48 protein-coding genes and 1 pseudogene (2 of these 49 only partly in view) are annotated in these 57,671 nt (G+C 74.3%); 26 read left to right on the forward strand and 23 right to left on the reverse strand.

Going from position 1 to position 57,671, the window contains the following annotated elements; translation table 11 throughout:
• A protein-coding gene (locus tag AB0B76_RS09885) for an MFS transporter (RefSeq protein ID WP_360372321.1) crosses the window boundary here: on the reverse strand, positions 1-978 show its 5' portion. 222 nt of this gene lie to the left of the window's left edge; 978 of the gene's 1,200 nt are visible here — the first part of the coding sequence; it begins with the start codon at positions 976-978; its stop codon lies beyond the left edge, outside the window.
• Positions 979-1,045: 67 nt separating this feature from the next.
• On the opposite strand from AB0B76_RS09885, the gene AB0B76_RS09890 reads away from it, so the two are divergent.
• On the forward strand, positions 1,046-2,101 hold the full coding sequence (locus AB0B76_RS09890) for a winged helix-turn-helix domain-containing protein (protein WP_360372324.1): 1,056 nt from the start codon (positions 1,046-1,048) through the stop codon (positions 2,099-2,101).
• Here AB0B76_RS09890 and AB0B76_RS09895 read toward each other — a convergent pair.
• Positions 2,083-2,676: a TetR/AcrR family transcriptional regulator gene (locus AB0B76_RS09895; protein WP_360372326.1), complete on the reverse strand. Its 594-nt coding sequence runs from the start codon at positions 2,674-2,676 to the stop codon at positions 2,083-2,085. The genes AB0B76_RS09890 and AB0B76_RS09895 overlap by 19 nt on opposite strands.
• A 62-nt stretch (positions 2,677-2,738) precedes the next feature.
• On the opposite strand from AB0B76_RS09895, the gene AB0B76_RS09900 reads away from it, so the two are divergent.
• On the forward strand, positions 2,739-4,010 hold the full coding sequence (locus tag AB0B76_RS09900) for an MFS transporter (protein WP_360372329.1): 1,272 nt from the start codon (positions 2,739-2,741) through the stop codon (positions 4,008-4,010).
• Here AB0B76_RS09900 and AB0B76_RS09905 read toward each other — a convergent pair.
• Positions 3,952-4,935 (reverse strand): magnesium transporter CorA family protein, encoded by a 984-nt coding sequence (locus tag AB0B76_RS09905; protein ID WP_360372332.1) that lies wholly within the window; start codon positions 4,933-4,935, stop codon positions 3,952-3,954. The two genes, AB0B76_RS09900 and AB0B76_RS09905, sit on opposite strands and share 59 nt — an antisense overlap.
• Before the next feature lie 37 nt (positions 4,936-4,972).
• Complete coding sequence (asnB, locus tag AB0B76_RS09910; protein ID WP_360372335.1) at positions 4,973-6,850, reverse strand: asparagine synthase (glutamine-hydrolyzing); 1,878 nt, start codon at positions 6,848-6,850, stop codon at positions 4,973-4,975.
• Positions 6,851-6,954: 104 nt separating this feature from the next.
• Between asnB and AB0B76_RS09915 the strand changes: the two genes are divergently transcribed.
• Positions 6,955-7,650, forward strand: coding sequence for a response regulator transcription factor (locus AB0B76_RS09915; RefSeq protein WP_360372339.1), 696 nt, complete (start codon positions 6,955-6,957; stop codon positions 7,648-7,650).
• Positions 7,647-9,284 (forward strand): ATP-binding protein, encoded by a 1,638-nt coding sequence (locus AB0B76_RS09920; RefSeq protein ID WP_360372342.1) that lies wholly within the window; start codon positions 7,647-7,649, stop codon positions 9,282-9,284. Before AB0B76_RS09915 ends, AB0B76_RS09920 begins: the two co-directional genes overlap by 4 nt.
• On the opposite strand, the gene AB0B76_RS09925 is transcribed toward AB0B76_RS09920, so the two are convergent.
• The 4 genes from AB0B76_RS09925 to AB0B76_RS09940 form a co-directional block, all read right to left on the reverse strand.
• The gene (locus AB0B76_RS09925; protein ID WP_360372345.1) at positions 9,259-11,163 is read right to left on the reverse strand and encodes a KUP/HAK/KT family potassium transporter; all 1,905 of its coding nucleotides are present in this window, start codon (positions 11,161-11,163) and stop codon (positions 9,259-9,261) included. The genes AB0B76_RS09920 and AB0B76_RS09925 overlap by 26 nt on opposite strands.
• A gap of 58 nt (positions 11,164-11,221) precedes the next feature.
• Entirely contained in the window at positions 11,222-11,890 is a 669-nt protein-coding gene (locus AB0B76_RS09930; RefSeq protein WP_360372348.1) for an alpha/beta fold hydrolase, read from the reverse strand.
• Positions 11,891-11,972: 82 nt separating this feature from the next.
• Positions 11,973-15,221, reverse strand: a complete 3,249-nt coding sequence (locus AB0B76_RS09935; RefSeq protein WP_360372351.1) for a helix-turn-helix transcriptional regulator — start codon at positions 15,219-15,221, stop codon at positions 11,973-11,975.
• Between the two features lie 47 nt (positions 15,222-15,268).
• Positions 15,269-15,550, reverse strand: coding sequence for an STAS domain-containing protein (locus AB0B76_RS09940; RefSeq protein ID WP_360372354.1), 282 nt, complete (start codon positions 15,548-15,550; stop codon positions 15,269-15,271).
• 132 nt (positions 15,551-15,682) lie between these two features.
• Here AB0B76_RS09940 and AB0B76_RS09945 point away from each other — a divergent pair, with 132 nt between their 5' ends.
• From AB0B76_RS09945 to AB0B76_RS09955, 3 genes are read left to right on the forward strand one after another with little or no spacing between them, the layout of a single operon-like run.
• Positions 15,683-16,354, forward strand: coding sequence for a response regulator transcription factor (locus AB0B76_RS09945; RefSeq protein WP_360372357.1), 672 nt, complete (start codon positions 15,683-15,685; stop codon positions 16,352-16,354).
• Positions 16,351-17,715 carry a HAMP domain-containing sensor histidine kinase gene (locus AB0B76_RS09950; protein ID WP_360372360.1) on the forward strand — a complete coding sequence of 455 codons (1,365 nt, stop codon included), beginning with the start codon at positions 16,351-16,353 and terminating at the stop codon, positions 17,713-17,715. The genes AB0B76_RS09945 and AB0B76_RS09950 overlap by 4 nt, the downstream gene beginning before the upstream one ends.
• Positions 17,712-18,263, forward strand: a complete 552-nt coding sequence (locus AB0B76_RS09955) for a GerMN domain-containing protein (RefSeq protein WP_360372363.1) — start codon at positions 17,712-17,714, stop codon at positions 18,261-18,263. The genes AB0B76_RS09950 and AB0B76_RS09955 overlap by 4 nt, the downstream gene beginning before the upstream one ends.
• Here the strand turns inward: AB0B76_RS09955 and AB0B76_RS09960 are convergent.
• On the reverse strand, positions 18,260-18,682 hold the full coding sequence (locus AB0B76_RS09960) for a response regulator (RefSeq protein ID WP_360372366.1): 423 nt from the start codon (positions 18,680-18,682) through the stop codon (positions 18,260-18,262). The genes AB0B76_RS09955 and AB0B76_RS09960 overlap by 4 nt on opposite strands.
• A 122-nt stretch (positions 18,683-18,804) precedes the next feature.
• On the opposite strand from AB0B76_RS09960, the gene AB0B76_RS09965 reads away from it, so the two are divergent.
• Positions 18,805-19,335 (forward strand): MarR family transcriptional regulator, encoded by a 531-nt coding sequence (locus AB0B76_RS09965; protein WP_360372369.1) that lies wholly within the window; start codon positions 18,805-18,807, stop codon positions 19,333-19,335.
• Here AB0B76_RS09965 and AB0B76_RS09970 read toward each other — a convergent pair.
• Positions 19,328-20,545 (reverse strand): benzoate/H(+) symporter BenE family transporter, encoded by a 1,218-nt coding sequence (locus AB0B76_RS09970; protein WP_360372372.1) that lies wholly within the window; start codon positions 20,543-20,545, stop codon positions 19,328-19,330. The two genes, AB0B76_RS09965 and AB0B76_RS09970, sit on opposite strands and share 8 nt — an antisense overlap.
• 52 nt (positions 20,546-20,597) lie before the next feature.
• On the opposite strand from AB0B76_RS09970, the gene AB0B76_RS09975 reads away from it, so the two are divergent.
• Positions 20,598-21,155, forward strand: coding sequence for an XRE family transcriptional regulator (locus tag AB0B76_RS09975; RefSeq protein WP_360372375.1), 558 nt, complete (start codon positions 20,598-20,600; stop codon positions 21,153-21,155).
• 25 nt (positions 21,156-21,180) lie between these two features.
• Here AB0B76_RS09975 and AB0B76_RS09980 read toward each other — a convergent pair whose 3' ends face one another.
• Entirely contained in the window at positions 21,181-21,672 is a 492-nt protein-coding gene (locus AB0B76_RS09980; RefSeq protein ID WP_360372736.1) for an NUDIX domain-containing protein, read from the reverse strand.
• 57 nt (positions 21,673-21,729) lie between these two features.
• On the opposite strand from AB0B76_RS09980, the gene AB0B76_RS09985 reads away from it, so the two are divergent.
• Positions 21,730-22,527, forward strand: coding sequence for a hypothetical protein (locus tag AB0B76_RS09985; RefSeq protein ID WP_360372378.1), 798 nt, complete (start codon positions 21,730-21,732; stop codon positions 22,525-22,527).
• Between the two features lie 24 nt (positions 22,528-22,551).
• Here the strand turns inward: AB0B76_RS09985 and AB0B76_RS09990 are convergent, their stop codons facing one another.
• Positions 22,552-22,761, reverse strand: coding sequence for a hypothetical protein (locus AB0B76_RS09990; protein ID WP_360372381.1), 210 nt, complete (start codon positions 22,759-22,761; stop codon positions 22,552-22,554).
• Between AB0B76_RS09990 and AB0B76_RS09995 the strand changes: the two genes are divergently transcribed.
• From AB0B76_RS09995 to AB0B76_RS10010, 4 genes are all read left to right on the forward strand, one after another.
• Entirely contained in the window at positions 22,754-22,945 is a 192-nt protein-coding gene (locus tag AB0B76_RS09995; protein WP_360372384.1) for a hypothetical protein, read from the forward strand. The genes AB0B76_RS09990 and AB0B76_RS09995 overlap by 8 nt on opposite strands.
• A 70-nt stretch (positions 22,946-23,015) precedes the next feature.
• A complete protein-coding gene (locus AB0B76_RS10000) occupies positions 23,016-23,357 on the forward strand; it encodes a hypothetical protein (protein WP_360372387.1) in 342 nt (113 codons plus the stop codon).
• A gap of 206 nt (positions 23,358-23,563) precedes the next feature.
• Positions 23,564-26,470, forward strand: coding sequence for a tetratricopeptide repeat protein (locus tag AB0B76_RS10005; RefSeq protein ID WP_360372390.1), 2,907 nt, complete (start codon positions 23,564-23,566; stop codon positions 26,468-26,470).
• A gap of 9 nt (positions 26,471-26,479) precedes the next feature.
• The gene (locus AB0B76_RS10010; RefSeq protein WP_360372393.1) at positions 26,480-27,226 is read left to right on the forward strand and encodes a hypothetical protein; all 747 of its coding nucleotides are present in this window, start codon (positions 26,480-26,482) and stop codon (positions 27,224-27,226) included.
• Position 27,227: 1 nt separating this feature from the next.
• Here AB0B76_RS10010 and AB0B76_RS10015 read toward each other — a convergent pair whose 3' ends face one another.
• Positions 27,228-27,539 (reverse strand): antibiotic biosynthesis monooxygenase family protein, encoded by a 312-nt coding sequence (locus AB0B76_RS10015; RefSeq protein ID WP_360372396.1) that lies wholly within the window; start codon positions 27,537-27,539, stop codon positions 27,228-27,230.
• Positions 27,540-27,615: 76 nt separating this feature from the next.
• Between AB0B76_RS10015 and AB0B76_RS10020 the strand changes: the two genes are divergently transcribed.
• Positions 27,616-28,158: a helix-turn-helix domain-containing protein gene (locus tag AB0B76_RS10020; RefSeq protein WP_360372399.1), complete on the forward strand. Its 543-nt coding sequence runs from the start codon at positions 27,616-27,618 to the stop codon at positions 28,156-28,158.
• 25 nt (positions 28,159-28,183) lie between these two features.
• On the opposite strand, the gene AB0B76_RS10025 is transcribed toward AB0B76_RS10020, so the two are convergent.
• The gene (locus tag AB0B76_RS10025; protein ID WP_360372402.1) at positions 28,184-28,810 is read right to left on the reverse strand and encodes a TetR/AcrR family transcriptional regulator; all 627 of its coding nucleotides are present in this window, start codon (positions 28,808-28,810) and stop codon (positions 28,184-28,186) included.
• Between the two features lie 98 nt (positions 28,811-28,908).
• Here AB0B76_RS10025 and AB0B76_RS10030 point away from each other — a divergent pair, with 98 nt between their 5' ends.
• On the forward strand, positions 28,909-30,366 hold the full coding sequence (locus AB0B76_RS10030; RefSeq protein ID WP_360372405.1) for an MFS transporter: 1,458 nt from the start codon (positions 28,909-28,911) through the stop codon (positions 30,364-30,366).
• A 30-nt stretch (positions 30,367-30,396) separates the two neighbouring features.
• On the opposite strand, the gene AB0B76_RS10035 is transcribed toward AB0B76_RS10030, so the two are convergent.
• The 3 genes from AB0B76_RS10035 to AB0B76_RS10045 all read right to left on the reverse strand — a co-directional run bounded on the left by AB0B76_RS10035 (position 30,397) and on the right by AB0B76_RS10045 (position 33,934).
• Positions 30,397-30,990, reverse strand: coding sequence for a cadmium resistance transporter (locus AB0B76_RS10035; protein ID WP_360372408.1), 594 nt, complete (start codon positions 30,988-30,990; stop codon positions 30,397-30,399).
• A 76-nt stretch (positions 30,991-31,066) separates the two neighbouring features.
• Positions 31,067-31,291, reverse strand: coding sequence for a hypothetical protein (locus tag AB0B76_RS10040; protein WP_360372411.1), 225 nt, complete (start codon positions 31,289-31,291; stop codon positions 31,067-31,069).
• Positions 31,292-31,372: 81 nt separating this feature from the next.
• Positions 31,373-33,934 (reverse strand): LuxR family transcriptional regulator, encoded by a 2,562-nt coding sequence (locus AB0B76_RS10045; protein WP_360372414.1) that lies wholly within the window; start codon positions 33,932-33,934, stop codon positions 31,373-31,375.
• A 79-nt stretch (positions 33,935-34,013) separates the two neighbouring features.
• Here AB0B76_RS10045 and AB0B76_RS10050 point away from each other — a divergent pair, with 79 nt between their 5' ends.
• On the forward strand, positions 34,014-35,387 hold the full coding sequence (locus tag AB0B76_RS10050; RefSeq protein WP_360372417.1) for an MFS transporter: 1,374 nt from the start codon (positions 34,014-34,016) through the stop codon (positions 35,385-35,387).
• A 22-nt stretch (positions 35,388-35,409) separates the two neighbouring features.
• Here AB0B76_RS10050 and AB0B76_RS10055 read toward each other — a convergent pair whose 3' ends face one another.
• The gene (locus tag AB0B76_RS10055; protein WP_360372420.1) at positions 35,410-35,556 is read right to left on the reverse strand and encodes an antitoxin; all 147 of its coding nucleotides are present in this window, start codon (positions 35,554-35,556) and stop codon (positions 35,410-35,412) included.
• A 32-nt stretch (positions 35,557-35,588) separates the two neighbouring features.
• Positions 35,589-36,212, reverse strand: a complete 624-nt coding sequence (locus AB0B76_RS10060; protein WP_360372423.1) for a TetR/AcrR family transcriptional regulator — start codon at positions 36,210-36,212, stop codon at positions 35,589-35,591.
• Positions 36,213-36,288: 76 nt separating this feature from the next.
• Between AB0B76_RS10060 and AB0B76_RS10065 the strand changes: the two genes are divergently transcribed.
• Positions 36,289-37,386, forward strand: coding sequence for an FAD-dependent oxidoreductase (locus AB0B76_RS10065; RefSeq protein ID WP_360372426.1), 1,098 nt, complete (start codon positions 36,289-36,291; stop codon positions 37,384-37,386).
• A 140-nt stretch (positions 37,387-37,526) separates the two neighbouring features.
• Here AB0B76_RS10065 and AB0B76_RS10070 read toward each other — a convergent pair whose 3' ends face one another.
• From AB0B76_RS10070 to AB0B76_RS10080, 3 genes are all read right to left on the reverse strand, one after another.
• Positions 37,527-37,970: a hypothetical protein gene (locus tag AB0B76_RS10070; RefSeq protein WP_360372429.1), complete on the reverse strand. Its 444-nt coding sequence runs from the start codon at positions 37,968-37,970 to the stop codon at positions 37,527-37,529.
• Complete coding sequence (locus tag AB0B76_RS10075) at positions 37,970-38,368, reverse strand: hypothetical protein (RefSeq protein WP_360372432.1); 399 nt, start codon at positions 38,366-38,368, stop codon at positions 37,970-37,972. Before AB0B76_RS10075 ends, AB0B76_RS10070 begins: the two co-directional genes overlap by 1 nt.
• Positions 38,369-38,882: 514 nt before the next feature.
• Positions 38,883-39,320, reverse strand: a complete 438-nt coding sequence (locus AB0B76_RS10080) for a hypothetical protein (protein WP_360372435.1) — start codon at positions 39,318-39,320, stop codon at positions 38,883-38,885.
• Positions 39,321-39,529: 209 nt separating this feature from the next.
• Between AB0B76_RS10080 and AB0B76_RS10085 the strand changes: the two genes are divergently transcribed.
• Complete coding sequence (locus AB0B76_RS10085; protein ID WP_360372438.1) at positions 39,530-40,216, forward strand: hypothetical protein; 687 nt, start codon at positions 39,530-39,532, stop codon at positions 40,214-40,216.
• 18 nt (positions 40,217-40,234) lie between these two features.
• On the opposite strand, the gene AB0B76_RS10090 is transcribed toward AB0B76_RS10085, so the two are convergent.
• Positions 40,235-41,041 carry an IS5 family transposase gene (locus AB0B76_RS10090; protein WP_360372441.1) on the reverse strand — a complete coding sequence of 269 codons (807 nt, stop codon included), beginning with the start codon at positions 41,039-41,041 and terminating at the stop codon, positions 40,235-40,237.
• A 246-nt stretch (positions 41,042-41,287) separates the two neighbouring features.
• On the opposite strand from AB0B76_RS10090, the pseudogene AB0B76_RS10095 reads away from it, so the two are divergent.
• From AB0B76_RS10095 to AB0B76_RS10125, 7 genes and pseudogenes are all read left to right on the forward strand, one after another.
• Positions 41,288-41,701: pseudogene (locus AB0B76_RS10095) on the forward strand (transposase); the annotation flags it as partial.
• A 243-nt stretch (positions 41,702-41,944) separates the two neighbouring features.
• Entirely contained in the window at positions 41,945-43,600 is a 1,656-nt protein-coding gene (locus AB0B76_RS10100) for a hypothetical protein (protein WP_360372444.1), read from the forward strand.
• A 26-nt stretch (positions 43,601-43,626) separates the two neighbouring features.
• Complete coding sequence (locus AB0B76_RS10105) at positions 43,627-45,249, forward strand: hypothetical protein (protein ID WP_360372447.1); 1,623 nt, start codon at positions 43,627-43,629, stop codon at positions 45,247-45,249.
• A 12-nt stretch (positions 45,250-45,261) separates the two neighbouring features.
• Positions 45,262-49,887 carry a DUF6603 domain-containing protein gene (locus AB0B76_RS10110; protein ID WP_360372450.1) on the forward strand — a complete coding sequence of 1,542 codons (4,626 nt, stop codon included), beginning with the start codon at positions 45,262-45,264 and terminating at the stop codon, positions 49,885-49,887.
• A gap of 33 nt (positions 49,888-49,920) precedes the next feature.
• Positions 49,921-51,093, forward strand: coding sequence for a kelch repeat-containing protein (locus AB0B76_RS10115; protein WP_360372453.1), 1,173 nt, complete (start codon positions 49,921-49,923; stop codon positions 51,091-51,093).
• Entirely contained in the window at positions 51,090-54,317 is a 3,228-nt protein-coding gene (locus AB0B76_RS10120) for a hypothetical protein (RefSeq protein WP_360372456.1), read from the forward strand. Before AB0B76_RS10115 ends, AB0B76_RS10120 begins: the two co-directional genes overlap by 4 nt.
• Positions 54,317-57,671, forward strand: the 5' portion of a protein-coding gene (locus tag AB0B76_RS10125; RefSeq protein ID WP_360372459.1) for a hypothetical protein. The gene runs 1,844 nt beyond the window's last position; only the first 3,355 of its 5,199 coding nucleotides appear in the window; its start codon is at positions 54,317-54,319; its stop codon lies off the right edge, out of view. The genes AB0B76_RS10120 and AB0B76_RS10125 overlap by 1 nt, the downstream gene beginning before the upstream one ends.

Below are 57,671 nucleotides of genomic sequence, written 5' to 3' on the forward strand. Positions count from 1 at the left end.
CGGCGGGGTGAGCTCCACCAGGCGGTCCTGGAGCAGCAGACTCCCGCAGTACCCGACCGACGCCACCGCCACCAGCACCACCGCCGGCCACAGCGGCAGGACGAAGACGAAGGCCAGGTACGGCACCGCCAGCAGCAGCTGCACCGGCGTCGTAAAGCGCCGCCGCAGGCGTGCCGGCAGGAAGCGGCCCGCGAACACGTCGCCCGCGAGCATGCCCAGGGCTCCGGCGACGAACAGGGCGCCGGCGGCGCGGGGGGAGTACGGCACGAACAGCGCCTCGCAGCCGACGATCAGGCCGTTCGGCACCCACAGTCCAATGTAGACGGCGCGGCGCGCGGGCGAGGACAGCAGCTCGCGGTTGCCCCGCCAGGTGGCGCGCACCGACGCGCGGCCGGTCGCGCGCGGGGCGCGCGGGGACAGGCCCAGGCGCGCGACCGCTGCCGCCAGCAGGTTCAGGGCCGCGCCGATGAGCAGGACCGCCGACGGGTTCGCGGCGGCCAGGAGTACGCCGCCGGCCGCGAACCCGGCGATCTGCATGCCGCCGACGGACATGTTGAGCAGGGAGCGGCCCAGGAGGTACCCGTCGGGGGGAACGATTTCGGAGAGCAGCCCGAAGCGGACCCCGCCGCCGATGGAGGCGACCAGGCCCTGGGCCAGCACCACGGCGAGGACGGCGCCGACGGGCAGGCCGGGCAGCGCGAGCAGGGCGGTGGTGAGCGCGGTGAACGCGGCCAGGCCGGCCAGGGCGGCGCGGGGCGGGAGCCGGTCGGCCGCGGACAGCAGCGTCGCCGCGCCGATGACCTGCGCGAACGAGGCACCGAACATGCTCAGCGCGGACAGCAGGGGCGAGCCGGTGCGGCCGTAGACGAGCGTCGCCAGCGCGATCCCGCTCAACGTCTGGGCGCCGACCTGCGCGGACACGGTGGCGAAGAGGGCCCGGAACTCGGCGGCGGCGAACAGCTCGCGGTACGTGCGCATGAACCGCAGCCTGCGGGTCGCCCGAGCGGAAACGTTAGAGTTTCGGTTGAACGCGAAAGGTGGACCCATGGGGCTCTGGCGGATCGACGCCGACGTGCTGGTCACCAGCCGGTTCGTGGTGTCGCCCCTGGCCGAGACCGTCGGCTGCCTCGCCGCCCTCAACGGCCAGCACCGCGTCTCGCCCGCCCAGCGCGACTGGCTGACCGAGGCCCTGCCCGTCTTCCGCGCCCGCTGGGCCGCCGACGACTTCGCGCTGCCGTTCCTGCGCGACGCGATCCGCCCCGGCTGGCTCGCCGACTTCCTGGTCAAGCCGCCGCAGACGGACGCGCCGACGTTCGCCGAGGAGCTCGCCCGCGTCGCCGACACCACCGACGAGCAGGCCCGCCGCGACATCGTCGGGACCACCGCCGACGAGCAGGCCCGCCGCGACATCGTCGGGACCACCGCCGACGAGCAGGCCCGCCCCGACGTCCTCGTCACCACGGACCGCGCCCTGGCCCCGGTGCTGCGCGGCGGCGGCCTGGTCGAGCGGGCGGTGGAGCTGCTGGACTGGGTGTGGCGGCACACGGTACGCCCCGGCTGGCCCCGCCGCCGCCGCGTCTTCGAGGCCGACATCGTGGCCCGCACCGACCGGCTCAGCACGGGCGGCTGGGCCGCGGTCCTCGACGGCATGCGCCCCGGGATGCGCTGGCTCGGCGACGGCCGGCTGCAGATCAACACCTACGACTACCCGCCCCGCGACGTCACCGGCAGCCGGCTCCTGTTCGTCCCGACCACGGTCCACCGCGGCTGGGTGAGCTGGGAAGAACCGGGCGACGTGCACGCGATCATCTATCCGTGCACGGGCTGGCTGGCTCAAGATCCGGCAGCGGTACCCGCTGAAGCCCTCGCCCGCCTCATCGGCCCCGCCCGCGCACGCATCCTCACCCTCCTGGCCGCCCCGAAGAGCACGACGCAGCTCGTGGCCCTGACGGGCCAGCCGCTGGGCTCGGTCGGCGGCCACCTGCGGGTCCTGCGCGAGGCGGGCCTCGCCGCCCGCCGCCGCGCCGGCCGGTCGGTGCTCTACTACCGCGCCCCGCTCGGCGACGCCCTGTGCGCGGGCGTTCAGCCGGCGGACATGTAGCGCCGCAGCAGCACCTTCAGCTCCGCGAGCACCCACGGGTCGCCGCCGGGGTCGGTGCGGAAGGCCTGGTTCAGCATGAACTCGGTGAGGCGCACGACCAGCAGCAGCCGCCGGCCGAGCGCGCCGTCGTCGGGCACGCCGTAGTGCCCGGTGAGGACGGCGCGCAGCCGCCCGGCGAGCTGCTCGTCGTTCTGCGCGCCGGCGCCGGGGGCCATGCGCAGGGCCTGGCTGCCGAGGGAGACCTGGCGGTAGCCGGGCTCGGCGCGGAAGAACTCGGCGAACGCCTCGACGATCCGGTCGACGAGCGTGCCGATGGTCGGGGGCGGCGCGGCGAGCTGAGCGTCCATCAGCTCCAGGACCTTGTCCAGCCACGTCGCGGAGAGCGCGGAGAAGATCGCGTCCTTGTCGGGGAAGAAGCGGTACAGCGACCCGACCGAGACCTCCGCGCGGTCCGCGATCTGCCGGGTGCCGATCTCGTCGTACGGGACCTCCTGCAGCAGGGCGGCGGCCGCGGCCAGCACGCGGTCCCGCTTGTCGCGGCTGCGCTGCTGCTGGGGCTCGGTCCGCGTCTGCATGGCGCAGTCGATTGTCGCACGGCTCTTGACACCATCGCGGAATCTGAACCAGACTCCAGTTCATGTTTGCGAATCGCGGGTTCGTGCTGCTCTGGCTCGCGTCCGTCACGTCCGCGCTCGGCAACGGCATGCGCTGGGCCGCGCTGCCGCTGCTGGCCGCCGGGCAGTCCGGCGACCCGTGGGTGATCTCGCTGATCACGGCGGCCGAGCAGCTGCCCTGGCTGCTGTTCGGCCTGTTCGCCGGGGTGCTCGCGGACCGCTTCGACCGGCGCCGCCTGGCTCGGTGGAGCGACCTGGCGCGGGCGGCGGTCATGGCGGCGTTCGCGGCCGCGGTCGCCTGCGGGTACGCCCCGATCGCCCTGATCGCCGTGCTGGGCTTCGTCCTGACCTGCGGCGACACGGTGGCCGGGCCCGCCCTGGCCGGGCTGCTCCCCGCGGTGGTACCGCCGTCCGACCGCCCGGCCGCGAACGGCCGCCTGCTGGCGGGCGTCCAGATCACCGACACCATGCTCGGGGCCACCGCGGGCGCGGCGCTGATGGCCGTGGCGGCGGTGGCCCCGTTCGCGATCGACGCGGCGACGTTCCTGGCCTCGGCCGTCTTCCTGACCCTGCTGCGGGCCCCGTGGACTGGGTCGAACACGGCCGCGCGCCCGGGCCCGCCCCCGGTGCCGGCGGCGGGCCGCGGCCGCATCCGGGCCGAGCTCACCGGCGGGCTGCGGCTGATGTGGGCCAACCCGGCGCTGCGCGGGCTGGGTCTGCTGCAGGCGGTGATCAGCGTCGCGTACGCGGCGGTCCTGGCCGTCCTCGTCCTCTTCGCCACCCGAGCGCTCGGGCTGGGCCCGGCCGGGTTCGGGCTGCTGCTCGCGGTGTTCGCGGTCGGCGGCGTGGCCGGGGGCGTCGGGGCGGGCCGGCTCGCGCGCCGGGTGGGGATGCGGCGCGGCCTGATCGCCGCGGTCGCCGGCTCGGGCCTGTGCGTCGCGGCGCTCGGCGCCGTGCACGGCGCGCCCGCGGCCGTCGTCGTGGCCGGACTGCTCGGCGCGACGTCGACGCTGGGCGACGCCCTCGCCGCGACGATGCGCCAGGCGCTCGTCCCGGACGCGTACCTCGGCCGCGTCACGAGCGCGTTCCGCATCGTCGGGCTCGGGGCGGCCCCGGCCGGCGCGCTCGCCGCGGGGGCGCTGGCCCACGCCTACGGGCTGCGCGCCCCGTTCCTCGCCGGCGCGGTCCTGCTCGCCGCCGGCCTCGCGGGGTGCGCGCCGTTGCTGCGCGCGCCGCTCACCACCAGCCCTGGCGCTTGGCCCACCCCAGCAGCGTCGCCGACATCACGGCCATGAGCAGCAGCACCGCGACCAGGTGGTGCACCTGGGTGTGGTCGCTGACGATGAGGTTCATCCCGTACACCGACGACAGTGCCGTGATGGGCAGCGTGATCGCGGCGATCACGGCGAGGCGCTCGGCCGCGATCGTCATCTTCGTGTCGGTGCGGGCCTTGTAGAACTCGATGACGCCCTGGAGGTACTCCCGCTCGCCGTCGGCCACGCTGCGGACCCGGTCGAACTGGTCGACCACGTCGGTCACCAGGTGCAGGGCCTCCGCCGGCACGGCGCGCGGCAGGGTCGCCAGGCGGCCGTAGATGGCCCCGCCCAGCGTCGCCATCGTGCGGACCGCGAGCAGGCCGTGGCGGGCCTGGAACAGCTCCTCCAGGAACTGCTCGGGGTTGCCGAGGTGCCCGGCCGTGACCCGCTGCTCGAGCCGCCAGACCTCGGCGGTGACGTCCTCGACCATCGTCTCCTGTAGCCGCGTGATGGCCGAGACGACCGCGTAGGACAGCTCGAACGCCGAGGCGGGCGCGAACCGGCCGGACTCGATGCGCCGCAGCACGTCGCGGGTCTGGCGCAGCGGCACGTCCGGCGGCACCGCGGGGTTGACGGGACCGTGGACGGTCACGAGGTACCGCGGCCCGATGAACTGATCGAGCTCGACGTAGTGCACGTGCCCGCGCGCGCCGAAGTGCGGTGCGTGCAGGATCACGAAGACGTGCCCGGCGTAGGGATGGATCTTCGGGACCCGGTTGCGCACCGCCGCGTCACGCAGCGCGAGCGGATGGAACCCGAACGCGTCGCGCAGCACGTGCGCGGCCGCCGGGTCGCACGTGGCGATGTCGACCCAGACGATGCCGTCCTCGCGGGCCAGCAGCGCCGGCAGCTCGTCCTCGGTGTGCGTGCTGACCCCGCCGGGCAGGATCAACCGGACGTCCATGCGGCGAGCATGCCAGCCCGCACCCGGGCCCGCCAGATCACGGAAGTGAACTCACGGGGCGGCGGGCGGCGGGCGGCAGGGTCGCGGTCGAGGGCTGCTGGGTGTACCAGAGGCAGAACATCAGGACCGTCCAGATCTTGCGGGAATGGTCGACCCCGCCGCGGCGGTGGGCGCTCAGCAGGCGCTGCACGTGGGCCAGGTCGATGAGGTGGTCCACGTCCGCCGTCGCGAGGATCTCGGCCGCCCACTCGCCCACGCGGCCGCGCAGCCACACGCGGGTCGGGGTCGGGAAGCCGAGCTTGCGCCGGGTCACCACCGCGTCGGGGACCAGGCCGCGCACCGCCTCGCGCAGGGCGTGCTTCGTCGCGTGCGGGCTGAGCTTGAGCTCGGGCGGCAGGGCGGCCGCCGCGGCGTACACGGCCCGGTCCAGGAACGGCACGCGCAGCTCCAGGGAGTGGGCCATCGACATGCGGTCGGCCTTGGTGAGGATGTCGCCGGGCAGCCAGGTGTGCAGGTCGACGTACTGCATCGCGCTCACGTCGTCCAGGCCCGCGGCCGCGTGGTACAGCGGGGCGGTGACCGACGTGTGCGGGTCGGCCGGGCCGCGCATGAGGCGGGCCTTCTCCACGGGGCCGAAGATGCGGGCGTTGCCGTAGTAACGCTCGCCGATCGGGGTCGTCGCGCGCTCGAGGAAGCTCTTGCCACGCACGCCCGCGGGCATCACGTCGGCGACCGCGCGCAGGCCGCGGCGCACCGGGTCGGGCAGGCCCGCCACGCGGGCGAGGGCGGCCGGCTCGCGGTAGATCTCGTAGCCGGCGAAGAGCTCGTCGGCGCCCTCGCCGGACAGGACCACGGTGACGTCGCGGGCGGCGGTGCGGCACAGGAAGTACAGCGGCACCACCGCCGGGTCGGCGACCGGGTCGTCGAGGTGCCACACGATGCGGGGCAGCGCCTCGATGACGTCGTCGTCGCGCACGAGGGTCGCGGTCAGCTGTACGTCGAGCGCGGCGGCGGTCTCGGCGGCCGCCTCGATCTCGCTGTATCGCGCGTCGTCGAACCCGGCCGTGTACGCGCGCAGGTTCGGCTGCCGTTCCCGGGCGAGGGCGACGATGGCGCTGGAGTCGACGCCGCTGGACAGGAAGGCGCCCAGCGGGACCTCCGACTGCAGGTGTGCGTGCACGCTGTCGCGCAGGGCGTCGCGGATGGCCGCGACCGCCTCGGCGGCCGGGCGCCGCACGGGGCGCAGCGCGTGGTCGAAGTACCGCCGGATCTGCGGCTCCTCGCCGGGCCGGCAGGTGAGCGTGTGCCCCGCGGGGAGCCTGTGCACGGCGGGGTGCAGGGTCGCGGGCTCGGGCACGTACTGCAGCGTCAGGTAGTGCGACAGCGCCGCCGTGCCGATGCGCTGCGCCCCGCCCGCGAAGGGCAGCAGCGCCTTCTTCTCGCTGGCCAGGTACAGCCCGTCGGGGGTGCGCAGGTGGTACAGCGGCTTGATCCCGAACGGGTCGCGGATCGCGTGCAGCGTCCGGGTCTGCGCGTCCCACAGCACCGCCGCGAACATGCCCCGCAGGCGCCGGACCGCCGACGGGCCCCAGTGGTGGAACGCCGCGGCGAGGACCTCCGCCTCCCCCTCGGTGGCGAAGGTCGCGCCGTGCCGGGCGATCAGGGCCGCCCGCAGCTCGCGGTAGTTGTAGAGCTCGCCGTTGAAGACGACGGTCCACCGCCCGGCGTACTGCAGGGGCTGGTGGCTGTGCGCCCGGTCGACGATGGCCAGGCGGGTGAAGCCGAACACGACACCGTCGGCGGTGCTCATCGCCGTCTCGTCCGGGCCGCGGTGGCGCAGCCGGTCGAGCGCGGCGGCGAGGGCGGACCGTTCGGCGGTACCGTCGCAGCTGAGGAACACCAGGAGTCCACACATGCCGGCGACGGTAGGAACCGGGTCGTTGGGAACCGATGAAGAACCCGTTGCCGGATCGAAACCCGAACCCGATTTCGCAGGTTCCTCACATTCGCCGGGTCACAATGGCCGGGATGAGCGCACGAATCCTGGTCGCGGACGACGACCCGAAGCAGGCCGAGCTGATCCGGCTGTACCTCGAACGCGACGGCCACAGCGTGCTCACGGTGCACAACGGCCGGGCGGCGCTGGAGCAGTGCCGCTCCCGCAAGCCCGACCTGCTGGTCCTCGACGTGATGATGCCCCAGGTCGACGGGCTCGACGTGTGCCGGATCATGCGGGCCGAGTCCAGCGTGGCGATCCTGCTCGTCACCGCCCGCTCCACCGAGGACGACCTGCTGCTCGGCCTCGACCTCGGCGCCGACGACTACATGACCAAGCCGGTAAGCCCGCGCGAGCTCGCCGCCCGGGTCCGGGCCCTGCTGCGCCGCTCCGGCATCGGCAGCCCCGGCCACCAGCGGGTGTTCGCGGTCGGCGACCTGGTCGTGGACGCCGGCCGCTTCGAGGTGCGCGTGGCCGGGGAGACGGTCGTGCTCACCGCGAAGGAGTTCGGCATCCTGGAGCTGCTGGCGGCCGAGCCGGGCCGCGTGTTCACCCGCGGCGAGATCATCAACCGGGTGTTCGGCTTCGAGCGCGACGTGTCGGAGCGCACGGTCGACGCGCACGTGGTCAACCTGCGCCGCAAGCTGGAGGACGAGCCGGTGACGCCGAGGTACGTCCAGACGGTGTACGGCCGCGGCTACCGCCTGGCCGAGCAGTGAGTTTCCGCCTTCGCGTCTTCCTGCTCACCCTGTTCGTGGCCGTGGTCGCGACCGGGGCGACGGCCTGGATCAGCCTGCGGCTCACGACCCAGCAGATCGATCGGTCCCAGCAGCAGGCGACCCGCCACATCGCCGACATCGCCGAGACCGTGCGCAGCTACGGCCGCCGGCACGGCACCTGGGCCGGGGTGGCCGCGCGGGTCGGGCAGCTCTCCGCCGACAACAAGCAGCGCATCCGCCTGGTCAACCTCTACGGGCAGGTCACCGTCGACAGCGACACCCTCGCCAAGCGGACCGCCCGCCCGGTGGTCAGCCCGCCGACGCTGATCAATCCCCGCCCGTCGCTGACGCTGGCCGCCGGGGCCAACGTCAAGACCGATTACGGTGTACTCGACGAGCTCGCGCAGTACCGCCGGGCCGTCGTCTACGCCCGCTGCCTCACCGAGGACGGGGGCGAGCCGCCGACGGTGACCCCGGACGCGTACGGCATCCCGCTGCCGTCCGGGGGGACGCCCAAGGACGGCAGTCCCTGCTCGACCCAGGCCGCCGACGCCCAGGAGGTGGCGGCCGCCGACGACCAGACCGCGGTCACCGGCTGCCGGGCCGCCGCCGACCACAGCGCCTGCCTGGTGCAGGCCTTCGGCAACCAGGCCGAGACGTTCGCCCCCGAACCGCTGCAGCTGTACCTCGGAGCCGTCGACGACGACCCGCTGAGCGTGCTGGCCCGGCCCACCATGGCCGCCATCGGCGCCGTGCTGGTGCTCTCGGTGATCGGCACGGCGTTCGTGGCCCGGCACATGAGCCGTCCCCTGCGCTCGCTGACCGCCGCGTCGCGCCGCCTCGCCGACGGCCACCTCGACACCCGCGTGAAGAGCACCGGCCGGGACGAGGTCGGCGAGCTCTCGCGCTCGTTCAACCGGATGGCCGAGGCGCTCGAGGGCGCGGAGCTCGCCCAGCGGCGCCTGCTGGCCGGCGTCGCCCACGAGCTGCGCACGCCGATGTCGAACGTGCTCGGGTACCTGGAGGCGCTGCAGGACGGCGTGGTGCCCGCGTCGCGCGAGCTGTTCGGGTCGCTGCACGAGGAGGTGCTGCTGCAGCGGCGCATCCTCGACGACCTGCAGGACCTGACGCTGGCCGAGGCGGGCCACCTCGCGTACCGCCGCACCGACTTCGACCTGGCCGAGCTGGTCGAGGTCAGCCGGGTCGCGCACCTGGCCGTCGCCGAGCACGGCCGCGTCCGGCTAACCGCCGAGGCGGCCGGCCCGCTGCCCGTCCACGGCGACCAGGACCGGCTGCGCCAGGTGCTGGGCAACCTGGTGACGAACGCGCTGCGGTACACCGACCCGGGCGGCGCGGTCGTCCTGCGCGCCTTCCCGCTGCCGGGCCACGCCGTCGTCGAGGTGCGCGACACGGGCTGCGGCATCGCCCCGGAGGACCTGCCGTTCGTGTTCCAGCGGTTCTGGCGCGCCGACCCGGCCCGTGACCGCGAGACCGGCGGCAGCGGCCTGGGCCTGACCATCGCGCGCCAGATCGTGCTCGACCACGACGGCACCATCGACGTGACAAGCACCGAGGGGGAGGGCAGCGTTTTCCGCGTGACGTTCCCCCTTACACGTCGATATGCGAGCCCATGATGACGGTGCGGTCGCGGGGCAGGCCGAAGTGCTCGGCCGCGTCGGAGGTGATGTACGAGGTGGCGATGAACAGCCGCTTGCGCCAGGCCGCCATGGTCGGGGCGTCGCCGCGGCGCAGCTCGATCTTCGACAGGAAGTACGACGCCCGCCCCAGCTCCAGCTCGCCCTCGGTGCGGGCCGGGTCGAGCAGGCGCAGCGCGGCCGGCAGGTTCTGGGTGTCCATGTAGCCGAAGCGGACGGTCACATGGATGATGCCGTCGTCGGCGTACCCGAGCTCGTCGACCGAGATGCGCTCCTCGTCCGGCACCCGGGGCACGGGCTGCGTCTCGATCGACAGGATCAGCACGTGCACGTGGCGGACGTGGTTGTGCTCGACGTTGGCCCGCATCGCCAGCGGTGCCGCCTCCTTGCCGCGGTTGAGGAACACCGACGTGCCGGGCACGAGCCGGGTCAGCGACGGGTCGGTGCGCAGCTGGTCGACGAACTCCCGCAGCGAGCCCTCCTCGCGCCGGCGGGCCTCGGTGACGATGGCCCGGCCCTTCTGCCAGGTCGTCATCACGGTCCACGAGGTCAGCGCGATGGTCAGCGGCAGCCAGGCGCCGTGGATGAGCTTGGTCAGGTTCGCCGCCACGAACAGCAGGTCGACGGCGAGCAGGATGGCGGCCCCGGAGTACAGCAGCCAGCGGGGGGTTCGGAAGATCTTGCTCGCGACGTAGAAGAACATCAGCGTGGTGATCGTGATGGTGCCGGTCACCGCCATGCCGAACGCGTAGGCCAGGGCGGCGGAGCTGCGGAACGCGAGCACCAGGGTCAGCACCGACACCATGAGCAGCCAGTTGATCCACGGTACGTAGATCTGCCCGATCTGCTCGGCCGAGGTGTGCGCGACCCGCAGCCGCGGCAGGTAGCCCAGCTGCGCGGCCTGGGACGCGACCGAGTACGCGCCGGTGATGACGGCCTGCGAGGCGATGACCGTGGCCGCGGTGGCCAGCAGCACCAGCGGCAGCCGCAGCCACGACGGCACCAGCAGGAAGAACGGGCCGGCGACGTTGGCCGGGTCGTCCAGGATCAGCGCGCCCTGGCCGAAGTAGCTCAGCGTGCAGGCGGGCAGGACCAGCCACAGCCAGCCGAACGCGATCGCGCGGCGGCCGAAGTGGCCCATGTCGGCGTACAGCGCCTCGGCCCCGGTCACCGACAGCACGATCGCGGCCAGGGAGAAGAACGCGACGCCGAAGTGCCCGGCCAGGAACCCGGCCGCGTAGGTGGGCGAGAGCGCCTTGAGGATCGCGGGGTGCCGCGTGATGCCGGCGATGCCGAACCCGCCGATGGTCAGGAACCAGGCGATCATGATCGGGCCGAAGATCTTGCCGACGGCCGCGGTGCCGCGCCGCTGCACCAGGAACAGCACCACGATGATGACCGCGGTGATGGGTACCACCAGCTCACCCAGCGACGGCTGGACGAGCTTGAGGCCCTCGACCGCGCTCAGCACGGAGATGGCCGGGGTGATCATGCTGTCGCCGAAGAACAGGGAGGCACCGAAGATGCCCAGGCCGGCCAGCAGCAGCGCGGTCTTGCGCCCCTGCCCGCCGGCCCGGCGGCGCAGCAGCGTGATGAGGGCCATGATGCCGCCCTCGCCGTCGTTGTCGGCGCGCATCGCGAGCAGGATGTACGTCACCGTCACGATGATCATCACGGACCAGAAGACCGTGGACACGACGCCGTAGACGAGCTCGTCGCGCACCGGCACCGGGTGCGGGTCATCGGGGTTGAACACCGTCTGCAGGGTGTAGATGGGGCTCGTGCCGATGTCGCCGAAGACGACGCCGAGCGCGCCGACGACGACGCCGACGTTCAACCCCTGCTGCCGTGCGCTCACGACGAAACCCCCCTCGAGACCCGTCCAGTATCGGGCCCGAGGGGGGTTTCGGGGGGTTTTAGCTCGATACGAACGAGCGCACCTGGGACAGGACGACGGTGTCGGTGAGGTACGTGAGGTGGTTCTCGCAGGGCACGTACGTGTTCGTCGCCCCGCTCAGCGCCGTGCTCGTGTACGGGATGATGACGCCGTCGCAGGGGGAGTACCAGGTGCGGTAGACCGTGCCGCCGGGCGTCTCGTCGCCGGCGCTCAGCGTCAGGATGAACGCCGAGCCCGGGTACATCTGCTGGCAGGTCACGAACACCAGGCACGCGCCCGCGGACGTGGTGCCGTGGTTCGCGCCGGCCAGCGAGGCGAGGTGGGCCACGCTTGACGCGCCGCCGAGCTGCTTGAGGTACCAGAGGCTGACCAGCCCGCCCATCGAGTGGTTGACGATGTCGACCTGCGACCAGCCGGTGCGCGCCTTGACCTGGCTGACGAAGGCGGCCAGGCCCTGGGCGTTGGTGATGTTGCTGCCGTACGAGTTGTACTCGTAGGCGAAGAGCTCGCTGCTGCTGTACCCGGCCGAGCGGAACAGCGACTCGGCGGTGACCCAGTTCGAGGCGCTGCCGGTGTAGCCGTGCACGAAGACGACCGGGCGGTGCGCGGTGGCGGCGTGCGCGCCGGTCGCGGGCACGGCGAACACGGCGGCCGCGCACGCCAGCAGGAGCACGAGGATCCGACGCATGGGACCTCCAGGGGTGGGGGTGTGTTGTGCATCGAAGCCTGCCGATCGCGGGCGCGGCCCCGCATCGGCGAAATCGCCGGTGTCAGGACATGACGCGGGCCAGTTCCGTGCGCGAGCGCACCCCGAGGCGCACGAAGATGTTGCGCAGGTGGTGGTCGACGGTCCGCGGGCTCACGAACAGCGCGGCGGCGATCTCGCGGTTGGTCGCCCCGCCGGCCACGAGCCGGGCGATGCGGGCCTGCTGCGCGGTGAGCGCGGGCCCCACGGCGGCCCCGGCCGGCTCGACGTGGTCACCGGCGGCGCGCAGCTCGGCCGCGGCCCGGCGCACCCAGGGCCCGGCGTCGTACCGCTCGAACGTCGCCAGGGCGCTACGCAGATGCTCCCGGGCCGCGGCGGGGCGTCGGCGGCGGCGGAGCTCCTCGCCGTACAGCAGCTCGGTGCGCGCCCCCGGGAACGCCGAGTCGCCGGCCAGGTGCAGCCGCAGCGCCTCCCGGAAGTGCGCGTCGGCCTCGTCGTCGCCGCCCGCCAGCAGCCCGTGGCAGCGCGCCGACAGCGCCAGCCAGGTCGGGTTCGCGGTGGCCGTGGCCCACAGGTCGTAGGCGGCGAGGACCTGGTGGGCGGGCCCGTGGTCACCGCCGCGCACGACGGCCTCCACCAGGGTCGGAATGGCCGGCACCTGTACCCCCAGATGCCCCCGCCCCACCGCGGTGCGCATGACCCCCCACAGCCGCCCGGCCGCGTCGGCATGCCGCCCGTCGGCCACGTCGACCAGGCTCGCCGCCCACACGCACATGGCCCGCGCCTGGCTGTCGACGTCACCCCCGGCCCGGGCCCGGCACCGGCGTACCCAGTGCCGGCAGCCCTCGCCGTCGCCGAGCATCCCCGCCATCACGGCGAGCAGCCCGCAGCAGTTGTCGGCGACCGCGTCCTGCCCGGTCGCCGCGGCGAGCCGCAGCCCCTCACCGGCGGTCGCGGCGGCGAGGTCGAGGTCGCCCAGCGCCAGCGCGGCGGTCGCGGCCACCTCGTGGGCGAGCGGCTCGATGGCCCGGTCCCCGACGCCGCGGGCGAGCCGCCCCGCCCGTACCGCCAGCCGGTGCGCGTCCTCGTCCCGCCCGGCCACGATCCCGGCCCAGGCCGCCCGCACGAGCGCGGCCGGGTCGGCGGACCCTTCGGCGAGCGCGACGGCCCGCCGCAACGGCCCGGCGGCCGCGGCCGGATCGCCGGCGTACCCGGCGGCCACCCCCGCGAGCTGCTCGAACAGCAGCTCCTCGTCCGGTGTGGGCGGCGGCCCGGCGCGCAGGAGAACGGCGCGCCGGGCCACCTCGGCGTAGCGGTCGTGACGCCCGGCCGCCCCGAGCGCCTCCCCGGCGAGCACGAGCGCGCGCAGGGCCCGCCGCCCGGGCAGCCGCGCGGCCGCGGCGAGCAGCGTGTGCAGCGCGTCCCCGTGCGCGCCGGTGCGCAGCTCGACCTCGCCGAGCAGCAGTTCCCGTTCCGCGTGCAGCGCCGGCGGTACCGCGGGCGCGAACACGGCGCGCAACAGCAGCCGCGCCCGGTGCGGCTCGCCCCCGCGCCACGCGAGCCGGGCCGCCCCGAGCGTCCACGCGGCGGCCTTGGCGGGGTCGGTGGTGAGCTCGGCCGCCCGCTCCAGCGCCGCCACCCCGATGGGGTCGCCCCCGGCCGCCTCGCCGCCCCGCAGGGCCTCGGCGGCGGCCGGCGGCGCGGTGACTGGATCGTCGCCGGTGGCGGCGGGTGTGCGGGCTTCAGCGCGGGCGGCGGCCGGCGTGTCGGCTTCGGCGGTGGCGGGTGTCGGTGCGGCGATGGGTGCGCTGGCGGCGGTGGTGGCGGCCCTGGTGGCGGCGGCGCTGGTGGCGGCGGTGGCGGTGGCGGTGGTTGCGGGTGTGTGGGCGGCGGCGGTGGCGGTGGTGGCGGTGGTTGCGGGTGTGTGGGCGCCGGCGGCGGTGGCGGTGGTTGCGGGTGTGTGGGCGCCGGCGGCGGTGGCGAGTTCGGTGGCCAGGGCGTCGTCCGGGCCGGTGGCGGTCGCGGCGCGGTGCAGGGCGGCCTCGCGGCGGTCCGGGGCCAGGGCGGCCAGGCGGCGGTGGGCGGCATGGCGCTCGGCGAGGTCGGCCTCGGCGTAGACGACCTCGGCGAACAGGGGCGGCACGAAGCGGGCGCGGCCGTCCTCCACCTGGATGAGCTCCGCGTGCTCGGCCGGGGCCAGGTCGGCCGGCGGGTGACCGGCGGCCGGCAGCAGCGCGGCCGGGCACGAGGTTCCGTCCGCGGTCACCCGGGCGGCCGCGGCGGCCAGGATCAGGGCCTGCCGGGTCGGCGGGGGCAGGGTGCGCAGGACCGCCCGGTACTCGCGGCGCAGCCCGCCCTCCCTCAGCGGCGTCGACGGCGGGGCGGCCTCGCCGCGGCGCTGTTCCCCGGAGAGCGCCGCGGCCAGCTCGGCCAGGGCGCGCGGGTTGCCCCCGGCGCGCGCGGCGAGCACCCCGGCCACGTCGCCGGCGAGGCCGGGGACCGCGTCGGTCAGCAGGTACCGGCTCTCGCGCCGGTCCAGCGGCCCCAGCCGGCGGCGGGGGAGCCCGGCGAGCGCGGCCTCGGCGGCGGCCGCGCCCGGGGCGTCGCGCAGCGCGAACACCAGCGCGATGCGTTCGCGCCCGGCCCGCCGCGCGGCCACGGCGAGGGCGTCGAGCGAGGGCCGGTCGAGCGCGTGCGCGTCGTCGACGAGCACCAGGACCGGGGCCGCCCGGCGCAGCGCGGCGAGCACCGCCAGGCCCGCGGCGAGCCGGTCGGGCCCGGGTCCGCGGTGCGGGTCGGGCCCAAGGCCGCGGTGCAGGTCGGGCCCAAGGCCGCGGTGCGGGTCGGGCCCAGGCCCGCGGTGCAGGTCGGGCCCAAGGCCGCGGTGCGGGTCGGGCCCGGGCCCGCGGTGCAGGTCGGGCCCAAGGCCGCGGTGCGGGTCGGGCCCGGGTCCGCGGTGCGGGTCGGGTCCAAGGCCGCGGTGCGGGTCGGTTCCGGGTCCGCGGTGCGGCTCGGCGGGGTAGCGCAGCCCGGCGAGCAACCGGTGGAGCGCGGCCAACGGCAGCGCGGACTCGGCGTGGCACCCGGTCACGGCCAGCACGGTCACCGCGGATGCGCCGGGGGCGTCCGTAGCGGGTCCAGCGGCCTCGGACAGGGCCGCCAGCAGGGCGGTGCGCCCGATCCCCGGCGGGCCGGCCAGCACCAGGGCGCCCCCGTGGCCCTCCACGGCGCCCGCGAGCAGGGCCGTGGCGGCGGCCAGATCGTCGTCCCGGGCCCGGAGACGAACTTTCTGCACGGTCGATGCAACAACCATGCCGCTCAGTGTTACGCGCGAGTAACGCGCGGGGAAGGGTGTTCGCGCTATTGCACGTGCAGGACGTTGTTCACGCGGGCCAGGCGCAGCGTGCGGGTCACCCGCGGGCCCGGGGAGCGCAGGGTCAGCCGCCCGCCCGCGGCGAACATGCGCCGGTGCACGTCGAGCAGCAGGCCGATCGCGGCCGCGTCGACGAACGGGCACTCCATGAGGTCGACGACCAGGTTGTCCGGGCCCAGGTCGACGGCCTCGTGCAAGAGGGCGGCGAAGCGCGGTACCGATGCCGCGTCCAGCTCCTCGTTGATCACGATCTCGATCACGCCGGTCATAGGGCCAGCGTCCGGCGTCGATGTGGCGGGGCCTTGCCGGATCCGTGACGGTTGTATGACTTCGGCCGTGAGCGGCCCCGCCAGGGGCGGGCCAGGTGGTCGCGCGCGGCCCGCGGGCGGCATGATGCCCGTATGGCAGGCGTGCTGGTGATCGAGGACGACGACCGGATCCGGCTCTCTCTGGCGCTGGCGCTGGAGGACGAGGGGTACGCGGTCCGCGGCGCCGCGAGCGCGGAGGAGGGGCTCGTCGCACAGCGGGAGGAGCCCGCCGACACGGTGCTTGTCGACCTGATGCTGCCCGGCGTCGACGGGTTCGAGTGCATCCGGCAGCTGCGCCGGGGCGACGACGTGCCGATCGTGGTCATCAGCGCGCGCGACGACACCCACGACATCGTCGCCGCGCTCGAGGCCGGCGCCGACGACTACCTGGTCAAGCCGGTCGCGGTGAAGGAGCTCTCGGCCCGGCTGCGGGCGCTGCGCCGGCGCGGGCGCACCGTGCAGGCGATGGCGAGCCTGGTCTTCGGCGACATGGAGATCCTGCCCGGGGCCGGCGAGGTGCGCATCGCGGGCGAGCCCGTCGCGGTGACGCGCACCGAGTTCCGGCTGCTGTGCGAGCTGGCTGAGCACGCCGGGCAGGTGCTGAGCCGCCAGCAGCTGCTGCAGCGGGTGTGGGAGTACGAGATCGGCGACGAGCGGCTCGTGGACGTACACGTCGGGCGGCTGCGGCAGAAGATCGAACAGGACTCCAAGTCGCCGCGGTACCTCGTGACCGTGCGCGGCATGGGGTACAAGCTGCAGCGATGACCCGGCTGCGGCTGGGGCTGCGCACCCGGGTCGTCGCCGGGTTCGCGGCCGGCGCGCTGACCCTGTCGGCGTCGATGGCCCTGGTGTCGTACGAGGTCACGCGCAGCGAGCTCATCAGCGGCCGGGAGCGCGCGGCGGTACGGTCGGCGACCTTCGACGCGCGGGTCGTCGCGGCCGGGCTGAACACCGACCGGCCCGACATCGGCGGCATGCTGCGCACCCTCGACACCGGCGGCAACCGGCGGGTCCTCGTGTTCCACCTGGGTGGCTGGTACTCGCGCAGCGCCGACACCGGCGCCGCGACCGCCGTGCCGCAGAGCCTCCAGCGCCTGGTCGGCCAGCGCGGCCAGGGCATCCAGCGGACCCGCGTCGACGGCGAGCCGGCCGTGATCGTGGGCATCCTGCTGACGCCGGCGACGGCGCTGTACGAGATCGACTACCTGCGCGAGCTGGATCAGACCCTGCGCACCATCGGCTGGGTGCTGGTCCTGGTCGCCTCCGCCGTCGCCGCGGCCGGGGCGGGCCTGGGCTGGTACGCCACCCGCTACGTCCTGCGCCCCCTGCGCTCGGTCGCCGCCGCCGCCCAGGGCATCACCGCCGGCGACCTCACCGCCCGCCTCGACCCCGCCACCGACCCGGACCTGCAGCCGCTGTCCGCCTCGTTCAACGAGATGGTCGACCAGCTGTCCCGGCGCATCGAGCGGGACCGCCGCTTCGCCGCCGACGTCTCCCACGAGCTGCGCTCGCCGCTGCAGACCCTGGCCGCGTCGGCGAGCGTGCTGGAGCGCCGCCGGGACCGCCTGGACGAGCGCACCGCCATGGCGGCCGGCCTGGTCGTGGCCGAGCTGGCCCGGTTCCAGTCGCTCGTCGACGACCTGCTGGAGCTGGCCCGCGGCGACCTCCCGGCCCAGCTCGAGCCGGTCGACGCCGGCGAGCTGGCCCGCCGCGCGGTGCAGCGCCGCGGCCTCGACCCGGCGATCGTGGACGCGCCCGGGCCCGAGGCCGAGAGCCCGCGCTGGACCGTCGACCCGCGCCGCATCGAGCAGGTGCTGGTGAACCTGATCGACAACGCGGTCACCCACGGCGGCGGGCCGGTCGCGGTGCGGGTCGAGACGGCGGGCGCCGACGGCGTGATCGAGGTCGACGACGACGGGCCCGGCGTCAGCGCGGCCGACCGCGAGGTGATCTTCGACCGGTTCGTGCGGGGCCGCTCGGCCGGGGCCCGCGGCAACGACACCGGGACCGGGCTGGGCCTGTCGCTGGTCGCCCAGCACGTGGCCGCCCACGGGGGGCGCGTGCGCGTGCTGGACCGGCCCGGGGGCGGCGCGCGGTTCCGGATCGAGCTGCCGGGGGTACGGTGAGATCCCGTTTCCTGTTCGTCACCCTCGGCGTCCTGGCGCTGAGCGGCTGCGGCGTGCCCACCGACCGGGACCCGCGGCCGATCGAGCCCTCGGTGACGATCGGCTCCTACGAGGGGCCGATGGCGGCGGCGTCGCCCGGCGCGTTCGTGGAGCGGCTGTTCCTGGTGCGCGACAACCAGCTGGTACCCGTCGACCGGCGGGTGGAGGCGGTACCGTCGCCCCAGCGCCACCTCGAGGACCTCGTCACCGGGCCGACCCCGCAGGAGCGCGGCGCCGGGCTCGACAGCGCGCTCGCCGGCACGTCGTACATCACCGGCGTGCGGCTGATCAACGGCACCGCGGTCGTGGGGCTGGCCGTCGACAACCCGATCCGCAACGACGAGACGCTCGCCTACGGCCAGATCGTGTGCACCCTGGCGGCCCGCGCCGACATCGTGGCCGTGCAGTTCGCGCAGGCCGGGCGGACGATGGAGGTGCCACGCGCCGACGGCGCCCTGACCAGCGAGCCGCTGACCGAGGCCGACTACGAGAGCCTGATAGCGGGTTAGCCGGCGCGGCCGACGACGATGCTGAACTGGTCGACGCCCTGGATCAGGCGGGCCAGCTGCGCGAAGTCGACCGGCTTGCGGAAGTAGAACTCGGCCGGCACCCCGAAGTCGCGCAGCATCTGCTCCTCCAGCGGCGAGCCGGTCAGCACGACGACGGTCAGCTCGGCCAGGTCCGGGTTGCCCAGCACCCGGTCGAGCACCACGCGCCCGTCGACGCCGGGCAGGTTGAGGTCGAGCAGCAGGATGTCGGGGCGGGGCGCACCGGCGTGGGCGCCGCGGCGCTCCAGGTAGTCGATCGCCTCTAGGCCGTCGCCGAGCACGGTGAGCGGGTTGCGCACGCGGTGTGCGCGGAACTCGTCGACCGTGTACGCCACGTCGCCCGCGTCGTCCTCGACCAGCAGGATGTGCGCGAGGTCCATGAGCTCCTCAGACTTGCCAGGGTGCAACAATTCGAGATCACCATAATGCACGTGCGGGGCCGGAATCCACCGGCCTGGGGCAAGGGTCCGCGTGCGGCCGGTGCTCGTGCAACGATTGCGCCGTGACAACGACCGACCCGCTCGTCGAGGCGCTGCTGGCGGTGAGCCGCGGCATGGTCGCGCTCGCCGCGCGCAACCTCGCGGCGCTGGGGGCCGATGTGACGCTGCCGCAGTACCGTGCGCTGGTCGTACTGGCCGGCTCCGGGCCCCAGCGCAGCGCGGAGCTGGCCCGCGAGCTCGGCGTGGCCCCGTCGACCCTGACGCGCATGTGCGACCGGCTGGTACGCAAGGCGCTGGTGCACCGCTTCCACCGGCACAACGACCGCCGCTCGATCTGGCTGGGCCTGACCCCGCAGGGGCGCGACGTCGTGGGCATGGTGATGCGGGCCCGCCGCCACGAGCTGGAGACGATCGTGCGCTCCGCGGGCCTCACGCCGACGCCGCGCGACCTGGCCCTGCTGCACGCCATCGTGCGCGCCTCGGGCGAGCTGCCCGACGAGGAGTGGTGGCGGCGCTGGGAGGTCTCGGCCGACCCGGTGGACGGCGCGCAGCTCATGCGCACGAACCGCCTCGCGCCGGGCATGCTCAACTGACCTTCGCGCCCGCGCCGACGGCCGGCTCCGGTTCGGGTACGACAGCGGGCTCCGGCGTGTTCCGCCGGTGCAGCAGCAGGGCCGTCAGGCCGCCCGCCAGCAGGCCCCAGAAGGCCGGGCCGATGCCGAGGATCGTGGTGCCCGACGCGGTCACCACGAACGTGACGACCGCGGCCTCGCGCCCCTGCGCCTCGGTCACCGCCGAGGCCAGCGACGAGCCCAGCGCCGGCAGCAGCGCCAGCCCCGCCACCGCCACGACCAGGATCGGCGGCGACAGCAGCACGAACGCCGTGGCCAGCGACGCGCCCAGGCCGAGCGCGAGCTGGCCGCCGCCCAGCGCGACGGTCGCGATCCAGCGGCGGCGCGGGTCCGGGTGGGTGTCGGGGCCGGCGGTGAGGGCGGCGGTGATCGCGGCCAGGTTCACCGCGTGGCCGCCGAAGGGGGCCGTGAGCGCGCTGGCCGCGCCGGTGGCGACGAGCAGCGGGCGCAGGGGCGGGGTGTAGCCGTACGTGGCCAGGACCGCCATGCCGGGGACGTTCTGGGCGGCCATGGTCACCAGGAACAGCGGGATCGCCAGGCTCACGACCACGGAGAGGTTGAGCGTGGGGGCGGTCAGGATCGGGGCGGGGCGCAGCTCGGCGCCGGACAGGGAGCCGCCGGGGCCGTGCACGGCGATCGCCACGACGGCCGCGAGCAGGGCGCCCGGCACCGCCCACGGCCGGGCGAAACGGAAGAGGACCGCCCAGGTCAGCACGATCGGGGTGGCCAGCAGCGGCAGGTCGGCCATCGCCCGCACCGGGGCCAGGCACAGGCTCAGGATCACCCCGGCGAGCATGGCGCCGGCGATCGGGCGCGGGATGGCGGCGATCGCCCGGGCCAGCCCGGGCACCAGCCCGGCGAGGACCATGAGCGCGGCGCTGACCAGGAACGCGCCGACCGCCGCCGGGAAGCCGCCCGGCACCGGGCCGGTCGCCGCGAGCAGGGCCGCGCCCGGGGTCGACCAGGCGATGGCGATCGGCATCCGGTACCGCACCCCGAGCACGATCGCCGTGACCCCGATCGCCACGCACACGGCGAGCAGCCCCGAGGCGGCCTGGGCCGGGCTCGCCCCGACGGCCCGCAGTCCGGCGAGCACGACGGTGAACGAGCTCGCGTACCCGACGAGCGCGCTCACCAGCCCGGCGAGCACGGTCGGAAGCCACTGGCGCATCAGTTCGGGCCCTTCGCCGATCGTTCCGTAAACGGAACGCAACAATAGCCACATGAGCGCGCAGGGATCAAGCCGCCCGACGGCCGACGCGGCCGTGGGGGAGCGGCTGCGGCGGATGCGGGAGGCGCGCGGCTACTCGCTGTCGGCGCTGGCGCGGGCGGCCGGCATCGGCAAGGCCACGCTGTCCGGCCTGGAGCACGGCACGCGCAACCCGACCCTGGAGACGCTCTACGCCGTGGCGGGGGCTCTGGGGGTACCGCTGACGGCTCTTGTCCTGAAGCCCGGGGATCCGCCGGCCGCGGCGGTGGACGTTCGCGGCGCGGCCGTCACCGCGACGCTGCTCGAGGTCTTCGACGAGCCTGGGGCGACCTTCGAGCTGTTCTGGATGCGGGTGCGACCGGGCGTGGCGCAGCACTCGCCGGCGCACGCGCGCGGGGTGACCGAGCACATCACGGTGTACGGCGGGGTGCTGCGTGCCGGGCCCGAGGACGCGCCGCTGGCCGCCGGGCCGGGCGAGCACGTGACCTTCCCGGCCGACGTGCCGCACGTCTACGAGGCCGGCGGCCCGGACGAGGTCGTGGCCAACCTGCTGATCAGGTCGCCCCGCTGACCCCCGGCCGCCGTGCCGGCCAGGGTCAGGTGGCCGTGCCGGGCCGGGACCACGGGCCGGGGCCGTCGGGCTCGGTCAGCGCCGCGATCACCGCGGCCAGCTCCGGCGGCTCGAGCCGGTCGGGCAGCGCGGCCAGGCCGGCCGCGTCGGCCCACACGTGGTCGTGCAGGCTCGCCTCCTCCTCCGGCAGCAGCCCCGTGCGCACCAGCTCCGGGCGCTCGGCGGCGAAGCGCGCGAGGAAGAACTGCTCGGGGCCGACCGTGTGGCGCCCGTCCCACCAGAGGTCCCGCTCGACATCGACGCAGCGGTCAAGCACCGCACCGCCGTCGAGCCCGGTCTCCTCGCCGAGCTCCCGCCGGGCCGCGTCGAGCGGCGACTCGCCGGGGTCGATCCCCCCGCCGGGCGGCTCCCACAGCCACGAGCCGTCGCCGGGATCCTTCCAATGCAGCAGCAGTACCCGCTGAGCCGCGTCCAGGCACACCACCCGCGCGGCCGGCCGGCGCCGGGGCTCCTCGATCTCCACGCCGAGACCCTACCGGTCCCGGGCGGGCGCGGTCGCGTACGCTGCCGGTAAGTGACGCTCCTGCTGAAGTTGCTGCTCGCGCCGCTGCTCGTCGTCGCCTCCTCGCTCGCCGGCCGCCGCTGGGGCGCCCAGGTCTCCGGGGTCCTCGTCGCCCTCCCGATCGTGGCCGGGCCGATCCTGCTCATCGCCGCCCTCGACCACGGCCCCGCGTTCGGCGCCCGGGCCGCCGCCTCCGCCCTGCTCGGCCTGGTCTCGCTGGCCCTGTTCGTCGCCGTCTTCGGCCGCGCCGCGCAACGGCTGCGCTGGGCCGCCGCGCTCGCCGTGGCCTGGGCGGCCTGCCTCGCCGCCGACGCCCTGCTGGCCCTGGTACGGGTGCCGCCGCTGCTGGCCGCGCCCCTCGTGCTGGCCGCCGCCGGGCTCGCCGCCCGCGCCCTGCCGCCGGGAGCGCCGCCGCCCGCCCCGGCGGTCGTGACGCGGCCTCCCTGGTGGGACCTGCCCGCCCGGGCCCTCGCCACCGCCGCGCTCGTGCTCACCGTCACCGGCGCCGCCGCGGCCATCGGGCCCGCCGCGACCGGGGTGCTCGCGCCGTTCCCGATCGCGACAAGCGTCGTGGCCGCGTTCGCGCTCGCCCACGACGGCCCCGCCGGCGCCGTGCGCATGCTGCGCGGCGTCCCCGGCGGCCTGGTCGGCTTCACCGTCTTCTGCCTGCTGGTGGCGCTGCTGGTCGAGCCCATGGGCACGTACGCGGCGTTCGCCCTCGCGCTCGCCGTGACCCTCGCGGTGCAGGTGGCGACCCTCGTGGCGCTGGGCCGGCGGCGGCCGGCGCCCGTGGCCGCCCCATTGCCGTAAAACGAACATTTGCCGCTTTCCCCGTCATATTCTGTGCCCAGCGCGGGTGATCAAGGGGTGAACCGGATGCAGGATCAGCTCATCTTCGGCGCCGGCCGGCTGCTGTGTGCGCTGCCGCTCGCCGCCGTCGTCGCGACCGTGCGGCCGCTGCCGGTGCAGCCCGTCGCCGGTGGGGGCGGGGCCCTGCTCGGCGTGGCCGTCGTGCGCGGGGGCGGCGGTGCCGGTCGTGGACACCGCGACGCCGCTCGGCGACCCGGGCGCCGTGCCGAGCCGGTTCGTCACCGTGGAGACGCCCGCCGGCACCGTCGCGTTCGCCACCGGGCCGGTGCGCGGCGTGCGCGCCGTCCTCCGCTCGGCCGCGTGGGCCGAGCGCGAACCCGGCCGCGGCGCGACGTTCTCCTTCACCCTGACCGCCTGAGGCCCGCCCGCGTGTCCGTCCGGCAACTGGACACAGCCTGCGACAATCACCCGGTGGCCACGGACAAGGGATGATCACCGTGAATGAAGCCGAGATCATCGCTGCGGCGCTGCGGGCCGGTGCAACCGCGGCAGCGAATCAAGTCGCCGACGACGAAGTCGTCGAGGCCTACAACGCCCTGCGGACCGCGCTGACCGGAGCCGCCCAGGATCATGAGATCCTGGCCGCCGCTCAGCGCCTGTTGCGGCTCGCCTATCCCGTCGGCCGGCCGAGCGCTCAGCAGCCACGCCCGATCGCCCCCGCGTTGCACATCGGCACGAGCTACGGTCCGGCCGCCGCCTCCATGACCGGCCCGGTCACGGTCGACTTCGGCGACAAGGCGCATGTCCCCCCAGTGTCACCGACGGTGTAGCGGGGCCTTCCACCGTCGAAGGTCAGCCGGCAGGCCCCAGCAATGAGGAAGCGAGCGGCGACTGGGCCGCGGGTGTCACCATCCGCGCCAACTACGGACTTGCCGGCGTTTTCCACAATGTCTCCTACCAGGATCGGCGACCGGTCGAGTGGCCGGTCATGGTCGGGTTCGTGCCGCGGCTGGCCGAACGGCGCCTGAATCGGCCGGTGGATGACCGATTTGCCGCGGCGATGGACGGCGGACCGGACGGCGAGGTCGTAGCACCGCAGGTCCTGGTCGGTCTGGGAGGCATCGGCAAGACGCAGGTCGCCGCCAACCTTGCCCACCGGTGGTGGGACGCCCGCCGGGTCGACCTGCTGGTCTGGGTGAACGCGGCCGGTCGCAGCGATGTGCTGACCCGCTACGCAACCGCCTTGGAGCAGGTCACCGGACTCGTCAACGCCGACGTCGAGGACGGCTCCCAGCGACTGCTCGCCTGGCTCACCACCACCGACAGGACCTGGCTCATCGTCCTGGACGACGTGAGCGACCCGAACGACCTCACCAACCTCTGGCCGCCCGCCACCCCGACCGGACGCACCGTGGTGACGACGCGCCGTCGCGACCACGCCATGGCCGCCGGGCGGCATGCCATCGAGCTCGACGTGTTCACCGGCGACGAGGCGGCGGTCTACCTGCGCAGCAAGCTTGCCGAGCTGCCCGACTGCCTCGACGACGTCGAGCGCCTGGCGGCGGACCTGGGCTTCCTGCCGCTCGCCCTCGCACAGGCGGCCGCGTACATCCTCGACTGGGGGGCCCGCATGCCGTGCAGCCGGTACCGCGGCCGCCTGCGTGACCAGCGGCGGCGACTTGCCGATCTCGCTCCGATCGCGCTGCCCGACCAGCATCGCGACACCGTCGCGGCAACCTGGTCGCTGTCCATCGAACGGGCCCAGGAACTCGTGCCGGTCGGGCTGGCCCGGCCGGTCCTGGAGATCGCAGCACTGCTCGATCCCGGCCACGTCCCGGTCGACCTCTTCATGACCAGCGCACTGGCCGGCCATCTCGGCAGCAGCCTCGGGCGGCTGATCGACACCGAAGACGTCGAGGAGGCGCTGCACCTGTTGCACCGCTTCTCACTCGTCGCCGTCGGCGGGGCCTCGACGCAGGTGCACAACCTCGTCCAGCGGGCGGTCCGGGACGCGGCCGACCCGATGAGCGTGGACGGCCATGCGCGAGCGGCCGCCGACGCCCTCTTCGAGCTGTGGCCCGCGGTCGAACTCGACGCGAACCATGCGCAGGCCTTGCGGGCCAACGTCGACGCCCTCCAGCAGCATGCCCGCCACGCACTTGTGCGTCCTCAGGTTCATCGCATTCTCCTGATGGCCGCGCAGAGTCTCGGCGAGGTGGGCCTCGTCCAGCAGGCGCTGCGCGCCGCCGAACAGCTCTACAACGACTGCACGCCGATTCTCGGACCCGATCACCCCGACACCCTGGCCGCCCGCGGTAACCTCGCACGCTGGCAGGGCGAGGCCGGCGACACGGCGGCGGCAGCAGCGGCGTTCGAACGGTTGCTCCCGGATGTTGAACGCGTCCTCGGACCCGAGCACCCGTACACCCTGGCGACCCGGGGACACCTCGCGCGCTGGCGGGGCAAGTCGGGGAACCCGGGCGGTGCCCTTTTCCTGTACGGGCATCTCCTGGCCGATCAGCGTCGCCTCCTCGGGCCGGACCACCTCGACACGCTGAGCACCCGCTACGGCCACGCACATTGGCTGGGCGAAGCCGGGGACCGGGACGGTGCCGTGGCCGCGTTCGAGGCCCTCCTGATCGACGTGGTCCGGATCTTCGGCACCGCGCACCGTAACGCGCTGATCATCCGCGGAGGCCTCGCGCACTCGCGGGGAGAGGCGGGCGCCGCCGCCGCCGCGGCTGCCGCCTACGAAAGTCTGCTCACGGCCCTGCAACGCATCGTCGGACCGGACCACCCCGCCGCCCTGACCGCGCGCAACAACGTTGCGCGCTGGAGCGGCGCCGCCGGCGATGCCGTCGCTGCGGTCGGCGCGTACGACCTGCTGCTGCGCGATGTCCAGCGCATCCTCGGGGCCGAGCATCGGGACACCCTGACCACCTGGGCGAACCTGGGACATTGGCGCCGTGAGACCGGCGACTACACCGGCGCGGCCGGCGCGTACCGGGAGCTGCGGTCCGCCGCCGCTCGATCGCTCGGCCCCGATCACCGTACGACGCTGGACGCCCTGGCCGAGCTCGCGCGCTGCCACAGCGCCGCCGACGACCTGCCGGGCGCCGAAGACCTCTATGGGCAACTCCTCGCCCAGCAACTGCGTGTGCGCGGGCCGGACCACCGGGACACATTCGCCGCCCGCGCCGGTCTCGCCGACATCCGTTCCCGAATGGGCGATACGGCCGGAGCGATGGCTCTGTACACCCAACTGGTCACCGACCTGTCCCGGGCGGCCGGCCCCGACGACCCGTCCACCCTGGTCGCGCGGAGCAACCTGGCCGACGTCATCGGCAGATCCGGCGACGCGACCGGAGCGCTCGCCGTCTACGAAGCACTCCTCGCCGACCAGCGCCGCCTGCTCGGTCACGACGCGCTTGATGTCCTGCTCACGTCGGCCAACGTCGCGAACTGGCGGGGCGAGTCCGGCGACGCCGAAGGAGCCGCCGCCGACCTGCAGGCACTGCTGCCCCATTTCGTGGCCAAGGGCGGTCCGGAGGATCTGTTGACGACGGTCAACATACGTAACATCGCGTACTGGCGGGAACGAGCCGGTGCCCCCGAGGATGCCGTGGCCGCCCTGCGGCAACTTGTCGAGAGCCAGCTGGCAACGCTCGGGCCCGACCATCCCGACACCCTGGACTCGCGGGCCCGGTTGGCGCACTGGCGCGGCATGGCCGGCGACCCGTCACTGGCGGTGGCGTCCTACCGGCGACTGCTGGCCGACTACATGAAGATCTTTGGCGCCGAGCATCCCGGCGTGCTGCAGGCCCGAGCAAACCTCGCGCACTGGCAGGGCCAGGCGGGTGAGCCCGCAACGGCGGACGCCGCCTACGAGGAACGGGAGGCCCTGATCGATGACGGGCCGGATTCGCAACCGCCGGTGCGCTAGGCTCCGCCGGTGCCCGGCCCCAACGACGCCCTCGCCGCCGTCCTCGAGCGCGGCCGGCCCGCCGACGAGGCCGACGCCCTCCTCGCCGCCCTGGTCGACGGCGGCGTCTACGTGCCGATCGACGACCAGGGCTCGGTGGTCTTCATCGGCGTCGACGACACCGGCCCGGTGCTGCCGGGCTACACCAGCGAGGCCGTCTGCGAGCGGTGGCTGCCCGCCACGGCCGGCTCCGTGTTCTGCGACGCGCTGCGGCTGCTCGACATCTCCGGGCACACGGGCGTCGAGACGCTCGCCGTGTTCGCCGCCGAGCAGTGGGCGAAGGTCCCGCTGCCCCTCGTCGCCGCGACGCTGCGCGGGCGGGGACTGCGCACCCAGGGCGAGCAGACGCTGCGCCTGACGTGGTCGACGCACCCGGTGGCCGTGGCCCTGCGCGGCGCGTTCGCGGCGCGGATCCTGGCGCACCCGACGGTGCGGACCGTGTGGATCGCGCACGCGCGGTGGACCGAGTCCGGCAACGAGCACCTCATGGTCCAGATGGCGGTCGAGGAGGGCGCGCGGTCCGCGGCGCAGGAACTGCTGGAGGCGGTACTCGCGCAGGACGTTGCGCTCGGCCCGGAGTCCCCGGGCCTCGCGCTGCGCGTGCTCGAGCCGGACGAGGCGGATCAGGCGGCCGAGCTGGACCGGCTGGGCCTGGACACCGTGCGCCCCGACCACGCCGCGGGCCGCGTACACATCGTGTCCCGCGAGTTCGGCTGAACTATGCGGCGCTGACCCCGTGCAGGTACTCGACCTGGCCGTATGAGCCTTCCGGCGGCCCGGCCAGCCGGGACATCACGCGGCCGGTGGCGGCCACGACGGCGTCGGAGCGGGTGCCCGTGTCGTGGGCGGCCTTGTCCGTCCAGATCTGCACGACCCAGATCGTGTCGGGGTCGTCGAGGGCCGCGTTGACGCTGCACCACTCGAGGCCGGGAATGCCGAGGCGCAGCACGTCGCGGAAACGCTCGATGAGCACCTCCCGCTCGCCCGGCCGGGCGGTCATCCGCCCGTAGACGCTGAATCGGTCGAGCATGACACCTCCGTCTCGTAATGAGACATCAGTGTCTTAAGAAGAGAGTGTACTGTCAACCGCCCGGTACGATCCGACCATGAGCCTGCGGGACCGCACCGCCGCCGCGATCATCGACAGCGCCGCCGCGCTCATGGCCGAAGCGGGCGGCGCCGCCAGCATGAACGAGATCGCGAGCGCCGCCGGGGTCAGCCGCGCCACGCTCTACCGCTACTTTCCCAACCGCGAGGCGTTGCTGCAGGCCATGGCCGCGACAAGCATCGAGGAGCTGGCGGCGCGCATCGCCGACGCGGATCTTCGGGGCATCCCCGTCGAGCAGGCCGTCGCCCGCCTCGCGCGCGGGTTCATCGCCGTCGGCAGCAAGTACACCGCGCTGGTCGGTCATCAACGTACCGACGACCACCCCGATGCCGAGACCCGGCTGACGGAGCCGGTGCGCGCCCTCTTCCGGCGGGGCATCGCCGACGGCTCGCTGCGGGCCGACCTCGGCCCCGAGCTGCTGACCGAGCTGTTCAGCGGCCTCGTCAAGGCGGCCCTCGAGATGACCGCCGGCGGGCGGATGGGCCCCGAGGAGGCCTCCGCGGCCGTCATCGCGGTGTTCCTGGACGGAACGCGCGGGTAGCGCGGGTCCGGGCCGCCGGCCGCCGTCAGCGCTTGGCGGCGCCGGGCGTGGGGCCGTACACCAGGCGAAGTATCGCGTCGGTAAGCGTGTCGAGCAGTTCGTCCTCGTCGTAGGCGCCCGGGTTGGCGTAGACGTCGGCGAACGTGATGCTGCGCAGGTTGACGGCCATCTTGGCGATCAGGTCGGGCGGCCCGCCCACCGTCCGGCCGGCCCGCGCGTCGCGCTCGATGCGCGTGCTGAACAGCGTGCAGCCCTCGTCGACCAGGCGGTCGCGCACGTGCATCACCTCGGGCCCCGGGTCGGGCGTGATGAACGCCTCGCGCAGCCAGCGCCCGTCGGCCTTCCACCGGGCCAGCCCCGCGGCCAGCCCGCGGCGCAGGGCCCCCCGGTCGAGCCCGTCGGAGGCGAGCCACTCGGCCATCTCCAGGTCGGCCTCGGCGAGCCGCTGGTCGACGAGCGCGGCGAGCAGCGCCTGCTTGGACTCGAAGTAGAAGTAGAAGCCGGAGCGCGCGATGCCGGCCGCCCCGGCCAGATCGTCGATCGTGACCTGGCTGATCGACTTGCTCCGGAAGACGTCCCGCGCGGCGTCGATCAGGGCCTGCTCCCGCTGGTCGCCCTTGGTGGGGGCGCGGCGGCTCTTGATGGCTGGCACAGCGTCGACTTTACAGTCCATCGGGTGTAACCGACATCGCGACGGTTATTTTCGACATGGTGTTGAGAATTCTCGGCTACGCGTCTACGTTCGGGTACGTGACCTTCAAAACGCGCCTGGCACTGCCCGTCGCCTGCTACGTGGTGCTGCTCGTGTCGGCGCTGCAGACCCTGGTCGTCCCGGTCGTCGCCGACATCCGCGCCGACCTGGGCGTCTCGACCAGCGCGGCCAGCTGGGTGGTGACCGCCAACCTGCTCGCCGCCGCGGTGTTCACGCCGATGCTCGGCCGGCTCGGCGACCTGTACGGCCGCCGCCCGGTGATGCTCGGGGTGCTGGTCGTGGTACTGCTGGGCTCGGTCCTTGCCGCCGCCACCTCCAGCCTTCCGCTGCTGCTGGTCGGCCGGGTCGCCCAGGCCGCCAGCTTCGGCCTCTTCCCGCTGGCCATCGGCGTGCTCCGGGAGGAACTGCCCCCGCACCGCCTGACCGGCGCGATGGCCCTGGTCAGCGGCATGCTCTCGGTCGGCGCCGGCTTCGGCCTCGTGGTCACCGGCCTGCTGATGCGCAACGGCGGCAACTACCACGAGCTGTTCTGGCTGGCCACCGCCCTGACCGCGATCGGCCTGGCCGGCGTCTGGCGCCTGTCCCACCGCCCGGGCGCGGCGAGCGGCCGCCTCGACTGGACCGGCGCCGCCCTGCTCGGCCTCGGGCTGGTGCTGCTGATCCTGCCGCTGGAGGAGGGCAACGGCTGGGGCTGGGGCTCGGCCCGGGTACTGGGCTCCCTGACCGGCGCCGTCGTCGTGCTGGTCGTGTTCGTCCTGTTCGAGCGCCGGGCCACGCACCCGCTGGTGAGCCCGCGGATGCTCAGGTACCGCCCGATCGTCGTGGCCAACGCGGCCGGCCTGTTCCTCGGCTTCTCGATGTTCGCCGTCTTCCTGGCCGTCTCCGCACTGGTCCAGACCCCGCACGAGATCGCCGGCTACGGCTTCGGCGCCTCGGTACTGGCCGCCAGCCTGGTCTACCTCCTACCGGGCACGGCCGGCGGCGTGATCACCGCCCCGCTCGGCGGCCGGCTGGTCGCCCGGTTCGGGGCGAAGGCGACGCTGGTGATCGCCGCGGTCCTGGCCGGGTCCGGGTTCGCGATGCTCGCGGTCCTGCACTCGGCGACCTGGGAGGTCATCGTGGGGGCCGTGGTGGTCAACACGGCGGTCACCTTCGGGTACGCGGCCCTGCCGGCACTGCTCGTCGCCCACGTCGAGCCGGCCGAGACGGGGATCGCGAACAGCGTGAACTCGATTGCGCGCTCGGTCGGCATGTCACTGGGCACCGCCTTCGTGGTCACGATGATGACGCGCAACCCCATCCCGGGGCCGCTGCCGCTGCCGCGGGAGGGGCAGTTCGTGACGGTCTTCGTGGCCGGCGCGGTGCTGGCGGCGCTCGCGGCCGCGGTGGTCGGCCTGGCCCTGCCCCGGGCGCGGCCGGTCGAGCTGACGGTGCCCGAGGTGGAGGCCGACGACGTACTCGGCGCGGCCGGCCTGGACGTGCCCGTGCGCCGATAGTGCTGACCTCCGCCGGCGACCGCAGTACGGCTACAAACCGAAGGCCCCGCCTTCGACGAGGATGAGCAGGCCGATGCCGATCAGCACGATCGGCATCAGGACGTGCCCCCACCGGCTGAGCGCCTCGGCGATCACCGGGCGGGTGGCGAAGTACCGGCCAGCAGCGATCCAGACGGCCACCAGGACGAGAAAGACCACGACGTAGACGCTCATGCCGCCGGCTCCCGCAGTGGCGAACACAGGAACGTAGACGCCGATGTTGTCACCGCCGTTGGCGAACGTGACCGTGGCCACCACGAGCATCGTCGGGCCGCCCTGCTCGGCTCGGGTCTCCTCGTCGTCGCCGCGATGCCGCCACGCCCCGACGGCGGCCTTGATGCCCAGCCCGAGCGGGAGAAGTCCAAGGTAGGGGATGGCACCCTCGGGCAGGAACGTCGCTCCGAACGCGGCAGCCACCGCAGCGGCCAGAATGGCGGCAAAGCCGAGATACTGCCCGATGGCGATGTTCCCGGCGGCGCCCCGGTGTCCCGAGCCCTGAGCGAAGAACAACGCGAGGACGAGAACGTCGTCGATGTTCGTAACCGCGAACAGGCCGGCTGCCTGCCCGATGATGCCGACGTTCATGACGGCACCGCCACGTCCCGGCCGCGGAACGGCAACCGGCATCGGCATTCTGTAATCAACCCAGAGCCGTCCGGGCTCAGTCCTCGAGCTCGGCGAACACGGCCTCCGGCGCGCGCGAGCCCGTGTCGCGGCGCACATCCATCCGCGCGACGGCCGCCGTGAAGCTCGAGCACGACGCCAGCAGGGCGTTGCGGCGCGAGGCGCGGTCGCCGATGCGGGCGCGCACCAGCTCCATCGCGAGCGTGAGCCCGGCCCCGATCACGGTGCCCGACAGCGCGACGATCGCCGATCCCACGTCCATGGCGGGAGACGCTACAGGGGCAGCGTGGCCAGGTCGGTGCGGGCGGGTGGAGCGGAGCTCCCCCACCGCGAGCGCAGCGAGCTAGAGCGGCAGCGCGGCCAGGTCGGTGCGGGCGGTCACGCCGAGCTTCGGGTACGCCTTGTACAGGTGGTACGCCACGGTCTTCGGGCTCAGGAAGAGCTGCCCCGCGATGTCGCGGTTCGACAGGCCCTGCGCGGCCAGCCGGGCGATCTGCAACTCCTGCGGGGTCAGCCGCGCCGCCGCCGGCTCCGGGCTCGCCGGGGACGACGGCAGGCCCGTGGCCGCCAGCTCCGACCGGGCGCGCGCCGACCAGGGGCGGGCGGCCAGGCGGTCGAAGGTCTCCAGGGCCTGCTGCAGGACGCGGCGGGCGTCGGCCTTGCGGCGGGCGCGGCGCAGCCACTCGCCGTACAGCAGCTCGGTGCGGGCGCGTTCGAAGGCGGAGACCGGCAGCTTCAGCGACAGCAGGTACTCGTGCTCGTCCCCGGACAGCAGGGCGCGGCACCGCAGCAGCACGGCCTGGGCCCACGGCTGGGCGGTGCGGTCGGCGAGCGCGGCCAGGCGGGGCAGGTACGGCTGCACAATGGACGGTGTGCCGGCGCGGACGGCGGCCTCGACCAGGTCGGGGATCGAGCGGTACGCCACCACGTGGTGGGCGTAGGGGTCGGACTGCAGCGGCAGCAGGCGCGGTACCGCCGCCTCCGGACGGCCCTGGGCGAGGTCGGCGAGCGCGAGCGCCCACTGGGCCCACGTGTGGCCGGCCGGCGGGCAGCCCGGGGAGGCGGCGGCCAGGGCGTCGGCGACCGCGGCGCGGCACGGGTCCTCGTCGCCGGCCAGGGCCGCGAGCAGGGCGCGGACCGCCGACAGCTGGCTGATCCACAGCGGCTGGCCGCCGTCGCGGGCCAGGGCCAGGCCCTCGGCGGCGGAGACGGCGGCGTCGCGGTGGCGGCCCGCGAACAGCTCGGCCTCGGCCTGGAAGAACAGCAGCGTCGGCAGCAGGCCGGCCAGCCCCTCGGCGCGGCAGCGGCCGGCGAGGGCGGCGGCGAGCTCGTGGGCCTCGGCGTCCTGGCCGGCCACGAAGGCGAACCCGCACAGCTCGACCAGGTCGCGCGGCGAGACGGCCGGGTCGAGCGCGGTGCGGCGGTCGGCGACCTCGGCCAGGGGGCGGGGGCGGCCGCGCACGGCGGCGACGACGTACCGCGCGACCGGGTCGGCGTCGAGCCGGGCGAGCCGGTCGAGGCACTCGCCCAGCGCGGGCTCGCCGAGGTACCAGGCCGGATGCACCGCGTGGCGGTACGCGCCGCCGTAGGAGATCAGGTCGTACGCCGCCTGGAAGTTGCCCTGCCAGAACCAAGCCTGGCCCTCGACGAAGCCGACCCGGGCCAGGAACGCGGGGTCGGTGTCGAGGCCGCCGGCCCGCTCGGCGAGCGCGACCGCGGTGCCGAGGGCGCCCGCGTGCAGGCCGTTCTCGGCGGCCAGCAGCAGCCGCCGGGCCTGCGCGGTGGGGGTCGTGCTGAGGTCGGCGGCGCGCTCGTAGGCGGCGGCGGCCGCGCCGTAGCCGCCGCGGGCCCGGGCCGTGTCCGCGCTGTCCTCCAGCGCGGCCGCGACCTCGTCGTCGGGGCCGGTCGCGGCGGCGGCGCGGTGCCAGGCGCGGCGGTCGGCCGACTCGGGGCCGGTGAGCGCGCCGGCGAGGGCCGTGTGGGCCGCGACCCGCTCGGCCAGGGAGGCGCCGTGGTAGGCCGCGGCGCGGATCAGGGGGTGGCGGAAGCGGACGCGGCCGCCGGTGACCTCGATCAGCCGCGCCTCCTCGGCCGGGCGCAGGTCCGCCGCCGTGGTGGTCCGCAGCACCGCCGCGAGGTCGCCGGAGTCCTCGGCCGCGGCCGCGAGCAGGGCGGCGCGGGTGGCCGGGGGCAGGGCGGCGATCTGGGCGTGGAACGCCTCCCGCAGCCGCTCGGGCAGGGCGCCGGCGTGCGGGGCCGCGGTGCGGGGCAGCTCGAGCAGCGCCAGCGGGTTGCCTTCGGCCTCCGTCAGAAGCCGGTGTCGTACCGCCGGATCCAGCCCCGGTTCGAGGAGCCGCTCGGCGTCGGCCGGCCCGAGGCCCTCCAGGGGCAGCTCCGGCAGGCCGGACGGCTCCATGGCCCCGGGGCGCGCGGCGAAGACCAGCGCCACGCCCTCGGCGCCGAGGCGGCGGGCCGCGAAGAGCAGCGCGTCGGCCGAGACGGAGTCCAGCCACTGGGCGTCGTCGACCAGGCACAGCAGCGGGCCGTCGAACGAGGACAGCAGCGACAGCACCCCGAAGCCGACGAGCAGCCGGTCGGCGGCGTGGGCCGGGCCGAGGCCGAAGGCGCCGGCGAGCGCGTCGCGCTGCGGGGCGGGCAGCCCGTCCAGGCGGTCCAGGACGGGGCGCAGGAGCTGGCTCAAGCCGGCGAAGGGCAGGTCGGCCTCGAACTCGGCGCCGGCGGCCCGCAGTACCGTCGCCGCGGGAAGCTCCGCGGCCCAGTCCAGCAGCGCCGTCTTGCCGATGCCCGGGCCGCCGCGCAGCACCAGGGCGCCGCCGGCCCCGTCGCGGGCCGCCTCGGCGAGGGCGCGCAGCCGCGCCTGCTCCTGGGACCGCCCGATCAGCACGCATCCGACCCTACCGCTGGTACGGGGTACCTAAGCGATCCCGATTCCGCCACGCGTGCCAATCCCTAGCGTCGGGGCCATGACCACGACAGTTATCGCACCGGCGGCCGGGCGCACCGGCGCCAAGGTGCTGCCCGCCCTGCTCACCGTGACGTTCCTGACCGCGCTGGACTTCTTCATCGTCAACGTGGCGATGCCGGCGATCCAGCTCGACCTGCGGGCCGGGCCCGCCGCCCTGCAGTGGATGGTGGCCGGGTTCGGCCTGGCCCTCGCGGCCGGGCTCATCACCGGCGGCCGCCTCGGTGACCTGTACGGCCGCCGCCGCGTCCTGACCGCCGGGCTCATCGTGTTCACCGCGGCGTCGGTGCTGTGCGGGGTCGCGCCGGTGGCCGGGGCCCTGGTCGCCGGGCGGGTGCTGCAGGGCGCGGGGGCGGCGCTGCTCATGCCGCAGACCCTGGCGATCCTGCGCACCGCGGTCCCGGCGCCCGAGCAGCCGCGGGCGTTCGCGCGCTACGCCCTGACTCTCGGCCTCGGCGCCGTGTTCGGCCAGGTGGTCGGCGGCCTGCTCATCAAGGCGGACCTGTTCGGCCTGGACTGGCGGGCCTGCTTCCTGATCAACCTGCCGGTCGGGATCGCGGCGCTGGTGATGCTGCGCTCGGTGCCGGAGTCGCGCGGGAGCGGCACCCGGCTCGACCTGGCCGGGGCGGCGCTGGTGACGGCGGCGCTGGTGGCGCTGGTCCTGCCGCTCATCCAAGGGCGGGAGCACGGCTGGCCGGTGTGGACGTGGATGAGCCTCGGGCTGGCGGCCGTGCTGTTCGCGGCCTTCGTCCGGTTGCAGCGGTACCGTCAGCAGCCGCTCGTCGACCTGCGCATCTTCCGCGGCCGCTCGTTCGGGGCCGGGCTCGTCGCGGTGCAGGCGTTCTGGATGGGGCAGGCCTCGTTCTTCCTGGTGCTGGCGCTGTACCTGCAGACCGGCCGCGGCCTGTCGGCCCTCGAGTCCGGCGCGGTGTTCATGGCGGTCGGCGCCGGGTACCTACTCACGTCGATGCGGGCGCACCGGATCGCGGCGCGGCTGGGGCGCGCGTCGGTGGCGCTGGGTGCGGTGGTGATGGCGGCCGGGCTGGGCGCGATGGCGCTCGCGGCCGGGGCCGGGCTCGGCTGGCTGCTGCCGGGGCTGGCGCTGGAGGGGCTCGGGATGGGGCTCGCCCTCGCGCCGCTGACGACGTTTGCGCTGTCGGCCGTACCGGCGGAACACACCGGCGCGGCGTCGGGCGTGCTCAGCACCGTCAACCAGACCGGCAACGCGCTCGGTGTGGCGCTCATCGGGATCGTCTTCTACCGCGCCGCCACGATCACCGAGGGCTTCCGGGCGAGCATGGTGGCGCTGGTGGTCCTCGAGCTCGCGCTGGCGCTGCTGGCCAACCTGCTGCCGCGGGCCTCGGCGTCGTCTTAGCGGCCGAGGCCCCGGCGCGGGGTCAGGGCTGCCGGTTGGTGTCGCCTTCGCCCGTGTGCTCCTGGGCGAAGTCGACGCCCTTGTCGATGTGGCCGCCGTACTCGTTGCCGGTCTTGTCGAGGGCCTGGTCGACCTTCTCGTCGTGCTGGTTCTCCGGCCGATCCGACACTGGGTCCGTGATCGCCTCCCATCCTGGGAGGGTCACACGTTCGGGGGCTCCAGGTGTCGCACATCGGGTGCGATCCATGGACGCAGTGCTACCTCGGTGGCCGTTTCGACCGCCTTCTGTACCGTCTCCGGATCGCGCGGCCCCTCGCCGAGCAGCGCCTGCAGCGCGCCGGCCACGGCCCCGACGAAGGCGCCGACGAGGGCGGCCGCGGTGACGCCGTCCAGCTCCGCCGGGAACGCGGCGGCCAGCCGCTGAGCGATCTCCCGCTGCACGTCGAACTGGGTCTGCATGGCCTTGCCGCGCACCGACGGGATCTCGGCGACGAACCGCAGGCGCAGCGCCGCGAGCCGGCCGGACAGGTCGTCGCCGTCCTCGCCGACGAGCGACAGGGCGCGCAGCAGCACCTGCGGGGGCGTGTCGTGCGGCCCGCGCCCGTCGATCGCGTCGACCGCGGCCCGCACCCGGGCGTCGGTCTCGGGGAAGAGCAGGTCCTCCTTGCTCGCGAAGTAGCCGAAGAAGGTCCGCGTGCCCACCTCGGCCGCGGCCGCGATGTCGGCGATCGTCGTCTGCTCGTAGCCGTTGCGCTCGAACAGGTCGGTGGCCGCGTCCACCAGGGCCTGCCGGGTCCGTGCTCGCTTCAGCTCCCGCAACGACATGCCGTCCAGCATATCGCATCGAATGTTAGTTGGCACTCATTGCAAACTTGCACTGAGTGCGGATATCGTCGAGGGCATGACGCCTTCGGTTCTCATCTCCGGCGCCGGCGTGGCCGGCTCCACCGCCGCCTACTGGCTCGCCCGCAACGGCTTCCGGGTCACCGTCGTGGAGCGCTCGCGGGGCCAGCGCTCCAGCGGCAACCCGGTCGACGTGCGCGGCCCGGCCCTGCCCGTCGTCCGCGACATGGGCGTGCTGCCCGCCCTGCGCGAGCGCGCCACCCACCCCGACGGCATGCGCGTTCTCGACGCCTGCGGCCGGACCATCGCCCGCCTGCCGATGCAGACCGAGGAGGGGGCCCTGGAGATCCCGCGCGCCGACCTCGCCACGACCCTCTTCGAGGCCGCCCGCGCCCGCGCCGAGTTCCGTTTCGACGACTCGGTCACCGCCCTGCACACCGACGCCGCCGGCGTGGACGTCACCTTCGACCGCGGCGCGCCCGAGCGCTTCGACCTGGTCATCGGGGCCGACGGCCTGCACTCGGCGGTGCGCCGCATCGCCTTCGGGGACGAGACCGAGCTCGTGCGCCACCTCGGCGTGTGGGTCGCGACCCTGCCCCTGGGCGAGCCGGTCGACGACCAGCGGCACACCCTGCTGTACAACGAGCCGGGCCGCCTGGCCTCGATCCACCCGTCCCGCGGCGACGCCCTGGCCGCGTTCATCTTCCGCGGCCCGGCCCGCCCCGGCCTCGACCACCGCGACGCCGACGAGCACCGCCGGATCGTCACCGAGGCCTACGCGGGCGCCGGCTGGCGGGTGCCGGAGCTGCTCGCGAAGCTGCCGGGCGCCGACCTGTACTTCGACAGCGTCAGTCAGGTACACCTGCCAAAATGGACGCAGGGGCGCGTCACGCTGGTCGGGGACGCCGCGTCCTGCGTCTCGCTCTTCGGCGACGGCTCGAGCCTCGCCCTGGCCGGCGCCCACACCCTGGCCTCCGCCCTCGCCACGTCCGGCGGCGACCTCGCCCTGGGCCTGCGCCGCTACGAGGCCGAGCACCGCGTGCGCACCGACGCCAAGGTCCGCGGGGCCGGACGGGCCGCGGCCCTGGTGGTCCCGAAGACGCGCCTCGGCCTGGCCGCGCGCAACATCGGCGCGCGAGCGATGGCCCTGTGCTGAAGGCTGAGTCTCCGGCTCGCTGCGCTCGCGGTGGGGAGCTCCGCTCCACCAACGCCCCCTCAAGTTCCGCGCCGGCGCGCACGGGCTACGACCCGGCGCGCCGGCGGACGCGTCCCGTTACGAGGACGCCGCGCATCGATCTAGCCCAGGCCGGCCGCATCCGGGCCCTCGCCCCAGATGTTCATGGCCGTCCAGCGCGTCAGGCCGTACACGAGCGTCCAGCCGACGGGCGTCAGATAGGTCGCCACGATGACGAACGCGGCAAGCGTGCCCGCTCGGATCCGGTCGCGCAGGCCCGGTTCTCCCTCGTCCTTCAGCGCACGACGGCCGAACCACGCGAGGAGGGCCCCGAACAGCGGGGCCAGCCAGGCAACCACCATGGCGGTTGCGGTGAGCCACATGAACGGACTGGCCGTCGTGCCGCGCACCGACACGCCCTCGGGCAGCGGCGCGTACACCATGTCGGACACACTGTTGCTGTTCCCGCCGTGCGGCCCGCCCAGGAGCCCGGCCAGGAAGAAGAAGACCGCGAGTCCGAAGGCCCACACCAGAGCCAGCTGGGCCCGCCACAACGCGTTCGTCATCAGTCCAGCACCCAGTTCAGCAGCTGCCGCCCCGGCGGCGACAGCGTAAAGGCCACGAAGACCACGGTGAGCCCGCCGGCGGCGAACAGCCAGCGTCGCAGCGCAGCGGGCATCTCCCGGCGCCGCCGAGCGAGTGCGGTGAACGACATGAGCAGCAGCAGTACCGCGACCATCGGACCGATGATGGTGCTGATCGCGCCTGGAACCAGCAGGATCAGCATCGGGCCGCTGAAGACGTCACTCGGGGCCCGGCATCCGCCCGCGCAGTGACTGGTGCCGTGCACGGTGAATGTCAGCAGGTAGGGTACGGCCGCGCCGGCCAGGTACAACCCGACCAGCGACAGCTGCGAGAGCACGAGCAGCCGGGCCGCGGCGAAACGGGGCTCCGACATCGACATGGCGGAATTGTACGGCCGTCGGGCGCAAGAGTGGGGGCCGGCGGGCTCCGTGATCGCCGTGCGGGGGCTCGTTTGGCCGATGTCGACCGCATCGCAGGGGCCGACCAGCTGCAGTTGACCCTGCCGGAGTGGTTCAGCGCCCGGCCGCCGGCGCCAGATCCATGCCCGAACTCGGTTCGTGACCGTGCCGGTCGCGGGGCCGCTCGCCAACCCCGACGGTGCGCAACTACGGCAACGAGTCGCGTCCATAAACGTCCGCGGACCCGGATCAAATTATTGCTCTTCCTCCTGAAGAAATTTGAAGCTCGTCGCTTTTCGCATTTTCGGCCGGCATCCGTCGCGCGTCCGGCGGCCGAGCCCCCCGGCCCGGCGCGGGCGACTGCCCTCACCACGACCCCGGCCAGGACATTGCGGACCAAGCCCGGCAGGTAACCGCACGCCCCCGAGTGCGTCCATCATCACCGCTCAATGATGCGATCTCAACAATGGTATGCCGTGTCGCCGCAGGCCCGATTCACGCACACTTCTTTGGTGCGCTCACCCCAATGGGTCGGGTGCCGGGCTGGTGTAGCCAAAGCGCCGTGATCACGGTGGGCAGGGCTAGAAACATACCGATCAGATGGGCCGCCCACGCCCACGGAGGAAGGCCGGCCGCGTCGACCATCTGTGCCCGGTCGGCGAGCAGCACGCCGCCACATGGGATGAACAGCAACCCCATCGCAACCGCGCCCACCCACAGTAGGGCCCTCGAACGACGGATGGCGGCCGCCGTCAAGACGATCGTCACTGCAGCCGGCACTCCCAACCACACGCTCGCCTGGCCCCAGTCGACACCCTGCGGGCCGGAGCTGATGCTCCGTAAGTCAGCGTCCACCAGGGTCCAGCTCCAGCCGGCCGCGATGTTGGCCAGGCTGAGAAACGCACCCGCGACCATGAACCACACGGCTCGCATCGCGAAAGCATAATCACCTCCGGTCGCATGCGCGCGGTGCGCCGAACACGGTCGGCCAGCGGACGGTTCACCGCCCGGCTCCAGCCCATCAGGAACACAGATAGGCACCATCGCCGCACCGTTCCACGCTTGAGCATCGATGCCTACGTCGCTGAGCGCGTGTTTGAGAAGTGAGTGCGGGTCTCCGTCGATGCCGTACGGTGATCGCCATGACGCGGACCGAGGTCCTCCGCGACCTGCTGAGCTACGGTCGGGACTACGACACGCCGCGGCTGGAGGAGCTTGCAGCCGAGCTCGGCCTGCCTGTGGCCGACGTGCTCGTGGTTGCGGGCCATCCGGTGCCAGGGCGCCTGCTGCCGCCGGACCGCGACAGGGAGGTCATGGAGGCGTTCACGTACTGCGTTACGTATTGCAACCACCCGCAGTTGGCTTCCCTGCGCGAGTTCCTGCTTGCTCTGCCGGATGAGGGCGCGACGCCCGAGCCTCGGCTGGCCCGCGATCCGGCGGACCCGGACCCGTTCCCGGCCATCCTGCACGGACTCATGCGTAACCGCGGCTTCGGGGTGTATGAGTTCCCGTTCGTGGGGCTGTCGATAAGCACCATCGCGGGCATGCTGCGCGGGAAGTGGCACAAGCTGGGGCAACTGCAGCAGGTGGCCGGGCCGCTGGGCTGGAGCGTGGAGGATCTCGCCACCCTCGCAGGCGAGCCGCTGCAGCCCCTCGAGCACCGTCCCATGTTCTGTCACCACGTCGGCGCGGTGTTCCTGGCCGCCGTCCCCCGCACGACCGAGCAGTTGGTGCGCGCCGCCCGTGAGGCGGACCGGCTGAGCGCACGCGTGGACCACGGCATCTTCCATCCGGTCTCCCAAGGCATCTATGACTGCCCGGACGCCTGATGTGTTCGCGCAGAGGGTTCATTGGTCATCGGGCCAGCGCCAGCGTGGCTGGCGGGTACCGGGCTGGCCTCGGGTGATGCGGGTGGTCATGGTGTTGATCGCAGCCCAGCGGATGATGGCTTCGGAGGTGGCGGGGTCGCGTTCGTAGTCGCGGGCAAGGCGGCGATGGGCGGTGAGCCAGGCCATGGTCCGTTCCACGCACCAGCGGCGTGGGATGACCGCGAAGCCTTGCTGGCCTTCAGGTTTGCGCACGACATGCAGGATGGTACGCACGATGGCGGCGGCCCAGTCGACGAGCCTGCCGGCGAAGCCAGCGTCGGCGAAGACGAACCGGATCGGCGCGGCCAGGTACATGCTCAGCAGGGTGGTCTTTGCCCCGTCACGGTCCTGGACACTCGCGGCGAGCACGACCACGACGATGAGCAGGCCCAACGTGTCGGTGACGATGAACCGTTTTCGGTCGTTGATCTTCTTGCCGGCGTCGTAGCCGCGGCTGCCACGCCCGGCCGTGCCGGCGCCCTTGACGCTCTGAGAGTCGATGATCCCAGCGCTGGGCTGGGGGCTTCGGCCCTGCTGGACTCGCAGTTGCTCGCGCAGCGCGGTGAGCATCGTGTCGGTGACCTTGTCGCGTTCCCACTGCTTGAAGTACCAGTACACCGTCTGCCACGGTGGGAAGTCGGCTGGCAGGTACCGCCAGGCGCAGCCGGTGCGGACCACGTACAGGATGCCGTCCACAATGGACCTACGTGGATGTTTCTCCGGCCGGCCGCCCACCTTCGGCGCTGGGAGCAGCGGCTCGACCAGGTCCAACTGCTCGTCGGTCAAGTCGGAGGGGTAGCGCCGCTGCCGGGACATCCGGCCACCCTGGCGGCATCGACGCCGATGGTCTCGTAGGCGCGCCGACCGAGGCCCGATAACTTCTCAAACACGCTCTGAGCTTGATCTTTAACCTGCAGCCGTGGGTTGCGGGCCCCGGTGGATCACGGGAACAGCCCTTGGTCGATCGTTCTCTTGTCGAGGGAAAATGATCATCAGCCAAGGGCTGTCGTGAAGATTGTGCATGACGCGGACGTGGCCGCCGCGTTCGGGGAGTTGTCACGGTTCCGGTCGGCGTTGTACGGATGCCTGACCGCGCGGTCGGATGCGTTGTTCGAGTTGTGTGACGCGCTGTTGTGCGCCGAGGGTCCGGTGAAGGCGTTGGTGGATCTGACGCTGGCTGCGGAGCATCGGCGTGGTCACGGCGCGATGTATGACGGGCTGAATCAGGGCCGTATCGACGTCGAACGGCTGCGCACCACGCTGGCCGGGCTCGCGCTGCCCCGGGCGCAGGACGGGCGGCTGATGCTCGCGGTCGATGTCAGCCCGTGGCTGCGGCCGGACGCGGCGACCAGCCCGGACCGGTTGTTCTGCCACGTCTACGGTCGTGGCCGCAACGCCGACCAGTACATCCCGGGCTGGCCCTACTCGTTCGTCGCCGCTCTCAAAGCGCCCTGATTCAGAAACGGACGTTTCGCCGGTCCCTGCCGGCCGAGTGACCGTAATAGCCGCGTCCTGTGTGGATGATCGGATTGCGGTGGACGCATGATCGCCATCGGCTGGACGGTCCTAAGTTCAGTTGAGTTTGTGACTGTCCCACTTGCGGGGGTCTCGCATCTGTATGTCGTAAGGCTAACCTTCAGTCGCTGGTTGGTGACTGAAGTGATTCACTCGTGCACCCGAGGTGATCCAGTGGCGTCTGAGGAAATGCGCAATCTGCGGGATCAGGTGTCCGGCGAACTGCTCGGGCGCCGCGGCATCACCGGGGTCGGCATCGGGGCCAAGGTGGTCGACGGGCGGCCGATCGGGCAGGTCGCCGTCACCGTGTTCGTCGAGGAGAAGCTGCCCCGGGCCGCACTGGCGCCCGGTGAGATGGTCCCGCCGGACGTCGGCGGGGTGCCCACCGACGTGCTGGTGCTGCGCGGCGCCCAGCCGGTGGCCGAACCGATCGGCACCAAGTATCCCGGCGACGACTTCTACGCGGACAACGAGCGGCACCGGCCGATCACCGGGGGCGTAGCCATCCGCGGCGACATCGTGCAGGGGCAGGTGGGCACGCTCGGCTGCCTGCTGCACAAGGTCGGAGACCCCACCCAGGTCTACGGGCTGACCTGTCACCACGTCCTGGCCCGCGGCGAGGCGCAGTACAACGGCCTGTTGGTCTACCAGATCTCGGTGGTGAACCCGCCGGTCGCCGGCAAGACGATCTGCGGGCAGAACGACCTCGCGACACACTCGACCTGTTGCCCCGGAATCTTCGGGCGTTACGCCGGCGGTGCGCAGAACGCCGACTGGGACGCGGCGGTCATCCGGCTTGACGGTGGCACCGACTACCGCTTCGACATGCGCCGGGCGAGCGTGCCGGCCACCGGGGACCTCGGCGGCGACGACGTGGCGGTGGCCGGCATCGCGCCGGACCCGACCGATCAGCAGCTCGGCGCGCACACCTACCTCGTGCGCAAGCGTGGCATGCGGACCGGTCTGACCGGTGGGTACGTCATCGCCGCCCACACCGACCTGCTGTACCCCGCACCTCCGCCGGGCGAGACCGAGAAGCGGGTGTGGGCCCACGACGTGCTGGTCGTCGCGCCGCACCCCAATCCACAGGTGCCGGCCGGCGAGAACAACCACTACCTGCTGGAGGGGGACTCCGGTTCGGTGTCGATGGACACCGCCAACCGGGTGCTCGGCCTCAACTTCGCCCGCGCGCAGGCCGGACTGTTCAGGCCGCCGCTTCCGGCGCCGCCGCCGAGCACCTACTTCGGCGTGCTCTTCCCCATCAACCCGCTCCTGGCGAAGTTCGCCGCCGCCGGGCTCAACCTGACAGTCGGCAGCGCGACCCAGCCCGGGCAGACCCACACGGTGCCGGGGCGTCCGACGGTCACCAGCCTGGTCGACGACGAGTCGGTGACGGTCGCGGTGCCGGAGCCGGTGGCGGCGCTGACCGCGATGGGTGCGCCGCCGCCGGGCGTCGACCGGCTCGGAGCGGACCTGCAGGCCACGCATGGCGGACGCGAGCTGCTGGACTTCTGGCGCACGCACTCGGCCGAGCTGCGCCGGCTGATCAACCGCGACCGGCGGGTCGCCGCGGCCTGGCACCGCAGCGGCGGCTCGGCCGTCTACCAGGTGCTGCTGCGCGGCGCGCAGAACGGCACGCTGCGGATCCCGGCGACGGTCAATGGGCAGCCGCTGCGGCGCTGCCTCGACGGCCTGCACGGGCCGTTGCGTGAGGCGGCCGGGGAGCCGCTGCGGGCGGCCCTGGACCGGCTGCACCGCCGCCTGCCGGATCTGGCCGGCCTGACCTACCCCGAACTGCTGACCGCATTGTCCCGTCCGACCACCAACTGAGCGCAGGCCGGAAAGGGGCGCGACCGATGGACACCGACGAGGAGCTGTACGCCGCCGCGGCCCGCGCGGCCGAGGCGCTGCGGCGCATCCCCGGCGTGACCGGGGTGGGGGTGGGGCCGAAGCGGGTCGGCGGCGTCGCCCAGCCCGTCAACGCGATCCAGGTGTTCGTCGAGCGCAAGCGCCCGCTGTCCGAGCTCAGCCCGGACGAGGTCATTCCGGCCACGGTGGAGGGCTACCCGACGAACGTGGCCACCCTCGGCCGGATCAGCTACTCGGCGCTGCCCGTGGCGCCGCCGAACGAACCGACCGGCAAACGCCGCCCGCCGCCCGAGCTCGACATGGAGATGAAGGAGCCGGTGCTGATCGGCGGCGGGCCGATCTCCGGGCGGGTCGACGACACGGCACGCGGCACGCTCGGCCTGCTGGTGGAGGACGCCGCCACCCCGCCCGCGGTGTACGCGCTGACGTGCTACCACGTGCTCAGCGCGCTCAACAGGGATCAGAGCCTGGCCCAGGCGCCGGTGCCCAACCAGACCATCGTCGGGCAGGTCGACCCGAGCGGGTCCTGCTGCTGCTCGCACTGCTGCGACGACAGTTTCGGCACGTTCGTGCAGGGTGAGTGGCTGGTCAACAGCTATCGGGACCTCGCGCTGGTCCGGTTGCGTCGCGGCACGAAGTACATCGGCAGCATCAAAGAGCTCGGCGAGGTGGCCGGGATCGCGCCCAATCCCACGGATGCCGAGTTGCGGGCCGACAGCTACCTGGTCCGCAAGTACGGTTACTCCACCGGCAGGACCGGAGGCCGGGTGGTGGCCGCGCTCGTCAACGATGCGGCCGGAGGGGTCGCGCAGTTCATCGTCGTGCCGCACGCGTCCGAGGGCACGGCCCTGTCGGAGGTGTATTTCGGCGTCCCCGGCGACTCCGGGGCCGCGGTAGTCACCCCGGGCAGGCGCGTGATGGGCCTGGTGACCAGCGGTACCGTCGCCGACGCCGGCGAGTACTTCCCGAACGAGTCGGGCCCGGTGCACGTGACGTTCGTGGCCCCGCTCAATGCGGTCCTGTTCCGCCTGAGCCACGACCTGAACCCGAAGTTCGATGTCAAGCCGGTGCAGGCCACCGGGCCGGACGACGTCCGGACCGTGCAGTCGGCGACGGTCGCGCTGCTGGACGGCGAGGAGGTCGCGGTGCGGATGCCCAGCGCCGGGTCGGTCGTGCGCGCCGCCGCGCCGCCGCCACGGGCCCACGAGATCGGCGACCGGGTCCGGGCCGACCTGGCCGGCAGCCCGCTCGGCCGCGAGCTGCTGCAGCTGTGGCAACGCCACGGCGCCGAGATCGTCGACCTGGTCAACCACGACCGGCAGGTGCTCGCGACCTGGCACCGCAGCGGCGCCTCCGCCGTCTATCAGCAGCTGAGCCGGCTGCCGGCCGACGCCGACCTGACCGCGGCGCGGCTGCCCGGCACGGTCAACGGCGCGCCGCTGGCCGAGTGCGTCGCCCGGCTGCACGCGGTGCTGGCCCGCCGCGGCGGTGCCGAGCTGCGCGGCGCGCTCGATCGCATCGACGGGCGCCTGCCCGACCTGGCCGGCCGCACCTACCCGCAGCTGCTCGCCGCGCTCGCCGCCGCGCGGGACCCCGGCGCGAGAGTCTGAGGAGTGTCCACGGTGGACAAAGCGGGAACTGTCGAGCGGCTCGGGCTGGAACTGGCCCGGGCGATCGGGGCAATGGGCCGCCGGATGACCGGCGAGCGGCTGCTGGACCTGCTGGCCGAGCTGGGCACGGTGTTCCCGCCCCAGCTGGTGGCCGACGCCCGGGTGCGCGCCGCGCAGCAGACCGTGGCCGCGGTGACCGATGCCCTGGAGCCGGCGACCGCCGCGCTGCAGGGTGCGATCACCGCCGGCGACGACGCCGCGATCGCGGTGCAGGGCGCGGCGTTGCTCGCCCGCTGCGGCCAGATCGGCCAGGCGTACCAGGAACTGGGCGGCGCGATCGGGACAGTCGGGCCGACCCTGCCCGGGGTGCCGGCCGCGCAGGTCGCCGACCTGGTGGCGAACCTGCCGCGCAAGCTGCTCGACCTGGCCGTCCTGCAGGTCGTCGATCCCACCCATCGGCTCACCGGACTGGCCGGGCTGTTCGGGCTGGCCGAGGTGACCCGCGTCGACGCTGATCCGGCCAACCCGGCCGGTGTCGACCACCAGCGCATCGCGTTGCGGCTGGACCGGCTCCCGGCGTTCCTGGTCGACCCGGTCGGGCTGCTGCGCCAGCGGTACGGCTGGGGCGGTCCCGCGCTCGACGGCGGCGCGCTGCTGGGGGCGCTGCGCGACCTGCTCGAGTCGGCCCGGCTGCCGGGGCTGCTGGAGCCGGCGGCCGGCGGGCAGCCCGCCCGGCTGGAGGCGTGGGCGCTCGACGTGACCGTCGACGCCGGCGGGCTCGCGCTCAGCGTGGTCATGCCGGTCGGCGCCGAGACGACCACGACGCTGGACATCGCGCCGCCGACCTGGGTCGCCCAGGTCACCGCGGCCGGTCTGCTCCCGGCCGGCACGACGGGTCGGCTCAGTCCGCCGCTGCGGCTGGAGCTGCAGCCACCCGACGGGCCGGCCACCCTGCGCGGTGAGCTGCTGCTGCAGGTCACGCCGCCGGAACCGGTGGTGCTGCTGGGTGTCGCCGGCGGCAGCCGGTTGGAGATCGGCGGCGTGGACCTGCGCGCCGGGCTGACGCTGGCGTTCGCCGACGGGAAGGTGACCGGAACGCCGAGCATCGAGGGCGAGGTGACCGGCGGCCGGCTGGTGATCGACGCCGGGTCGGCCGACGGGTTCATCAAGACACTGCTCGGCGGAGCCCGCCTCGAGGCGCAGTTCGCCGCCGGCTTCACCTTCGACCCGGAGCACGGCTTGCGCTTCCACGGCGGGGCCGGGCTGCAGATCCAGATCCCGGTGCATCTCGCGCTCGGCCCGCTCGACGTGCACGCCCTGCAGATCGTCGTGACGCCCGACGCCGGCGGCGTCTCCCTGGAGCTGTCGGCCAACCTCGCCGCCGCCCTCGGACCGCTCAAGGCTGCCGTCGAACGCGTCGGTGTCACGGTCGGCCTGCGGTTCCCGCCGGACGGCGGCAACCTCGGGCCGGCCGACCTGACCTTCGCGTTCAAGCCGCCCAACGGCGTCGGCCTGGCCCTGGACGCCGGGCTGGTCAGCGGCGGCGGCTACCTCTACGCCGACCCGGTGCGCGGCGAGTACGCCGGCGCGCTGGAGCTGGAATTCGCCGGGTTCCTCCAACTCAAGGCGATCGGCCTGATCAGCACCCGGATGCCCGACGGATCGTCCGGGTTCTCGCTGCTGATCATCATCAGCGTCGATTTCGGCACCGGCATCCAGCTCGGCTTCGGCTTCACACTGCTGGCCGTCGGCGGCCTGGTCGGGCTGAACCGCCGGATGAACCTGCCGGCCCTGGCCGAGGGCGTGCGCAGCGGCGCCATCGAGTCGGTGATGTTCCCGGCCGACGTCGTCGCCAACGCCCCGCGGATCATCAGCGACCTGCGCGCGTTCTTCCCACCCGACGAGGGGACCTTCCTGATCGGACCGATGGCCAAGATCGGCTGGGGGACCCCGACGCTGATCTCGGTCTCCCTCGGGCTGATCATCGAGATCCCCGGCAACATCGCGATCGTCGGCGTCCTGCGCTGCCTGCTGCCCACCAAGGAACTGGCCCTGCTGGCTCTGCAGGTCAACTTCATCGGCGCGATCGAGTTCGACAAGCAACGGCTGTGGTTCTACGCCGAGCTGTTCGACTCACGAGTGCTGTTCATGACCATCGAGGGCGGCATGGGGCTGCTCATCGGCTGGGGCGACGACGCCGAGCTGGTGCTCACCGTCGGCGGCTTCCACCCCGCGTTCCGCCCGCCGCCGCTGCCGTTCCCGGTGCCCCGCCGGCTGGCCGTCGACATCCTCAACCGGCCCGGCGCCCGGATCCGCGTCTCCGGCTACTTCGCCGTCACCAGCAACACCGTGCAGTTCGGCGCGGCCGCCGAGATGGTGCTCGGCTTCGACGACTTCGGCATCGAGGGGCACCTGTCCTTCGACGCGCTGTTCCAGTTCTCGCCGTTCGCGTTCGTCATCTCGGTCGCCGCCGGCGTCTCGCTGAAGGCCTTCGGCGTCGGCCTGTTCGGCATCGACCTGCGGTTCGTGCTGGAAGGGCCGGCGCCGTGGCGGGCGCACGGGCGCGGCTCGATCTCGCTGCTGTTCTTCGAGATCTCCGCCGACTTCGACATCAGCTGGGGCGAGGAGCACAACACCACACTGCCGCCGGTCGACGTGCTGCCGCTGCTGGCCGACGAACTGGGCAAGACCGAGGGCTGGGAGACCCGGTTGCCTTCCGGCGGTACCCGATCGATGGTGAACCTGCGCCCGCTGGCCGACTCCGACGACCTGGTGCTGCACCCGCTCGGCAGCCTGTTCGTGCGGCAACGGGCGATCCCGTTCGGCGTGCGACTGGACCGGGTCGGGCAGCGCCGACCGCATGACGGCGTGCGCTTCTCGGCCGGGCCCGCGCCGGACAGCGGCCTGGTCCGGGCCTCCGTGACCGGCGACCGGTTCGCGATGGCCCAGTTCCAGGACTTGGACGACGCCGCCAAGCTCTCCCGACCCGCCTACGAGCAGCAGGACGCCGGACTGGAACTGGTCGCCGCGCAGGGCGCGATCGCCTCGGCCCGGGCGCTGCGCCGCAGTGCCCGCTACGAGCTCATCGTCGTGGACAGCCGGGCCCGCACGCAGGCCGCGGGCGCCCGGAGCATGGCCGCCGCGGCGACCGCGGACGCGCCCGCCCCGGCCCCCACGCGCCGGCTCTACCGGGTGAGCCCGGCGGTGTTCACCCAGCTCCTCGCGGGCAGCAGCACCAGCCGCTCGCCGCTGTCGCAGCGCGAGGCCGGCCTGCGCCAGCCCAACGCCGCCGCCGACACCTTGCAGCTGACCGGCCAGCGCTACGTGATCGCCCAGCGGCGCAACAACGTGCAGGCGTTCCCGCCGGCCGGGGTGTCGAGCACCACGGCCAGCTTCCGCAGTGTCGCCGCGGCCACTGACACGCTCGCGGAGTGGGTCGCCGCCGCCCCGCCGCTGGCCGGCACGCTGCACGTCATCCCCGAGGCCGAGATGGTCGGAGCCCCGGCCACCGCGGGCACCTGGACCGGCGCCGGCCCGCTGCCAACGCCCACCGCGTTCGACGCCGCGACCGACGCGGCCGAGCTGCTGCCGGGCGGCGCGGTACTCGTCGCCGGCGGCAGCGACCCGGCCGGCGACCCGGTCGCCGACACCGCCGTGTTCGACCCGGTCAGTACCACCTGGACCGCCGGGAGCGCGTTGGGGACGGCCCGCCGCGGGCACACGCTGACCCGGCTCGCCGACGGGCGCGTGCTGGCCGCCGGTGGGCTCGGCGCCGCCGGGGTGCCGCTCGCCGCGGCCGAGGTCTACACCCCGCTCACCGGCGCCTGGAGCGCGGTCTCCGACCTGGGCACCGCCCGGTCCGGGCACACCGCCACCCCGCTGCCCGACGGGCGGGTCCTCCTCGCCGGCGGCACCGGCGCCCGCGCGCAGGGCGGCGCCGCGCTGGCCGGGGCCGAGATCTTCGACCCGATTGCCGGCAAGTTCGTCGCGGCCGCGCCGATGACCGATGCCCGCACCCGGCACTGCGCGGTGGCCCTGCCCGGCGGCTCGATCCTGGTGATCGGCGGGGCGCTGGCCACCGGCGGTCGCGACGCCGCGCTGGCCTACTGCGAGGTGTACGACCCCGCCGCCCGCACCTGGACGCCGACCGGCAGCCTCACGGCGCCGCGCGCCGGGCATCAGGCGACACCGCTGCCCGACGGCCGGGTCCTGGTCACCGGCGGCGACCCGCCGACGGCCCGCTTGGCCGGGCGCTACCGGTCCGGCAGCCTCGACGGCGCCGAGGTCTACGACCCCACGACCGGGCAGTGGACGCAGCTGGAAGCCCTGCCCGGCGGCCGGAGCCGACACCGCGCCGTGGCGCTGCCCGGCGGCCGGGTGCTGGTCCTCGGTGGCACCGGCGGCCCCGGCCGGCGGGCCGGCTACCGCAGCGCCGCCACCTACGACCCGCGTCCCGGGCCGGGCGCCGGCGCCTGGACGGGCACAGGTGCTCTGGCCGAGGGCCGGGCCGACTTCGCCGCACTGCTGCTCGCCGACGGCCGGATCCTCGTCGTCGGCGGCCGCACCGCCGCCGGCCCGGCCGCTGCGGAGCCCGGCCTTGACAGCTTGACCGCGACGACCGAGATCTACACGCCCTGACCACGAGCACGCCGAGACGGAGGGTCTGACGCCATGAGCAGTTCCACAATGGCCGCCACCGGGCACTGGACGGGCACCGGCGCGCTGCCCGCGCCGGTCACCTGGGCCGGGCAGCACGACGGCCCGGTCGTGCTCGGCACCGGCAAGGTGCTCGTCGCGGGCGGCGCCGACGCGGCGGCGGGCGCGCTCGCCCGGGCCGCCCTCTACGATCCGGCCGCGAAGACCTGGGCCGCCACCGGCAGCCTCGGCACCGGCCGCCGGCTGCACACCGTCACCCTGCTCGGCACCGGCAAGGTCCTGGTGACCGGCGGGATCGGCGGCGCGGCGGCCTTCCCGGCCCCGGGCCTGGCCACCGCCGAGCTGTACGACCCGGCCACCGGCACCTGGACCGCAACCGGCGCCCTGCACACCGCCCGGTGGGGGCACAGCGCCGCCCTCGTCGGCGACAAGGTCCTGGTCGCCGGCGGCACGACCACCCGCTCCGGGCAGTCGGTCCGGGCGCTGCGCTCGGCCGAGCTGTACGACCCGGCCACCGGGGAGTGGACCGAGGTCGGACCGATGACCGACGCGCGCAGCGGCCACCCGGCGGTCGTCCTGCAGAACGGCCGGGTGCTGGTGGCCGGCGGTACCGCGCCGCTGGCCCGCGACCTCGACGCCGCGCTCGCCTTCTGCGAGCTGTTCGACCCCGCCACCTTGGCCTGGACGCCGACCGGCGACCTGCTCGTCCCGCGCGGCCGGCACCGCGCCACCGTCCTCAACGGCGGCCGCGACGTGCTCGTCACCGGCGGCGGCGCCCCCGGCGCGCTGGGCGACGGCATGTTCGACCCGTCCAGCCTGTCCACCGCCGAGCTGTACCGGCAGGACACCGGCGGCTGGAGCGCGGTCGCCGACCTGCCGGGCGGTCGCTGCCTGCACCGCGCGGTCGCGGTCGGCACCGGCAAGGTCCTGGTGGTCGGCGGCACCGACGACGAGCGGCACGACGCCGGATACCAGAGTGCGGTCCTCTTCGACACCGCCACCGCGGCCTGGGTCCCGGCCGGCGGGCTCGCCGTCGGTCGCTGGGCGTTCGCCGCGGTCCCGCTGTCGGCGACCACCGTGCTGGTCGGCGGCGGGGTGACGCGCTCCGGCGCGGCCGCCGCCGACCCGGCGCACGACGAGCTGACCGCCGCCGCCGAGGTGTTCGACGTGACCGGGAGCACGCCGTGACGGCCGACGCCTACACCTTCCTGCCCTGGCTGCGCACCGGCCTCGCCACGCGGATCACCGCCGACCCGGGCACCGCCGACCGGGCCAGCGTGCCGGTCACACTGCGGGTGACCGGCGACCGGGTGCCGGGCGGCCCGCCGCAGCCACTCTTCCAGGACGTGCGCCGCACGGTGCAGATCTACGGCCCCGGCGACGTGATCGGGCTGGACGCCCGCGCCGTCTCCCGCGCCGAGCCCCGGCCCTGGATCACCAACGCCGAACCCAACTACCTGGCGCACATCGAGTTCTCCGAGGAGGACCTGCCCTGGCGGTACAGCCCGGCGCCGCCGGACCCCACGACCAGCCGCGTCGCGCCCTGGCTGGCCCTGGTGGTGCTGGCCGGCCCGGCCGACATGACCGGCAGCCCGACGGGTGCCGAGTTCAGCGAGGGGGCGCAGCCGGACCGGCCGCTGCCGTTCATCACCGTGCTCGACCCGGCCACGACGCTTCCACCGGCCGGTCAGCTCGGCGCCTGGGCGCATGTGCACGTCAACGGCTCGCTGGACGCCCCGGTCGCCGCCGACGACATGGGCCGCGTGCTGCCCGCGCTGCAGCAGCTGCTGCGTGAGCACGCCGACGACGCCTGCTCCCGGCTCGTCTGCCCGCGCCACCTCGATCCCGACACGTCGTACCACGCGTTCCTCGTCCCGGCGTTCGAGACCGGGCGGCTGGCCGGCCTCGGCCTCGACCCGAGCGGCGCGCCCGGCGCCCTGCATCCGGCCTGGGGCACGCCGTACCCGAACGCGCCGGTGCCCGGCCAGCTGCCGTACTACTACCGCTGGTTCTTCAGCACCGGCCCGGCCGGCGACTTCGAGTACCTGGTCCGGCTGCTGCGACCGCGCCCGCTCGACCCGGCCGTCGGCCGCCGCGACCTCGACGTGCACCGCTCACCCGGGGCCGGCCTGCCCGGCATCACCACGCCGGCCGCGCTCGGCGGTGTGCTGAAGCTCGGGGGAGCGCTGCGCCAGCCGGACCGGGAACCCGACGCGTTCGACACGTGGGACGAGCCGTACCCGCACCCGTTCCAGCGGGCCCTGGCCGATCTGATCAACCTCGCCGACGACTACGTCACCGAGAGCCCGGCCGCGGCACATGCCCGGCTCGCCGCCCCGGCCGCCGCCCCGCCGGCCGCGACGGGCGACGACCCGGTGATCACGCCACCGCTGTACGGGCGCTGGCCCGCACTCACCACCCGGCTGCTCACCGACCGCGACGGCGCGCCGGTGACGCCGAACCGCAACTGGGTGCACCGGCTCAACCTCGATCCGCGCTTCCGGGTCGCCGCCAACCTCGGGGCCGACGTGGTACGGCAGCGCCAGGAGGAGTTCATGGCCGCCTCCTGGGCGCAGATCGGCGACGTCCTCGCGGCCAACGCCCGCATCCGGGCCGGGCAGCTGGCCCGCGAGGTCGGCACCGTGCTGCAGGCCAAGCACCTGGCGCCTTCGGCGACGACCCTACGGGCGGCCGCCACCAGCGCCGCCGCGGCGACCCCGTCCGGGCGGGTGCTCGCGCTGACCGCGCCCGCCAACGCCCGCGTCGTCGAGCCGGCGCCGCTGGTACTGGCGCCCGAGGTCTTCGCCGACGGCGGATTCGGGGCCGGGAGCGGAATCGAGCGGGTCGCAGTCGGCTTCCGGGTCGCCGCGAGCCGGGTCGCCGCCGCGCCGGTGTCGCCGGCCATGCGCCGGCTCACCCGTCCCGGATCGCGGCTGATCCGCACGCTGCCGTTCACCGCACAGCGGCCACCGGACGCCCTGCTGTCCAGGATGGACGGCGCCGACGGCGGGGTGACCGCGGCACCCCCGAAGACCGTGCCGCCCGCCATCGTCACCCCGGACCGGCTCAGCGCCGCACTGCACCCGCCGCCCGCGGGGCCGAGCCTGGCCGCCGCGGCGGCCGACGACCCTGTCGGCGGGCTGGCGAGCAGCCCCGACTTCGTGCTCACCCTGCCCGGCGATACGTTCGTACCCTCGCCCGGCGCCGTGGACAGCCCGGAGGCGGCGCGGTTCAAGGACGCGCTGCGCGACCTGCACGGCGGCTGGGACGCCGCGGCGGCCGGCGGCGCCGCACCACCGCGGGCCCCGCTCGGGGTGACCGCCGTGACCGACACGATGCTGGCCGGGCTGCACTCCGACGACACCGTCCCGCGGAGGCTGCTCACCGAGGTGTCGATCCCGCCGCGGCTGGCGCCGTTCGCCGAGCGCTTCATCGAGGCGATGGCGTACCCCGTGTTCGACCTGCCGACGTACCGTGAACTGCTGGCGCAGGGCACCGACCTGTTCGTACCAAATCTGAATCTCGTGCCGCCCAACAGCATCTCGTTGCTGGAGACCGACCAGGAATTCATCGAGGCGTACCTCGTCGGCCTGAACCACGAGATGGCCCGCGAACTGCTCTGGCGGGAGTACCCGACCGACCAGCGGGGCACACCGTTCCGGCAGTTCTGGGACGTGCGCACGATGCCGGCCCTGCCCGGCGAGACCGTGGACGAGCGGCGCGAGCGGCTCTACGACATCCCCCCGATCCACACCTGGCCGGCCAGTTCGAAACTCGGCGCCCACGACCACCGCGACACCGGGACCCAGGAGAACGAACTGGTCCTGCTGATCCGCGGGGAACTGCTGAAGAAGTACCCGAACGCGGCCATCTACGCGCACCGCGCCCGCTGGCAGCTCGCCGACGGCCGGCCGGACCCGGCGCAGGAGCGCCTGCCGGTGACCCTGGCCGACCCCGCCGCCCCGACCCTCGACGAAATCCGGCTGCCGATCTACCAGGCCGAGGTCGAGCCCGACATCCACCTGCTCGGCTTCGACCTCACCGCCGACGAGGCCAAGGGCAAGGTGCCGCAGGGCAGCGCCGGCTGGTTCTTCATCATCAAGGAGCGCCCCGGCGACCCGCGCTTCGGCCTGGACGCCGGCGACGCGACCCGGGTCGAGGTGTGGAACGACCTGTCCTGGTCCGATGTGGACCCCGGCCGCACCGGTTTCATCCGGCTCGACGGTGCAACCACGGCTGTGCCGCTGCTCGAGTTCGACGACCCGGCCGGCGACCAGGAGAAGCGCGACCAGCACGTCGAGGACCTGTCCCTGCCGCTGTGGCACGCGGGACTCAGCTCAGCGGACATCGCCTACGTGCTTTTCCAGGCGCCGGTGCTGATGGCCGTGCACGCACAGGAGATGTTGCCCTGATGGCACTCAGCGACGACTTCCCGGTCCTGCTCGGCCCGGTGCGGCTGGAGACCCGCTTCACCGACACCGAGCTGCTGGTGCGGGTGTTCCCGGACGAATGGTCGATCGACAAGTTCGAACCCCAGCCGACCCAGGCCGAGATCGGGGCGCTGGACGCGTACTGGGTCGCGTTGTGGCGCAGCGGCGGCGACACCCTCGTCGAGCAGGCCGCGTGGCAGGAACTCGTCGCGCGGGTCCCGGTCGGTCGGGCGACCTGGCTGCTGAGCAGCCGGGTGCCGGCCAACCCGGCCGAGCGGCCCCGGCCAGCGGCCGGCACGACGGTGCTCGTCATCGTGACCCCGCAGGCCTACCCGGCGGCCGACAAGGCGCCGGCCACCACCTACTGGACCGCGCTGTGGCGGGCCCACGGCGACCCGGTGAAGTCGGCCGCGGCGCACGCCGCGCTCATCGCCGAGGTCGGCGCCACCCGCGCCGACACGATCCGCGGCCGCCGCCCGGCCGGGTTCGACGCGGCCAACGGCAGCGGCCCCGCGCCCGAGCCGGCCGCGCCGGTGGTGCTCGGGTTCCTGGTGCTGGCGCCGCCGACCGGTCTCGCCGCCCGGTCGTGGACCCAGGCGGCGCGGGCGACGCTGCTGCCGGACCGGTTCCGGCTGCTGGGCTATGTCGGCGGCCAGCAGGTCGTCGCGGTGACCGGCCAGCCGGTGCCGGCCAGCCTGCTGGTCAGCCCCGACCCGGCCGCCGCCGCCGCGGACAAGCCGAAGGTGAACGAGCAGACCGGCGTGCTGCAGGTACCAGATGCGATGCGCTGGCTGACCGACTTCACCCGGGCGGTCGCCGTCGGCATGGGCTTCCGGGTGCCGCTCACCCCTGCGATCCGCGGCGGGCTGGACCGGCTGGTCGTGTTCGGCCTGCGGGAGCAGGCGACACCGGCGCAGTCGGCGACCGACCTGGCCGGCCTGTTCACCCGCCAGTCGCGCAGCCCGGCCGGGTTCGCGCTGCTGCCGCAGGGCACGCCGACCAACAACACCGAGGAGACCCCGGCCGGACCCGACCCGCGCGAGGACGCCGAGTCCGGGCGGCGAACCGCGCTGGGCACGATCGCGGCGGCCGCGCCGGGCGACTGGACCGCCCGCACCGACGGGCAGTGCTTCGCCGAGGCGCTCGGCATCGACCCGGCCACCCTCGGCGGCGTGCCCAACGCCGACCGCACCGACGAGCGCGACGCGCGCGCCGCGAACGTGGCGCTGTGGCCGGCCACCTGGGGCGCCTACCTGCGCACCGCGCTGCACCCGGCACTGTCGGCGGAGACGGTCGCGCAGACCCGCGCCTTCTTCGTCCGGCACGTCTCCGGGCGCGGACCGGTCCCGGCGGTACGCATCGGCCGCCAGCCGTACGGGATCCTGCCCACCACGGCGTTCTCGCGGCTGGCCTGGCCGGCGGCGGCCACGCACCGGCGCGGGCTGCACCAGGTGCTCACAGCCGCCGCGCAGGACTGGCGCGCAGCTACCGCGCGGGTCGCCCGGCTCGGCGCCGGCGGCGATCCACACCAGCTGCTGCTGGACATCCTGGCGCTGCACCCGACGTCGGCGGAGTACCACCAGCGCTACGCCCAGAGCGTCGAGGACATCTTCAACCGCGAGAACCTCGGCAGCGGCGGCCCGCAGGTGCTGCCGGCGCTGGCCGGGCTCAACCAGCCGCAGCCGATCCTGGCCCTGCTGGCCCGGCTCGGCTATCCCGTGCAACCGCCGCTGCGGCCCGAGCCCGACCTGGTCCGCCGGCTGTTCACCGACGCGCAGTACCCGCTGCTCGGCCCGCTGGTCGACGACCGGCCGCCGTCGGAGACCGAGCCGGTCCGCGGCGGCTACCTGCGCTGGCTGGCCGAGCACGCCGGCACCGACCTCAACACGATCCGCCTGGAGCGCGGCCTTTCCGGCCGGCCACCGGGCGCGCTGCTGTACCTGCTGCTGCGGCACGCGGTCCTGCTCGGCTGGGACGAGACGGCCCGGGCACTGGCCGCCGCGGCCACCGGCCAGCCGGTACCGTCCCCCGACCCGCTGTTCGTCCACATCAGACTCGCCGACCCCGCACCGCCCAGCGAGAGCCGGTTCCGCCGGTTGTACTCGCCCGACCCAGCGGTCACCGGCAGCCCGACCCAGCTCGTCGTAGACGCCATCCCCGGCCTGCTGGGCCGGTCCCCGGCCACGGCGGCGCTGGCCGAGCAGGTACAGGCCCTGGGCCTGCTGGCCGACCTGCCCACCGCCCGGCTGGAGCGGCTGCTGGCCGAGCACCTGGACTGCGCCACGTACCGGCTGGATGCGTGGCTGCTGGGCCTGGCCAACGAGCGCCTCGCCGAGCTGCGCTTCCCGGTCGCCGGCGCCCCGGCCCGATCCGGCGTGCACCTCGGCGCCTACGGCTGGCTGGAGGAGGTGCGGCCCCGCACCCGGGCGCTGACCCAGGTGCCCCTCACCGGCGACCTGGCCACGGTCTTCGGCGCCAGCACCTTGCCGCACGACCCGACCAACGGCGGCTACGTCCACGCGCCGTCGCCCGCGCACGCGGCCACCGCCGCCGTCCTGCGCGCCGGGTACCTCGCCAACGCCACCCCCGACAGCCCCGGCGCGTTCGCGATCAACCTCAGCTCGGAGCGGGTCCGGGTGGCCCTGGGCCTGCTCGACGGCCTGCGGCAGGGCCAGTCCCTCGGCGCGCTGCTCGGCCAGCGGCTCGAACGCGCCCTGCACGACCGGTACCAGGACGTCGAGCTCGACAAGTTCCTGCCCGCGCTGCGCGGAGCATTCCCGCTGCGGGCCGGCCGGCTCTCGGGTGCCGACGCGGACGACGTCGACCTGGTCGAGGCGCGCAACGTCATCGACGGCCTCGAACTGGTCCGGCGGGCCACCCGGCCACCGGCGCAACCGTCTTACCCGTACGGCGCCGAGGGCCTGCCCCCGGCCACCGAGCAGGAGCGGCAGGCGATGGACGCCGAGGTGCAGCGGCTGCTGGACATCCACGACGCGCTCGCCGACCTGGCCGTCGCCGAAGGCACCTACCAGGCGCTCACCGGCAACCCGGAGCGGGCCGCCGCCACCTTCGACGCCTACGCCAAGGAGGGCTTCCCGCCGGAGCCGTCGGTCGTGCAGACCCCGCAGTCCGGCGTCACCCTCACCCACCGGATGGGCGTGGTGTTCCGCGCTGGTCTCGACCCGAACCTGGGCGCGGGACCGATCCGCGGCGACGGCCCGCGAGCCCGGGCCGAACCGGCCGTCAACGACTGGCTGCCGCAGCTGCTGCCGGCCGCGCAGCAGGTGGCCGCGCTGGTCACCTGGACCGATCCGGTCTCCGGGCAGGGCCGCAGCC

The organism is Dactylosporangium sp. NPDC049140, from assembly GCF_040648435.1.

Bases quoted from the DNA above. Each gene is read 5' to 3' on its own strand.
- AB0B76_RS09890 (WP_360372324.1), top strand. From the start codon at position 1,046: ATGGGGCTCTGGCGGATCGACGCCGACGTGCTGGTCACCAGCCGGTTC.
- AB0B76_RS09895 (WP_360372326.1), bottom strand. From the start codon at position 2,676: ATGCAGACGCGGACCGAGCCCCAGCAGCAGCGCAGCCGCGACAAGCGG.
- AB0B76_RS09900 (WP_360372329.1), top strand. From the start codon at position 2,739: ATGTTTGCGAATCGCGGGTTCGTGCTGCTCTGGCTCGCGTCCGTCACG.
- AB0B76_RS09905 (WP_360372332.1), bottom strand. From the start codon at position 4,935: ATGGACGTCCGGTTGATCCTGCCCGGCGGGGTCAGCACGCACACCGAG.
- asnB (WP_360372335.1), bottom strand. From the start codon at position 6,850: ATGTGTGGACTCCTGGTGTTCCTCAGCTGCGACGGTACCGCCGAACGG.
- AB0B76_RS09915 (WP_360372339.1), top strand. From the start codon at position 6,955: ATGGCCGGGATGAGCGCACGAATCCTGGTCGCGGACGACGACCCGAAG.
- AB0B76_RS09930 (WP_360372348.1), bottom strand. From the start codon at position 11,890: ATGCGTCGGATCCTCGTGCTCCTGCTGGCGTGCGCGGCCGCCGTGTTC.
- AB0B76_RS09935 (WP_360372351.1), bottom strand. From the start codon at position 15,221: ATGGTTGTTGCATCGACCGTGCAGAAAGTTCGTCTCCGGGCCCGGGAC.
- AB0B76_RS09940 (WP_360372354.1), bottom strand. From the start codon at position 15,550: ATGACCGGCGTGATCGAGATCGTGATCAACGAGGAGCTGGACGCGGCA.
- AB0B76_RS09945 (WP_360372357.1), top strand. From the start codon at position 15,683: ATGGCAGGCGTGCTGGTGATCGAGGACGACGACCGGATCCGGCTCTCT.
- AB0B76_RS09950 (WP_360372360.1), top strand. From the start codon at position 16,351: ATGACCCGGCTGCGGCTGGGGCTGCGCACCCGGGTCGTCGCCGGGTTC.
- AB0B76_RS09960 (WP_360372366.1), bottom strand. From the start codon at position 18,682: ATGGACCTCGCGCACATCCTGCTGGTCGAGGACGACGCGGGCGACGTG.
- AB0B76_RS09970 (WP_360372372.1), bottom strand. From the start codon at position 20,545: ATGCGCCAGTGGCTTCCGACCGTGCTCGCCGGGCTGGTGAGCGCGCTC.
- AB0B76_RS09975 (WP_360372375.1), top strand. From the start codon at position 20,598: ATGAGCGCGCAGGGATCAAGCCGCCCGACGGCCGACGCGGCCGTGGGG.
- AB0B76_RS10000 (WP_360372387.1), top strand. From the start codon at position 23,016: ATGATCACCGTGAATGAAGCCGAGATCATCGCTGCGGCGCTGCGGGCC.
- AB0B76_RS10015 (WP_360372396.1), bottom strand. From the start codon at position 27,539: ATGCTCGACCGATTCAGCGTCTACGGGCGGATGACCGCCCGGCCGGGC.
- AB0B76_RS10020 (WP_360372399.1), top strand. From the start codon at position 27,616: ATGAGCCTGCGGGACCGCACCGCCGCCGCGATCATCGACAGCGCCGCC.
- AB0B76_RS10035 (WP_360372408.1), bottom strand. From the start codon at position 30,990: ATGAACGTCGGCATCATCGGGCAGGCAGCCGGCCTGTTCGCGGTTACG.
- AB0B76_RS10040 (WP_360372411.1), bottom strand. From the start codon at position 31,291: ATGGACGTGGGATCGGCGATCGTCGCGCTGTCGGGCACCGTGATCGGG.
- AB0B76_RS10050 (WP_360372417.1), top strand. From the start codon at position 34,014: ATGACCACGACAGTTATCGCACCGGCGGCCGGGCGCACCGGCGCCAAG.
- AB0B76_RS10060 (WP_360372423.1), bottom strand. From the start codon at position 36,212: ATGTCGTTGCGGGAGCTGAAGCGAGCACGGACCCGGCAGGCCCTGGTG.
- AB0B76_RS10065 (WP_360372426.1), top strand. From the start codon at position 36,289: ATGACGCCTTCGGTTCTCATCTCCGGCGCCGGCGTGGCCGGCTCCACC.
- AB0B76_RS10070 (WP_360372429.1), bottom strand. From the start codon at position 37,970: ATGACGAACGCGTTGTGGCGGGCCCAGCTGGCTCTGGTGTGGGCCTTC.
- AB0B76_RS10075 (WP_360372432.1), bottom strand. From the start codon at position 38,368: ATGTCGATGTCGGAGCCCCGTTTCGCCGCGGCCCGGCTGCTCGTGCTC.
- AB0B76_RS10080 (WP_360372435.1), bottom strand. From the start codon at position 39,320: ATGCGAGCCGTGTGGTTCATGGTCGCGGGTGCGTTTCTCAGCCTGGCC.
- AB0B76_RS10085 (WP_360372438.1), top strand. From the start codon at position 39,530: ATGACGCGGACCGAGGTCCTCCGCGACCTGCTGAGCTACGGTCGGGAC.
- AB0B76_RS10105 (WP_360372447.1), top strand. From the start codon at position 43,627: ATGGACACCGACGAGGAGCTGTACGCCGCCGCGGCCCGCGCGGCCGAG.
- AB0B76_RS10115 (WP_360372453.1), top strand. From the start codon at position 49,921: ATGAGCAGTTCCACAATGGCCGCCACCGGGCACTGGACGGGCACCGGC.